At 40.3% G+C, this 57,671-nt stretch carries 54 protein-coding genes, 2 tRNA genes, 1 other RNA gene and 3 pseudogenes (1 of these 60 only partly in view); 19 read left to right on the top strand and 41 right to left on the bottom strand.

Going from position 1 to position 57,671, the window contains the following annotated elements; translation table 11 throughout:
• From HUK45_RS04015 to HUK45_RS03985, 7 genes and pseudogenes are all read left to right on the top strand, one after another.
• On the top strand, positions 1 to 422 hold the 3' portion of the coding sequence (locus HUK45_RS04015) for a hypothetical protein (RefSeq protein ID WP_191911195.1). It extends 43 nt beyond the left edge of the window; 422 of the gene's 465 nt are visible here — the last part of the coding sequence; its start codon lies beyond the left edge, outside the window; the stop codon is at positions 420 to 422.
• 3 nt (positions 423 to 425) lie between these two features.
• The gene (locus HUK45_RS04010) at positions 426 to 665 is read left to right on the top strand and encodes a septum site-determining protein MinC (RefSeq protein WP_191911194.1); all 240 of its coding nucleotides are present in this window, start codon (positions 426 to 428) and stop codon (positions 663 to 665) included.
• Positions 662 to 874, top strand: a complete 213-nt coding sequence (locus tag HUK45_RS04005; RefSeq protein ID WP_191911193.1) for a hypothetical protein — start codon at positions 662 to 664, stop codon at positions 872 to 874. The genes HUK45_RS04010 and HUK45_RS04005 overlap by 4 nt, the downstream gene beginning before the upstream one ends.
• Positions 852 to 1,880: a hypothetical protein gene (locus HUK45_RS04000; RefSeq protein WP_191911192.1), complete on the top strand. Its 1,029-nt coding sequence runs from the start codon at positions 852 to 854 to the stop codon at positions 1,878 to 1,880. The genes HUK45_RS04005 and HUK45_RS04000 overlap by 23 nt, the downstream gene beginning before the upstream one ends.
• A 504-nt stretch (positions 1,881 to 2,384) precedes the next feature.
• Positions 2,385 to 2,750 (top strand): hypothetical protein, encoded by a 366-nt coding sequence (locus tag HUK45_RS03995; RefSeq protein WP_191911191.1) that lies wholly within the window; start codon positions 2,385 to 2,387, stop codon positions 2,748 to 2,750.
• A 460-nt stretch (positions 2,751 to 3,210) separates the two neighbouring features.
• Positions 3,211 to 4,461 (top strand): IS21 family transposase, encoded by a 1,251-nt coding sequence (gene istA / locus HUK45_RS03990; protein ID WP_191911190.1) that lies wholly within the window; start codon positions 3,211 to 3,213, stop codon positions 4,459 to 4,461.
• Positions 4,436 to 4,687: pseudogene (locus HUK45_RS03985) on the top strand (ATP-binding protein); the annotation flags it as partial. The gene istA and the pseudogene HUK45_RS03985, both read left to right, overlap by 26 nt.
• A gap of 60 nt (positions 4,688 to 4,747) precedes the next feature.
• Here HUK45_RS03985 and HUK45_RS03980 read toward each other — a convergent pair.
• From HUK45_RS03980 to HUK45_RS03970, 3 genes are all read right to left on the bottom strand, one after another.
• The gene (locus HUK45_RS03980) at positions 4,748 to 5,749 is read right to left on the bottom strand and encodes a LacI family DNA-binding transcriptional regulator (RefSeq protein ID WP_191911189.1); all 1,002 of its coding nucleotides are present in this window, start codon (positions 5,747 to 5,749) and stop codon (positions 4,748 to 4,750) included.
• Positions 5,750 to 5,859: 110 nt separating this feature from the next.
• Complete coding sequence (locus tag HUK45_RS03975) at positions 5,860 to 7,203, bottom strand: gluconate:H+ symporter (protein ID WP_191911188.1); 1,344 nt, start codon at positions 7,201 to 7,203, stop codon at positions 5,860 to 5,862.
• A gap of 30 nt (positions 7,204 to 7,233) precedes the next feature.
• Positions 7,234 to 8,760, bottom strand: coding sequence for a gluconokinase (locus HUK45_RS03970; RefSeq protein WP_191911187.1), 1,527 nt, complete (start codon positions 8,758 to 8,760; stop codon positions 7,234 to 7,236).
• A 115-nt stretch (positions 8,761 to 8,875) separates the two neighbouring features.
• Between HUK45_RS03970 and istB the strand changes: the two are divergent.
• Positions 8,876 to 9,367: pseudogene (gene istB / locus HUK45_RS03965) on the top strand (IS21-like element helper ATPase IstB); the annotation flags it as partial.
• 233 nt (positions 9,368 to 9,600) lie between these two features.
• Here istB and HUK45_RS03960 read toward each other — a convergent pair.
• Positions 9,601 to 12,413: pseudogene (locus HUK45_RS03960) on the bottom strand (class I SAM-dependent DNA methyltransferase).
• 279 nt (positions 12,414 to 12,692) lie between these two features.
• Between HUK45_RS03960 and HUK45_RS03955 the strand changes: the two are divergent.
• Entirely contained in the window at positions 12,693 to 13,085 is a 393-nt protein-coding gene (locus HUK45_RS03955; protein WP_191911186.1) for a hypothetical protein, read from the top strand.
• Between the two features lie 442 nt (positions 13,086 to 13,527).
• Entirely contained in the window at positions 13,528 to 13,707 is a 180-nt protein-coding gene (locus HUK45_RS03950; RefSeq protein ID WP_206683767.1) for a hypothetical protein, read from the top strand.
• Positions 13,708 to 14,722: 1,015 nt separating this feature from the next.
• Here HUK45_RS03950 and HUK45_RS03945 read toward each other — a convergent pair.
• From HUK45_RS03945 to HUK45_RS03925, 5 genes are all read right to left on the bottom strand, one after another.
• Positions 14,723 to 14,795, bottom strand: a tRNA-Glu gene (locus tag HUK45_RS03945).
• Positions 14,796 to 14,848: 53 nt separating this feature from the next.
• A complete protein-coding gene (locus HUK45_RS03940) occupies positions 14,849 to 16,414 on the bottom strand; it encodes a cation:proton antiporter (RefSeq protein WP_191911185.1) in 1,566 nt (521 codons plus the stop codon).
• Between the two features lie 25 nt (positions 16,415 to 16,439).
• Positions 16,440 to 16,769 carry a hypothetical protein gene (locus tag HUK45_RS03935; protein WP_191911184.1) on the bottom strand — a complete coding sequence of 110 codons (330 nt, stop codon included), beginning with the start codon at positions 16,767 to 16,769 and terminating at the stop codon, positions 16,440 to 16,442.
• Positions 16,770 to 16,869: 100 nt separating this feature from the next.
• Positions 16,870 to 16,942 (bottom strand) — tRNA-Gln (locus tag HUK45_RS03930).
• A gap of 78 nt (positions 16,943 to 17,020) precedes the next feature.
• The gene (locus HUK45_RS03925; RefSeq protein ID WP_191911183.1) at positions 17,021 to 17,476 is read right to left on the bottom strand and encodes a DUF7679 family protein; all 456 of its coding nucleotides are present in this window, start codon (positions 17,474 to 17,476) and stop codon (positions 17,021 to 17,023) included.
• Positions 17,477 to 17,620: 144 nt separating this feature from the next.
• On the opposite strand from HUK45_RS03925, the gene HUK45_RS03920 reads away from it, so the two are divergent.
• The 3 genes from HUK45_RS03920 to HUK45_RS03910 all read left to right on the top strand — a co-directional run bounded on the left by HUK45_RS03920 (position 17,621) and on the right by HUK45_RS03910 (position 19,726).
• Complete coding sequence (locus HUK45_RS03920; protein WP_206683766.1) at positions 17,621 to 18,355, top strand: matrixin family metalloprotease; 735 nt, start codon at positions 17,621 to 17,623, stop codon at positions 18,353 to 18,355.
• A gap of 83 nt (positions 18,356 to 18,438) precedes the next feature.
• Positions 18,439 to 19,356, top strand: a complete 918-nt coding sequence (locus HUK45_RS03915) for an EamA family transporter (protein ID WP_191911182.1) — start codon at positions 18,439 to 18,441, stop codon at positions 19,354 to 19,356.
• A gap of 19 nt (positions 19,357 to 19,375) precedes the next feature.
• The gene (locus HUK45_RS03910) at positions 19,376 to 19,726 is read left to right on the top strand and encodes a hypothetical protein (protein ID WP_191911181.1); all 351 of its coding nucleotides are present in this window, start codon (positions 19,376 to 19,378) and stop codon (positions 19,724 to 19,726) included.
• Positions 19,727 to 19,870: 144 nt separating this feature from the next.
• Here HUK45_RS03910 and arcC read toward each other — a convergent pair whose 3' ends face one another.
• Together arcC and argF are read right to left on the bottom strand one after the other, a co-directional pair.
• Positions 19,871 to 20,803 carry a carbamate kinase gene (gene arcC, locus HUK45_RS03905; protein ID WP_191911180.1) on the bottom strand — a complete coding sequence of 311 codons (933 nt, stop codon included), beginning with the start codon at positions 20,801 to 20,803 and terminating at the stop codon, positions 19,871 to 19,873.
• A gap of 13 nt (positions 20,804 to 20,816) precedes the next feature.
• A complete protein-coding gene (gene argF, locus HUK45_RS03900; protein ID WP_191911179.1) occupies positions 20,817 to 21,824 on the bottom strand; it encodes an ornithine carbamoyltransferase in 1,008 nt (335 codons plus the stop codon).
• 301 nt (positions 21,825 to 22,125) lie between these two features.
• On the opposite strand from argF, the gene HUK45_RS03895 reads away from it, so the two are divergent.
• Complete coding sequence (locus HUK45_RS03895) at positions 22,126 to 22,968, top strand: DNA-binding domain-containing protein (RefSeq protein WP_191911178.1); 843 nt, start codon at positions 22,126 to 22,128, stop codon at positions 22,966 to 22,968.
• A 57-nt stretch (positions 22,969 to 23,025) separates the two neighbouring features.
• On the opposite strand, the gene HUK45_RS03890 is transcribed toward HUK45_RS03895, so the two are convergent.
• Positions 23,026 to 23,229 carry a hypothetical protein gene (locus HUK45_RS03890; RefSeq protein ID WP_191911177.1) on the bottom strand — a complete coding sequence of 68 codons (204 nt, stop codon included), beginning with the start codon at positions 23,227 to 23,229 and terminating at the stop codon, positions 23,026 to 23,028.
• On the bottom strand, positions 23,229 to 24,587 hold the full coding sequence (locus tag HUK45_RS03885; RefSeq protein ID WP_191911176.1) for a glucose-6-phosphate isomerase: 1,359 nt from the start codon (positions 24,585 to 24,587) through the stop codon (positions 23,229 to 23,231). Before HUK45_RS03885 ends, HUK45_RS03890 begins: the two co-directional genes overlap by 1 nt.
• A gap of 159 nt (positions 24,588 to 24,746) precedes the next feature.
• Between HUK45_RS03885 and HUK45_RS03880 the strand changes: the two genes are divergently transcribed.
• Positions 24,747 to 25,016 (top strand): hypothetical protein, encoded by a 270-nt coding sequence (locus HUK45_RS03880; protein WP_191911175.1) that lies wholly within the window; start codon positions 24,747 to 24,749, stop codon positions 25,014 to 25,016.
• 93 nt (positions 25,017 to 25,109) lie between these two features.
• Here the strand turns inward: HUK45_RS03880 and HUK45_RS03875 are convergent, their stop codons facing one another.
• From HUK45_RS03875 to cdaA, 13 genes are all read right to left on the bottom strand, one after another.
• Positions 25,110 to 25,970 carry a GRP family sugar transporter gene (locus HUK45_RS03875; RefSeq protein WP_191911174.1) on the bottom strand — a complete coding sequence of 287 codons (861 nt, stop codon included), beginning with the start codon at positions 25,968 to 25,970 and terminating at the stop codon, positions 25,110 to 25,112.
• A gap of 169 nt (positions 25,971 to 26,139) precedes the next feature.
• On the bottom strand, positions 26,140 to 27,600 hold the full coding sequence (locus HUK45_RS03870; protein WP_191911173.1) for a sensor histidine kinase: 1,461 nt from the start codon (positions 27,598 to 27,600) through the stop codon (positions 26,140 to 26,142).
• A complete protein-coding gene (locus tag HUK45_RS03865; RefSeq protein ID WP_191911172.1) occupies positions 27,600 to 28,316 on the bottom strand; it encodes a response regulator transcription factor in 717 nt (238 codons plus the stop codon). The genes HUK45_RS03870 and HUK45_RS03865 overlap by 1 nt, the downstream gene beginning before the upstream one ends.
• A 190-nt stretch (positions 28,317 to 28,506) precedes the next feature.
• Positions 28,507 to 28,881, bottom strand: a transfer-messenger RNA (tmRNA) gene (ssrA, locus tag HUK45_RS03860).
• Between the two features lie 229 nt (positions 28,882 to 29,110).
• A complete protein-coding gene (gene apf / locus HUK45_RS03855; protein ID WP_191911171.1) occupies positions 29,111 to 29,668 on the bottom strand; it encodes an aggregation-promoting factor in 558 nt (185 codons plus the stop codon).
• A gap of 316 nt (positions 29,669 to 29,984) precedes the next feature.
• Positions 29,985 to 30,791 (bottom strand): Cof-type HAD-IIB family hydrolase, encoded by an 807-nt coding sequence (locus HUK45_RS03850; protein WP_191911170.1) that lies wholly within the window; start codon positions 30,789 to 30,791, stop codon positions 29,985 to 29,987.
• A complete protein-coding gene (locus HUK45_RS03845) occupies positions 30,788 to 31,246 on the bottom strand; it encodes a MarR family winged helix-turn-helix transcriptional regulator (RefSeq protein ID WP_191911169.1) in 459 nt (152 codons plus the stop codon). Before HUK45_RS03845 ends, HUK45_RS03850 begins: the two co-directional genes overlap by 4 nt.
• A gap of 3 nt (positions 31,247 to 31,249) precedes the next feature.
• Positions 31,250 to 33,103 (bottom strand): acyltransferase family protein, encoded by a 1,854-nt coding sequence (locus tag HUK45_RS03840; protein WP_191911168.1) that lies wholly within the window; start codon positions 33,101 to 33,103, stop codon positions 31,250 to 31,252.
• A gap of 105 nt (positions 33,104 to 33,208) precedes the next feature.
• On the bottom strand, positions 33,209 to 33,520 hold the full coding sequence (locus tag HUK45_RS03835; protein WP_102169171.1) for a hypothetical protein: 312 nt from the start codon (positions 33,518 to 33,520) through the stop codon (positions 33,209 to 33,211).
• A gap of 275 nt (positions 33,521 to 33,795) precedes the next feature.
• Positions 33,796 to 35,616: a glutamine--fructose-6-phosphate transaminase (isomerizing) gene (gene glmS / locus HUK45_RS03830; protein WP_191911167.1), complete on the bottom strand. Its 1,821-nt coding sequence runs from the start codon at positions 35,614 to 35,616 to the stop codon at positions 33,796 to 33,798.
• Between the two features lie 200 nt (positions 35,617 to 35,816).
• The gene (gene glmM, locus HUK45_RS03825; protein ID WP_191911166.1) at positions 35,817 to 37,172 is read right to left on the bottom strand and encodes a phosphoglucosamine mutase; all 1,356 of its coding nucleotides are present in this window, start codon (positions 37,170 to 37,172) and stop codon (positions 35,817 to 35,819) included.
• 25 nt (positions 37,173 to 37,197) lie between these two features.
• Positions 37,198 to 38,040: a CdaR family protein gene (locus tag HUK45_RS03820; protein WP_191911165.1), complete on the bottom strand. Its 843-nt coding sequence runs from the start codon at positions 38,038 to 38,040 to the stop codon at positions 37,198 to 37,200.
• Positions 38,033 to 38,878, bottom strand: coding sequence for a diadenylate cyclase CdaA (gene cdaA, locus HUK45_RS03815; RefSeq protein WP_102169175.1), 846 nt, complete (start codon positions 38,876 to 38,878; stop codon positions 38,033 to 38,035). Before cdaA ends, HUK45_RS03820 begins: the two co-directional genes overlap by 8 nt.
• 145 nt (positions 38,879 to 39,023) lie before the next feature.
• Between cdaA and HUK45_RS03810 the strand changes: the two genes are divergently transcribed.
• Positions 39,024 to 39,686, top strand: coding sequence for a DUF1361 domain-containing protein (locus HUK45_RS03810; RefSeq protein ID WP_191911164.1), 663 nt, complete (start codon positions 39,024 to 39,026; stop codon positions 39,684 to 39,686).
• Between the two features lie 89 nt (positions 39,687 to 39,775).
• Here HUK45_RS03810 and murB read toward each other — a convergent pair whose 3' ends face one another.
• Positions 39,776 to 40,672 carry a UDP-N-acetylmuramate dehydrogenase gene (murB, locus tag HUK45_RS03805; protein ID WP_191911163.1) on the bottom strand — a complete coding sequence of 299 codons (897 nt, stop codon included), beginning with the start codon at positions 40,670 to 40,672 and terminating at the stop codon, positions 39,776 to 39,778.
• 131 nt (positions 40,673 to 40,803) lie between these two features.
• Here murB and HUK45_RS03800 point away from each other — a divergent pair, with 131 nt between their 5' ends.
• The gene (locus HUK45_RS03800; RefSeq protein ID WP_191911162.1) at positions 40,804 to 41,340 is read left to right on the top strand and encodes a 3'-5' exonuclease; all 537 of its coding nucleotides are present in this window, start codon (positions 40,804 to 40,806) and stop codon (positions 41,338 to 41,340) included.
• A 15-nt stretch (positions 41,341 to 41,355) separates the two neighbouring features.
• The gene (locus HUK45_RS03795) at positions 41,356 to 41,787 is read left to right on the top strand and encodes a PAS domain-containing protein (RefSeq protein WP_191911161.1); all 432 of its coding nucleotides are present in this window, start codon (positions 41,356 to 41,358) and stop codon (positions 41,785 to 41,787) included.
• Between the two features lie 46 nt (positions 41,788 to 41,833).
• Here HUK45_RS03795 and HUK45_RS03790 read toward each other — a convergent pair whose 3' ends face one another.
• The 4 genes from HUK45_RS03790 to HUK45_RS03775 form a co-directional block, all read right to left on the bottom strand.
• Positions 41,834 to 42,322, bottom strand: coding sequence for a GNAT family N-acetyltransferase (locus HUK45_RS03790; RefSeq protein ID WP_191911160.1), 489 nt, complete (start codon positions 42,320 to 42,322; stop codon positions 41,834 to 41,836).
• A gap of 2 nt (positions 42,323 to 42,324) precedes the next feature.
• On the bottom strand, positions 42,325 to 42,777 hold the full coding sequence (tsaE, locus tag HUK45_RS03785) for a tRNA (adenosine(37)-N6)-threonylcarbamoyltransferase complex ATPase subunit type 1 TsaE (RefSeq protein ID WP_191911159.1): 453 nt from the start codon (positions 42,775 to 42,777) through the stop codon (positions 42,325 to 42,327).
• Positions 42,778 to 42,907: 130 nt separating this feature from the next.
• Positions 42,908 to 43,882 carry a phosphate acetyltransferase gene (gene pta / locus HUK45_RS03780; RefSeq protein ID WP_191911158.1) on the bottom strand — a complete coding sequence of 325 codons (975 nt, stop codon included), beginning with the start codon at positions 43,880 to 43,882 and terminating at the stop codon, positions 42,908 to 42,910.
• A gap of 24 nt (positions 43,883 to 43,906) precedes the next feature.
• Entirely contained in the window at positions 43,907 to 44,605 is a 699-nt protein-coding gene (locus HUK45_RS03775; RefSeq protein ID WP_003717611.1) for a uracil-DNA glycosylase, read from the bottom strand.
• A 142-nt stretch (positions 44,606 to 44,747) separates the two neighbouring features.
• Here HUK45_RS03775 and HUK45_RS03770 point away from each other — a divergent pair, with 142 nt between their 5' ends.
• Positions 44,748 to 45,317 (top strand): LURP-one-related/scramblase family protein, encoded by a 570-nt coding sequence (locus HUK45_RS03770; protein ID WP_235971976.1) that lies wholly within the window; start codon positions 44,748 to 44,750, stop codon positions 45,315 to 45,317.
• Positions 45,318 to 45,570: 253 nt separating this feature from the next.
• Here HUK45_RS03770 and smpB read toward each other — a convergent pair whose 3' ends face one another.
• From smpB to gap, 10 genes are all read right to left on the bottom strand, one after another.
• On the bottom strand, positions 45,571 to 46,038 hold the full coding sequence (gene smpB / locus HUK45_RS03765) for an SsrA-binding protein SmpB (RefSeq protein ID WP_191911156.1): 468 nt from the start codon (positions 46,036 to 46,038) through the stop codon (positions 45,571 to 45,573).
• Between the two features lie 25 nt (positions 46,039 to 46,063).
• Positions 46,064 to 48,469, bottom strand: coding sequence for a ribonuclease R (rnr, locus tag HUK45_RS03760; RefSeq protein ID WP_191911155.1), 2,406 nt, complete (start codon positions 48,467 to 48,469; stop codon positions 46,064 to 46,066).
• A 1-nt stretch (position 48,470) separates the two neighbouring features.
• Positions 48,471 to 49,226 (bottom strand): alpha/beta hydrolase, encoded by a 756-nt coding sequence (locus HUK45_RS03755; RefSeq protein ID WP_191911154.1) that lies wholly within the window; start codon positions 49,224 to 49,226, stop codon positions 48,471 to 48,473.
• 62 nt (positions 49,227 to 49,288) lie between these two features.
• On the bottom strand, positions 49,289 to 49,528 hold the full coding sequence (gene secG / locus HUK45_RS03750) for a preprotein translocase subunit SecG (protein WP_040531604.1): 240 nt from the start codon (positions 49,526 to 49,528) through the stop codon (positions 49,289 to 49,291).
• 65 nt (positions 49,529 to 49,593) lie between these two features.
• Positions 49,594 to 51,138 carry a ClC family H(+)/Cl(-) exchange transporter gene (locus HUK45_RS03745; protein WP_191911153.1) on the bottom strand — a complete coding sequence of 515 codons (1,545 nt, stop codon included), beginning with the start codon at positions 51,136 to 51,138 and terminating at the stop codon, positions 49,594 to 49,596.
• 106 nt (positions 51,139 to 51,244) lie between these two features.
• Positions 51,245 to 52,630, bottom strand: coding sequence for an amino acid permease (locus HUK45_RS03740; RefSeq protein ID WP_191911152.1), 1,386 nt, complete (start codon positions 52,628 to 52,630; stop codon positions 51,245 to 51,247).
• Positions 52,631 to 52,869: 239 nt separating this feature from the next.
• Positions 52,870 to 54,192, bottom strand: a complete 1,323-nt coding sequence (eno, locus tag HUK45_RS03735) for a phosphopyruvate hydratase (protein ID WP_003717603.1) — start codon at positions 54,190 to 54,192, stop codon at positions 52,870 to 52,872.
• Positions 54,193 to 54,280: 88 nt separating this feature from the next.
• Positions 54,281 to 55,030 (bottom strand): triose-phosphate isomerase, encoded by a 750-nt coding sequence (tpiA, locus tag HUK45_RS03730; RefSeq protein WP_191911151.1) that lies wholly within the window; start codon positions 55,028 to 55,030, stop codon positions 54,281 to 54,283.
• Between the two features lie 69 nt (positions 55,031 to 55,099).
• Positions 55,100 to 56,311 (bottom strand): phosphoglycerate kinase, encoded by a 1,212-nt coding sequence (locus tag HUK45_RS03725; protein WP_191911150.1) that lies wholly within the window; start codon positions 56,309 to 56,311, stop codon positions 55,100 to 55,102.
• Positions 56,312 to 56,403: 92 nt separating this feature from the next.
• Positions 56,404 to 57,417, bottom strand: coding sequence for a type I glyceraldehyde-3-phosphate dehydrogenase (gap, locus tag HUK45_RS03720; protein ID WP_191911149.1), 1,014 nt, complete (start codon positions 57,415 to 57,417; stop codon positions 56,404 to 56,406).
• Positions 57,418 to 57,671: the final 254 nt, after the last annotated feature.

Genomic DNA, 57,671 nt, shown 5'->3' with positions numbered 1-57,671 from the left:
GTTGGGATATTAAAACAGCTTACCTTGCCTTGCTGTCTTGGTATTCGTATCTTAACGACCCAGACAACGGCAAAGAGCCAACCAGTATCGCAAAGCGGATCGGCGAGTTCGTTGGCGATGATATTAAACAGGTGCATACGTACTTAACTTACCTTGACGGGTTCAAAGGTGATCTTTATTCCATGCTGTCGCTGTTAGCTCACAACAGCAATAGAAGCACCGTTCAACTGTATTTCATCATGAAGTCAATTGGCAACGATGATTATTTGCCCCACAGCAAGGAGCAGGAACCAGAGCGACAGCAACTAATCAATCGAATTAAGCAAGTAACCAACAACGACCAAGAAACGCTTAGACAGCTCACAGAGCTGACTAAATTATTTGTTGATGGTCAATTACATTACAGCAATCTGGAGAGATGAACGATGAAACTCAAAGACTTTTTAGAAACAGACGACTTTTACACCTTAACTAATAACGCTAAATTACTTTATCTGTACCTCAACGCCTACAAGGACAAAGACAACCTGGTTTATTGCAGTGAACTAATTATGATGATCCTAAAAATAGACAGTAGACCATTTGCAGAGCTTAGAGAACTTGGCTGGATCAAAATTGACGAAGATTCAGGAATCATTAACGTAACAAAGGAGTGGGAAGGATGAAATTACTTCAAGCAATGAATGCAACGGGTGATCTAATCTTGAATGATTTTGCTAGTGGATCCGAAATAAACAAGCGGATATATTGGCGTGAACACGTTCCTTATTACCTAAACAAAGAAAACGGCTTGTTAATTCCGTTTAATATGATTCAAGTAACTAACGTTTATCACGAGGGGGACGAAGCCAATGGCTCAAAGAAGAATGATTAGTAAAGCCATCCACCAAGACGGTAAATTTTTAACTTTATCGCCTACCAGTAAAATTCTTTATGATGATTTAGTTTTGTATGCAGATGATGATGGTTTTTGCTCTGATACCTCACTAATTAATCTAATAGATAAAGCCACAGATGAGAATTACCAAGAATTAGAACAAGCTGGATTTATCATCAATTTTGATGGGGTGTATCTGATTACTGACTGGTTAAATTTACAAGTTCTAACTCACTACAAACGGACAAACTTTTTAAACTTGTCTAGTAAAGTATTTATCAAGATCGATTTTCAATACACGATAAACTCACAAGACAAAAATATCGCTTTGCCATTAGATGATTGGGTAGAGAACAAAAACCGCAGTCGCAAGATTAGCCTCAAATCATTACAACAGCAACGTTTATCGGCTATGGTAAACAAAAAGGTTACGAACGGTAAACATGATGTAAACAAAAAGATTACAAAAGGTATTCCTAGTATAGATCAGTATAGTAATAGTTTAGGTAAGAGTAGTAGAGATCAGATCAGGCAAGATCAGACAAGTAAAGATCAAGATCAAGATCAAGTACCTACCACCCAACAAAGATCTTCTAATGGGGGTATGGGGAAAGATTCTTCATCTAACATTTCTACTTCAACTAAGTATAATAATGCTACTAGTGAGAATGGAGAACTTAGTGGAGTAAGTGCCAATAACAACAGCGATAATCACGACTTACCCCCTATTAAAGAAAACTTGAATACCCCTTCAGAAAATAAAGAAATAGCAGAACTCATGAACATAATGAACCAGAATTTTAATGTTAGTCTACCCGTTGATGATGAACGATTGAGAATGCTTTTTGATAACTTGCTCAATCAGTACAAGCCCAATTACATTCAGGATGCCATTGATCAATTGGCGATCGATAGTGCAGGACAACAACTGACGAACAGCGCTGTTAAAAGCCTAATGGTCAATCACCTATCAGAGAGCATTAAGCAGGCGCTACCTCGCTAAATACCCTAGTTAGAATACTCAATAACCAGAGACAGACAGATTAGACAGCCTATAAAAGGGCGGTTAGGGCGCACCATAAAAAAGCCATGCTGACATTGCTGACGCTCCGAAAAAAGGCGTAATGATGCATTGCCCTATTTTGGTTTTTCGATTGTGACTAATTGACCCAATGCATTAGGACAAGTAAGACCGCTAAATACTAACATCCCCTAATCATTGATATATCAACGATATCAAGGGGATACTTTTATTTATTGGACGGAAAAGGAAGCAGAATTGTAGATGATTATTTTAATTTTTAATGTTAACCGTTGCTAACATTCAGAACATACGTTTATTTTAAAAATAGAGCCACGTTTTAAAACGATTAACAGGAAACTAATATAATTAATCATTTACAAGCTAAAACGCCTTAGACGGCTTTAAAACGAAAATTAGAGCATATAGAAAAAATTGAGGTGATTTTAATGTTCACTGTATCGTGTTTAAGGGAGATGAAAGCAAATGAGTTGGTATCGTGGTAGATATGTTACAAGTAAACGAACCCTAGCCCAGTGGATGGTTGACAGTAAAAAAGATTATCATTTCAGAGTGAGAAACAAGGATAAAGCAGATCCAACAGTTGTTAATTTCGTATTCTCTGACAACATCAAAAAGGATCGGCGCTTATATGTTGCTAGTCGGGTTATTTATAATCACTACTTAGATTATTGCTATCAGCAGGACTTAACACCGCTAAGCAATCGACAATTTAAGCACAACATGGAACTGTTAGGTTTTGTTTATCAGAAACACCACCGCTTTTATGCTGGTTACTACCAGAACAAAGTAACAACTGCATACAAGAACATCGGGATAATTAAGCGATAGTTATTCCATGCAATGTACAATTTATCAATCCATCTAAAAAGCTGATATAACAGCAATCTTGATTAGAAATCATTGTACAAAATTGTACATTATCGGGGATGTTTGTAGTTAAAAGAATGCTAATAAATGTTGGTATTCTTTTATAATTCGTAGTTAGATTGGAGTTGATTACATGATTTTATTCTTTGATTCCACCTGGTGGCTGTATGAACTAATCACAGTTATTGCAGTGATTATCATTGCTTTACTGGTTATTAAGTACAGACACTAGAACCTCACAAAACACTACTTTTTTAATTAATTCGTAGTTGATTATGATTGCTTATGACTTGTTAGCTGCAGCCATTGATTTAATTGTAGAGGGCGGTTATAAGATGTAGGAAATCGGCGGTTTAAAATTGTCGGTTTTCCTACATCTTTTGTATACTCACTTTATCAATCTCTTGAGGAAATGATGAGTATGCGAAAAGAAGTTTACGAAAGGATGAGATATTTTGTGGTAGAGCAAATAAAACCAAATTACTCCGCTGTTGCACGACAGTATGGCGTTGATCCACGAACTGTAAAAGCCGCATATTTGAGAGCTCAAAGCGGTGAACCAACAATTGTTAGGAAGCGACGAAGCCGTCGCAGTAAGCTAGATGAATATCAAGACATGATTGAGGATAAATACACTGCTGGCTGTTCCGCTAGATCGATTTATGACTTCATCGTTGAAAAAGGCTTTACTGACAAATACACCATCGTTAAAGATTATTGTCGTCGTTTTCGTAAAGCACAAACTAAGAAAGCAACGATTAGAGTTGAGCATACGATTGGCTTAAGTGCTCAAGTCGACTGGAAAGAACAAGTTACTATGACTGATCGGAATGGTGTTCCACATACCTTCAGTATTTTCTTGTATGTGTTGCCTTATTCTAAGTTTAAGTTTTTAAAGCTAACCTTAGATCAGAAGCAGGACACTTTATTCAAATGTTTATTTGAAGCCTTTAAAGCTACGGGTGGAATTCCTAAAGAAATCTGGTTTGATAATATGTCAACTGTCGTTGACCATAAGTTAAGTGACTTCCATCATCATCGATTCAACGAACGCTTTTTATCATTTAGTCATGATGCGGGATTCCATTCAATTGCTTGTCGGCCATTTAGACCGCAAACTAAGGGTTGCGTTGAGGCCTTAGCAAGAACAATGGGACGCTTGAAGCCCTATGACGGAGAATTCAGTACTATCAATGATTTGAACAATATCATTAATCGGTTGGCTAAACGGCTTAATCATGAGAAATCACAAAGCAATAACCAAAAGCCAGTTGAATTATGGGCAAAAGAAAAAGAGCATTTCCGGTCTCTCAACTATGACCTCACAAGATACTTTAACAGCGTCCAAACCAGAAAAGTATCGCAAGATTCAATGATTAGATTTCAAAACCATCAATACTCTGTTTCCCCTAATTATATCGGAAAAGAGGTTGAAATTAAACCGACTACTGATGGTAAAGCTATTCGTATTTTTTATCAGGGCTTTGAAATTCAGAAACACGATTTAACCGATAAGCAATTTAATTATGATCCACATGATAAACGCGCCATTCTTAGAAGCGATTTGATGGCAGATAAAACAGACGAAGAAATTAACCATTACATGCATAGCAACCTTAGTATTTATGATCAGATTGGGAAGCAAAATGAATCAATACCAAAGATTAATTGACAATTTAACGAAGTTAAATTTACATAATATGGCTGCATCAATTGCTGATTATCGACAACAAGTCAACGACAGCCAAATTAGTTTTAGTGAAGCTCTATTAGAATTAACTGATAATGAGATTACCTATCAACAACAGGAAAGCTTAAAGCGAAGGATAAAGCGGGCTCGCTTCCCTGTCGTCAAACGGCTTAATGACTTTAACTACCAGTTTCAACCTTCAATTAACGGCTCATTGTCAATCGGTATTGATAATGAGCCATGAAATTCACCAAAGTGTGAAAATTAACTAGATCGACGGCCGATCAACCATCTTAACCGGCAGGATGGTCGTACTGCTCATCATCGTCCCCTGCGCAATTTGAATAAGCAACTTGCGGGCGGCCACGTTCCCCATTAGCTGCACGTCTTGGCGCATCAGGTAAATACCGTCTTGCACATAACGTGACCAGCTCCAGTCATCAAAACTGACTAAACCGACATCGTCGGGAAAATTAATCCCTAACTCATGAAAGATGTCGAGCAAGTCAAACAGTACTGGTCCCATCAATGAAACCACCACCGTCTTGCCAATTAAGTTATCTAGTGCATTTTGCAATTTGCGCTTGAGCCATTGCTGATTATGACCCTTGGTTTCTAGATTATAGTAATTCATGCCGTAGTTCTTCGCCGTCGCCTTCAAACCTGCAATCCGGGGAATCTGGCCGGAAGCCTGCGCAAAATGCGCGCTGATCGACAAAATATTGTGGTAATGGCGCGCATGTAATACTCTACCCAAGCGGTAGCAAGCATCCATGTTGGCACTAGTCACCTTGCCGACCGTGTCCGGCTGGTCGACCACTCCCCGGTCAGCCAGCACAAGCGGAATCTGCCGGTCAATACATTCTTGAAATTGGTCAAAGTGAATGGCGTCAGGCTGCACAATAATGCCATCCGCCTGCAGTTCATAGAGGCGCTCTAAGGAACGGGCTTCCGTTTCGCAACTATTATTAGTATTCATCAAGACAATATCATAGCCAGCTGGTTGCAAAATGTCATCGATCCCTTTGGCCAGCAAGGTGGAAAATGGGTTACCGATATCGCCGACCAATACTCCCACCACGTTGGACTTAGCCGATCGCAACCGACGGGCCGAAGCTGCCGGCACATAATTTAATTGCTTGATGGTCGCGGCGATTTTTTGCTTCGTCTGCTCCCCCATCTTCGAATATTTACCGTTCAAATAACGGGAAACGGTCGTATTGGACACACCGGCGGCCCGGGCAACCTCTGATATGGTCGTATGTTTCAATCTAAATCCACCCTTCAGTCAAACTATTGATATCTTATCTCATGATGATTGTTTCATCAATCAACAACAAGCAGGCATTTCGCTACAAAATGCCTGCTTGTTTAATTTAATTATACAAACAGCGAAATTAAGTATACCGAGCCCAATCCAGCCAGAGCCAAGACCGACGTCAAGGTTGACCAGGACAAGAGTGTTTCTTTCAATGATAGGCCAAAGTAAGACTTGATCATCCAGAAACCGGCATCGTTAACGTGATCACAAAAGACTGAACCAGCACCGATTGCCAGAACCATCAGCGCCGCCATCGCGGATTGTGACCCGTATTGTTGTGACATTGGGGCGATCAAACCGGCCGCCGTCAAAGCGGAAACGGTTGAAGATCCCAGGCAGACCCGCAGGACCGCGGTAATCAGCCAAGCCGCCAGAATTGGTGACATGTGGGTGTGCAAGAATAAGTCAGAAACGTACTTGGAGATCCCCCCGGCAACTAAGACTTGCTTAAAGGCACCACCACCACCGATAATCAGCAGCATTGGCGCAATCTGCTTAATAGATGCGGTTAAGGAATTTTCGATTTCCGCCATCTTCTTGTTGCGGTGCAGACCCATGGTAAAGATCGCAAAGATCAACGAAATCAGCATCGCCTCATCTGGAGCACAAACAAATTGAATAAATTCACCGACCAGATTGGTTTTAGGAATAATGAATGAACAAATCGTCCCGATTGCAATCAGGATAACCGGCATCATCGCGGTTAAAACAGAAATGCCAAAACCAGGCGTTTCTTCCAGCTTAAATTCCTTGTATTCACCTAAAACGGAAATATCGATGTTTTTACGGTAAACTTGCGGGTAAACCTTGTGCAGCACCCAGTTGAATACCGGGCCGGCAATAATAATGGTCGGGATGGCCGCGATAATCCCTAGCAGTAAAACATGCCCTAAGTTAGCGTGCAGCATGTTAGCAATCGCTGTCGGTGCCGGGTGCGGTGGCAAGAAGGCGTGGGTCACATTCAAAGTAGCGGCCATCGGGATTCCCAGGTAGATCAGTGGCATGTCCAATTCCCGGGCAATGATGAAGACAATTGGCAATACGACAACCAAACCAACTTCAAAGAACAGGGCCAGGCCAATGATAAAGGATGCGAGAATAATTGCTAACTGAATCCAGCGCCGGCCAAACTTATCAATCAAAGTTGTTGCGATCCGGTAACCACCACCGGCGTCAGAAACCAGGGCCCCGAGCATCGAACCGAAACCGAAGATAATGGCCAGGTGTCCTAATTGACTCCCAATCCCGGCTTCAATGGTGGTCGGAATTTTAGCAATTGGCACCTTCAAGAGCAACGCAATCAGAAATGAGGTAATAATCAGTGAGACATAAGTATTGAGCTTGAGTTTAACGATTAAGAAAATCAGGAAGATAACCCCGATTAAGACAATGAGTAAGGGCATGTGATGAATTCTCCTTTCAGTTGATTAAACTTATGAATTAGCCTGTTGTAAATCAGTAATCCGACCGTACAGCGGTGATAACAAGGTAACGACCTGTTCAAACACTGGCTGGTATTGTTGGTAGACGGCCGCAATCGCTGCATCCGGTTGGTAAGTTTCTTTATCCCCGATAAATTTATCCACGATTGCTAAGTCCTTGACCTGGCCGATGCTCTTCATGGCCATTACTACCGTAGCTAGGCAGCCAGATTCAAAAGACTGCGGGATTTCCACCGGGCAATTTAAGACGTCGGCTAACATTTGCTTCCAAACAGCCGACTGAGCAAAACCACCGGTTGCCGTGACACTCTTCGGTTCGCCAACCAATTCACGCACGGCTTTAAAGACACTGTTAATGTTCATACAGATACCTTCCATAACCGCTCGGAGCATGTCAGCTCTAGTATGCAGCTGCGATAAGCCAAAGAAGCTTCCCCGAGCGTTGGCATTCCACAAAGGTGCTCTTTCGCCACCCAAGTACGGGTTGAAGATTAATCCATACGAACCGGCCGGTACGTTAGCGATCACCTCGTTGGCCAGGGCATAAGCGTCAATGCCTTCATTTTTCACGGCACTGGCATCCACTAGGTGTTCGACCGCCCACTGGAAAACGTCACCCCCGTTATTCAAGGGACCGCCAATCACCCATAAACCATTATCAACGGCGTAGCAGAATAAGCGTTGCTGCGGGTCGATTACGGGATGGTCGGTAACCACTCTGACAGCTGCCGATGTGCCGATGGTAATGGCAACTGTGTCTTGCGACAAGGCACCCACACCTAAATTAGATAAGGCCCCGTCAAACGCTCCGTAGACAAACGGGGTATCCGCCGGAATTTCCATCTTGACCTGGGCTTGATGACGCAGACCAACTTCTTGATGGGTACCCGCGACAATTTTGGGCAATTGTGATGCTTGTACATGGGCTAGTTGCAATGCTTCCGGATCCCAATCGGCAGAATTAATGTTCATCATGCCGGTACATGAAGCGATCGAAATATCGACCTTAAAGACCCCGAACAAGCGGTAAAAGAGATAGGACTTAATATCCCCGATATAGGCCGCTTGCTCAAGTTTGTCAGCGTCTGTTTCGTGCAGCCACATCAGCTTAGTGAGTGGCGACATCGGGTGAATGGGCGTCCCGGTTTTCAGGTAAATTTGCTTACCTTGAGCTGAACTCTTTAACTTAGCCGCTACTTTGCGGGCCCGCGTATCGGCCCAAGTCATCACGCGACTTTGGGGATGAAAATCCTGGTCCAGCAAGATCATACTTTGATTTGCGCTAGAAAAAGAGACTGCTAATAGCTGACCCTGCTTTAAATCAGCTTGAGCCGCCGCGTTGTGGATTACTTTTTCCACTGCGGCCACTAATTGTTCAGGATCTTGTTCCGCCATCCCGCTAGGATCACGATAAAGCGTATATCCCTGTTTACTGGTTGTGAGAACGTGGGCTTGGTCGTCATACAGAACCGCCTTAGTACTGGTCGTGCCCACATCAACACCAATGTAGTAATTCAAAATGCTTCCCCTCCTATTACTGTAAGCGTTTTAGTTTATCGATACATCAAGCATAATATAGCTAATTGTAATCGCCGTCAAGACATTTTAGGAAATCGTTTTCATAAAATCACCAATTAACCAACAACAAATCGCCGAGTTTGCGACCATGTCATTTTTGGATAACCAAGAGAACATTATCTTTATTGGCAGTCCTGGTGTAGGCAAAACCCACCTATCCATTGGACTCGGCATTGAAGCATGCCGACAAGGCGTGCGCACATTATTTATAAATTGTCATGAATTAATTCTTAGATTAGAGGCAGCTCAAGAAAAGCAACATTTAGAGCGCGTAATGCGTCGATATGAAAGGTATGATCTATTGATCATTGATGAGTTAGGCTATCTACCAGTATCGGCGAATGAAGCCAAACTATTATTTCAACTAATAAATGGCCGCTATGAACGTAAATCAACGATCATAACGACCAATGTACCATTATCAAGTTGGGGAACCGTTCTCAATAGCACGGCGACGGCAGAAGCTATCTTAGACCGTCTTGTCTATCATTCACATGTGATTAAGATCAAGGGAAAGTCATATCGTTTAGCATCGGTCAATTCTTAAACCGCCCAAATTATATATTTTTAAACCGCCATAAAATGACAATTTAAAACCGCCCTTGACAAATCATGTTTTACGTCAAAACTAAAAGCAAAAACGAGCAATGATCGCCCCTCTTTTGCTATCAAAATAGAACATACTAAAAAGCCCCCGTTTTTATTTAACGGGGGTTAGTTTATTGATACTGCAGGAACGCGCATCGACTTTTATACACGATAAATTCCAACAATTATTTTTTATTCATGATTCCGTTTGTCCTTTTTTGTTAATTCTTCATACATTTTGAAAAGATGTTGTACTATTTCAGATTCACTAGCAGATGGCTTTAATCCGTATGCTTTTAAGACTGCCCTATCGTTTGCTTCATGAGCTTTGTGTAAACCTCTGGTCATCCCTAACGGATTGTATAAATCGGCTAAAGAGCTGTTAGGTGATTCCTTACGTGTATCCAAGATTGATTGTGCAGTCATTTCTATTCTGTGCTTTTGCTTATCGTTGGCTTGTGGCCAAGGAAAATTGTTATATACAATTTTTGCAGAATATCTAAAGTCACTTTTCAGTCTTCCAGCCACACGCTTAATCCATGCGGTGTGAACTTTACTCTCAATTATCCCAAATTCATATAGTGATGAATCTGGGATGATGAGTAGTGCGTCTGTTGCTATAACGTCCGGCTCTTCAAGAGTTGCTGGTATGTACTCTCTGTTTTGTGAGGACACACGGGGTATCGCTAAATAGCTGTGATTTGGCTGACGTATTTCTCCAAATAATGATGGTGTTAATGCGAGTTTTTGTGTGGCTTTTCGTTTGCTAGATTGTCTGTATTCTTTTACGTGATCAACGGCTTCTTTAATCGGCTTGATGCCGATCCATTCCGATGGTTCTATTCCATCTAACCACAAGCAATATCTCTGCTCATTATGTAGCAGTTCTCTACTTCCAAGAATCCGATGTATAAACTTTGTGATGGCTGGGGATGATTGCTTAAAATTATCCACGTCATCTTTGGACAAATCACTTAACCAACCTTTATCGTTAGGCATACTCCCAAAATTCATTGGCGACACTTCTTGAATAGGCTTCGACCTAGAATTGATTAATATGTTTGGGCCGGGCAACAAATAAGCGTTTATGTTTTTTGTTTGAATAACATTACTACCGTCATATATTTCTTTTACCTGACGTGGCACTTCAGTAAATCCTATTATTACAACATGAACGTGAGCTTTGTTCTTCGCTTCGTTATCCCACACAAAGGTTCTATGAGCAAAGTTAATGTGAACTTTAGAATCAATGGTGCTCCACAGAATAGCTGGTTGTTGACCTTGACTTATACTGTTCGTAGAAACAAACGCACATTTGATGGTAGTGTTATGGATGTAACCGCTGGCTTTCTTATACCATGCACTAACGTAATCTAGGTTATTAACACCCTTAGCGCCGTTAAAGGTGTTTTTCATGTCTTCCTTTTGCTCAGGGGTCTTTAACCTTGCTCCAATAAATGGAGGATTCCCCATTATATAATTCAAGTCGTAAAGCTTAACAATATCAGACCAATCCATCCTTAAAGCATTACCCTCATAGATTGAGTCATTGCTATCTAGCGGTAAGAAGTCTTTATTGGCAAATGTAATGTCTTTCGTTTGTTCCCACATTTGACTTTCGGCAATCCACATTGCTGTTCTGGCAACTGAAACAGCAAAATCATTGATTTCAATTCCATAGAAATTCTGGATCTTAACTTTTGGATCGCTATCGTCTGTAATTGCGAGTGTTCCTTGATCACCAGTAATAATCCGTAAACATTCATTTTCCATCTTCCGTAAAGATAAATAGGTTTCAGTAAGAAAATTACCAGAGCCACAAGCTGGATCAAAGAATTTCAATTTACCCAGTTTTTCTCTAAATTCACGAGCTTTAATTACTCGTTGATTGTTATTTCCCATATTTTGGATTTTATCAAATTCATCATGTAAATCATTTAGAAATAATGGATCTATCACTTTATGGATATTTTCGATACTGGTATAGTGCATCCCCCCAGAGCGTCTTGTTTCAGGGTTTAACGTACTTTCAAATACTGCACCAAATATTGTGGGGCTGATTCCCGACCAATCGAAACCAGCACCAGCTTCTTCAACAATCAATCGCTTTAATTCATCAGTAAACTGGGGGATGATTACATTTTCATCGGAGAACATCCCACCATTCACATAGGCAAATTGATTAAATTCATCGTCAAGGTATGGATCACGTTCACTCTCTGGTTGATCTAGCACCTTAAACAAAGCTGACAGGTCTCGGCGTATATCACGGGGTTCTCTTCGCTCAATAAAAGCTTGAAAAATATTATCTTTACCAAACAAGTTGCTATCATCTGCATAAAGCAAAAAGACCAAACGGACAATTAACATGTTTAAGCTTCGTTGAATTTCTGGACTGTTAACATCAACACCCCGTCCTTGCGCATAGGCGTTAGTTAATTCATGATATGTTTTTGCTACTAGATTACCGGCATCAACTGAGAGTTTCTTTTCGTCAATTACCTTTTGTTGACTGGCATTAACAATAAATTCTAGTAATTTTACTTTTTGCGGTAAATCACTAAGTTTTATTACTGTCGGTGTCGCCAACGGCTTTTCCATATCATGAATATCAATCTCGTTGAAATTAGAAACTAATATCCAACGAGGTTGCTCACTGTTGGGTAAGAAGTTAGCATAACGCTTGGCTTGCTCAAAAGGCGTGAGGTCGCCCCCCCCCCAGATTGTTTCAGTGGTTTGGTAAGGTCTTTAATCTTTTTACCTTTCATTTCGATCATGACTTTAGTTGATGGAATATAGCCATCTATTCGCCTAGTAGTGACCTTGCCACCTGATTTTACTTGAACGTCTTTCTCATACGTAATGTAGTTATAATAATCATTAATTCCATATACTCGCTGTAATAAATCATTCCAAAAAGTTTGCCGATCAGCATCTTCCCGTCCCTTATTAGGAGATGACCACGTCTTAACAAACTCACGGGCACTCTGTTGTCTAGTTGCCATACAAACAAAATCCTTTCTGAATTGATGATTTTATTATCTCGCCTGTAAATAATGATTTAAAGGATATATTTATAATACATACTAAAAAAGCCCGTTGCCTTTATCATCAGCAACGAGCGGAGTATTTTAATTAGCAGTATTACAACAAAAAAGCACGCCAATTGACGCACTCTCTGCTGTAATGGTTAAAAATATTATAACAAAAAAAGTGCCCCTAATAAAAGTGCCCGGTTTGGTATAAAAATAAAAGCAAACTAATTATATTGGAGCGAGTTAACAGTGTCAATCATCCCCGCTATTGACGACAAGACAGCCGTTAAAATTGCTAAGACTTACCTCAAGCAGAACCACGACTACTCACTAATTGCCAAGCGCCTAACCTTTAAGAATGCTAATTACATTACAGCAAAAGATGAAACTACCCACTCAATGGCTTTATATGAGCTTAAAGAACGGGAGAATATCATCAACAAGGTTAAGCAACACGACTTAACCAGTGGATTAATTATTAAATATCGCTTTATCAAGTCTTACTCTGTTAATCAAACGCTGGAGCAATTACAACAGCAAGACATGAAAATATCAGAGCGTACTCTTCAAAATAAACAGCGTAAAGCCTTGTTATTGGTTTACTCACTGATACCAGATAAAGACACGAAGCTAATTAAATAAATATTTACACGTATTAAGCATAAATATATAATCAGAGACATGATAAAAGTTAAGGGTAGCTCCCCTAGTTTTTATCAAGGCGTTAAATGCTAGACAATGACCAACGACTTACAAGTACAGCAAGAAACGGAGGCGCTGGTCTTGAAAGTGTTTCTTTTCTTGTCTAGGGGTGAAGTACCTTGGTGATTAGCGTTACTTTTACAAGTTGTAAAATGCTAGTAATTGTAATTATGATCATTCTAACGGTACTAAAAAAGCGTTAATAGTTTGACCTACTAACGCTTGAAAACCTCTAGCAAGAAACGCCGGGCGTTAGATTATCGCACAATCTAGCGCCTTTTTACATCTGTAATTATAACATGAGTTTAGTCGTATACAAGACAAAAGTACACACTATTAAAAGATATTCCACGCTATTTAAAGTTTAAGGGGATGTTTAATCATGGTTTCACTTGCACAAGCTGAAGCAACTAAACGATACAAGAAACGCCATCCACAGCAAACTAAACTATATCAATACCGATCCAACGCTAGAACGTTTATTAAACACTATGCAGATAAAGACGACCTAACTAAACTGATAGCATTAGCACAAGAGCAAAAAGCCAAACTAAACGATTAAAGGACGACCTAGAACCCACACTAGATCGCCCTTTTAATTTTGTCCCACTCAATGGCTTAATAATACCGTATTTATTTAGCATTAATCAAAGCATAAGCACGTTACCATTGCCCTAGATGTATATAGTCCCCGTGAAACGGTAGTACTCTGGAAGCAGGGTATTAAGAAGTTCAAAGACTGGATGCACACACCAAAAGACAAGCGCAAGCATAAGAAGCTAATTGAGTTTAAGATTGAAAGGAAGTAATAGCATGGCTCTCACTGAAACACAGCACAAGGCAATTAACAAGTAACGCAGGAAAAATAAAGCACGGACACAATACATTAACAGGCGTTCAATTGCAAAGAGCTTTATCCTCAAAGACGCTACAAAAGATGATCTTGATATGCTACTAGGTCACATCAAAGAACGACAGCAAGAACTAAACAATTAAGGACAGCTAACCAATGATGATTAGTTGCCCTTTTGCTTTATCGGTGCAATCAAGCCTAATTTTGCACTGATAACTCACTGATTGCACTAAAAAACGCTCTACCGTGAGAGCGCCCTTGAGATATTAATAAAAGCAAATCAAATTAATTATAACATCCCCCGCCCCTCTATCCATCTCAAAAAGAGCGCACACATTGCAACCAGCTCGCACGCAAGCAATGATTTTAAAAATTTTACCCTAGGGGGGCTGGATATGCTAATCATTGATACAGTCGCATTCTGTCTTAACGTTGTCCTTTTATTTGTGCATGCTTTACGATGCACTAGTGGGGATGATTATATATTTTCCGACAATTCAGACCCCCTAAAAGAAAATAGCTGGATTTTTCCGCAGTTTTCCGCAGGCAAAATAAAAAAGACCACCAAAAAACGGTAGTCTATCACGTTGGCAAGAAGATTTATTTTTCCGCAGTTTTTCCGCAGAATTGATAAAAAATAGCTTTTATAGGCTTTTCCTCAAAAATAAGATTGCCTTTATATCAACGTTTACACGCTATTAAAATTTATTTAAAACTAAAAAAATCACCCGCACGGGGATCGAACCCGTAACTCCGCCTTGAGAGGGCGACGTCTTAACCAATTTGACCAGCGGGCAATAAACAATACAAGAGAAGTATACAGATTTTCTCATATATTGTCAAACATTAATTAATTTAATTTACTATCGGGATCAATCAGAATTGATTCGGCAAGTAATACATCGTTATATAACTGAAAAACATATTCGCGCATACTTTCCCGTTGTGAAACCATATCCAAGTAATCTCGCTCTGCCTTAAAGGCCCATCGAAGTGCTCGCTGTTCCAGTTCTCGCTCCTCAGCCGAAAATTCAGGAGATTTACTGAAGCGGAACCATTGTTGCCAAAAATCTTTGAGTGAGTTATTAGATCTTTGATCCCGGAGATCGTAACACACACTTTCCCTAACCCGGTCAGGAAGATAAATATTTTGAACAGCCTTTAATCCTTCTTCCACCATTGCTTGTTTTAGACTGTTCATTCGTTGAATAGTCTCTTTCTCAGAAATATCATGCTTCAGGATAAACGGAAAAACTATGGTAGGAACTACCATACTTAAGATCACAACCAATGCCTCAATCAAAATAATGTTGCGAAATTGAGTTGCTGTTACATTATTGGCAACAGTAAACACTAATGCAAGAGTAATTGCACCACGTACACCACCGAGGGAGAAGATCCAACTGCCACGATTTCCCATTTTATATCCACGACCAAAAAGATAGCGAATGATGATATTAATAAGGTAAAGAATGATCCCAATACCAATCCAATTAAATCCCGCATCTTGGTTAAAGATATCATCCCTAATAACTCTTATAATGAGAACACCCAAAATAACAAAGACAAAGTTATTTAGCAGTTCATTTAAAAGGTTAATCAAAACCTCACCAGTATGAAATTGTCGGGGATACACAAAACGACTACTTGCACTTTCGCTATTTTGCATTAAACCCGCACAGACTACTGCAATAATTCCGGAAACATGTAATTCTTCAGCAATAAAGTAGACCACAAATGGCGTAATAATGAACAAAATATTCTGTGCATTAGAAATCAAAACATTAAACCGATATAGGCTACGACGAAAGCTGATCATAATCAATGCAAAAATAACGCCTACAACGATCCCACCAATTGCTGAAAAGAGAAAGCCACTAATCGTTCGTTGATAGTCAAAGTTTCCTTGTTCAACCCATAAAGCAGTTGCGCTTGCTAAAATGATTCCACTCGCATCATTAAAGAGTGATTCCATTTTAAGAAATGATTTTTGGGTTGGTGGAACAATCAATCCTTCTGACACTGCCTCAGTCGCTGTTGCGTCCGTAGGGGTACTTAATGCAGCAATCAAAAAAGCAAGAGCTATAGGAACACCTACTAAGCTTAAGATTGTTCCTGACACGACCATCATAATCACAACCAAAATAACAGCCGTCCAAACAATTTTCCAAACCGACTGTCGAATCAAGTTAATTCTCGTCGTCTGGCCTTCAAAATAGATTAGTGGTGCAACTATGTACATAAATACTTCAGAATGGAAAGGCGCGATTAATCGATTTAACGGCACAATTAAAGCAATCCCTACCCCAATTATCATGCTGACATAGTTAATTGATATTCGGGGAACGAGTGCATGAATGATGCTAGCTACGATCGCTGCCCCAGTAATCACAATCGTGGAAATAAACAATGCCATAATCTACTTCTCCACTATTCCAAAATTATTCAAATGACAATTCCAGCAAATAAACTCCCATTTTCTGAACGTGGGCTGTCGTCACCCAAACGTCATGATAGTTAGTTTCATCCTGGTTTGTCTTTTCAAAGGAATCCTCCAACAAATCACCGTTTTTAGCTACAAAGTCATTTGATAACCGGTTTACCATTAGGCGATCATCCGGAAAATAGAAAGAAGCATCCGCAATTTTCAATGAATCCTTAATAAAAACGGAAATTGTGTTGGTATACTGTACTTTTTCACTAGTTATTAGTTCTGGATGATGCTTAATCTTGGTTAATACGTAATAAATTGAATCAGAATTACTTGCCATTTTCTCTTCTCCTCAATGTCTAAAAGTATTTTACCAAGAAACAAATCACACATAAAGTTTCAATAAAAAAAGGCTCCGAATAATACGGAACCCTAACTAGTTGGGCATACTGGTCTCGAACCAGTAAATTATGGATTCAGAGTCCACTGCCTTACCAGTTTGGCGAATGCCCAATAAGATAACAATAATAATATACACGGTGAATTTTAATTAGTCAACCATTTTCTTCCGATTAATTTTAATCAAATTCACTAGTGACGATGTTTTTGTAACCAAATTCGCCATTTCGTTACCATATTAATCCATGGATGCCTAGTACCACTATTCCAATAGTTAACATCTGCCTTAATTTGCCGTTGTGACCACCGTGAGTAATCATGATGCATAAAATTGTAATCCTGCGCATCAGACTGGTTTTCCCAGACAGCAGCCATTATAAATTGACTCCGTGTCCGTTGTAACTTTGGATCGACTTGGTCTACCGCGGTGACATCCAACACTTTAGCAGTCGCAATTGGCGGAACTACCCGATTTTCTTTAATGTATGGGCCAACCGGAACATTAATCAAAGCATTCTTCATTACCTCTTGCCAATTCTCTCGTGTTTGATAACGATGCTCTAAGCCTGGCTCCACATCGTTTGCTAATAGGTAATCTCTCTTTTCGCCCCAACTAAGTTCAACATGGAGTTTAAATGCTGCAACCATGATCGATTTCCCCCTCGCAACCTTGTTATTACTATTTTACCGCAAAACTTTTCTCATTAGCGACTTACATAGGTAAAAATCCATTCTAAATAATAGACAAGCTGTGAGAAGTTCATTAGAATGCACTTTATGGGGGGCAATCCAATGAAGAAGTATTCGAAATTCTTTCTCCCGCTAATCTATAGTATAATTTTTATCACTGCAATCTGGTCTTATCAGAATATTGAAACAGTAAACTCTAACGTTAATATTCTCATTCATGAAGTCCAGATTCACACTCAAAACGTTATTAACCAGGTTACGGGAAAAAAGAAACAAAAACCAAAATTAACAAAAGACAACTCGCAAAAAACAGAAAAGAAAACTACTTACTCGAAACCTGTCGGTAAGTGGCCGACAAATTCTGCCACTATTTTTATTAATATTAAAGATCCAGTTTTACGAAGCGCTGCCAAATCGGCGATCAAAGCATGGAACGATACTGGCTCCTTTACTTTCCACGTGGTTAAAAAACAAAAAAATGCTAACATCCTTTTTACAACAATTGACGACGACAAGGATGGCGCAGCTGGTTTAACAGAGGCAAATATTAATTCTGGCAATGGCAACTTCATCTACGTAAGAGTTGAACTCAACTCTGCATATCTGCTAAATCCAGTCTATGGTTATTCACAACGACGCATCGTCAATACAGCTGAACATGAACTTGGTCATGCAATTGGTCTTCATCATACAGATGATATTTCAGTAATGCAGCCGAGTGGTTCTAATTACCCAATTCAATCAGTAGATATTAAAAACGTTAAGCTCCTCTATTCAAAGAAAAATACCTCATCAACCACCCCCCAAGCTCAAACTAATACTACTAATAATAACTAGATTCCTTCTTAAAATTTAAAATCCACCAGCTGATTCATGGTAAAATGGCATCGTGTGTATTTTTAAGAAAGGTTATCGTTTCAATGAATTCAAATAAAAAAGCTCTTGGCCTTGCAATGGTAATCACCGCAACCACTTTTTGGGGAATTTCTGGTCTGTTTGCTAAGGCCCTTTTTAATATTAGCCCAGCCATCACTTCATTATGGCTAACTCAATGGCGATTAATTTTTGGTGGTGTGATTATGATTATCATCAGCAAACTAATGGGCAACCATCCATTTGCAATTTTCCATAATTTACATGATACCTGGGTTATTTTTGCCTATGGTGTAATTGGCCTGGTCCCCGTCCAGTTTGCTTACTTTATGGCAGTTCAGGAAGGGAATGCATCCATCGCCACTATTCTTCAATTTGTTGGCCCATTCTTCATTATCGCTTATCTAGCCGTCTTTCGTCATGAGCCGCCACGACGAATTGAAATCATTTGTGCAATCATCGCTTTCCTTGGTGTTTTTATCATTGCCACTCACGGTCGCTTCAACCACTTAGCCGTTACACCTGCAGTCCTCTTTTGGGGCTTTATTTCAGCGGTTGGGGTTGCAACCAATACCTTGATTCCGCAGAAGATGTTGCAAACCGGTCGCGTGCCATCGTTAGACGTAACTGCATGGGGACTACTGTTCGCTGGAATCGTCCTTCTAGCAATTCATCCCCAACAGCCATCAATCCCAAACGTTCCCAGTGTTTGGATTGACTGTGCAAGCATTCTAATTATCGGAACAATTATTCCGTTCTACCTGGCAAATACCTCACTCAAGTATATTGATGCAACAACATTTAGCCTAATGGATGCCTTTGAACCACTTTCCGCAACTATTGGTTCCGTTTTAATTTTCCACCTCTACCTAACTGGTGCCGATATTCTTGGTTCCATTCTGGTTATCGTTGCGGTATGTGCAATCAATATTCGTCCATACTACAAGAAGAGTACTAATAACTAAACAAGAAGGAGAATATAATATGGCAGAAGATGGTTATAAATATGATGAGAATGGGTTTCGTGAGGATCTTAAAAATGATCCCAACGTTCTTCACCAGCCTGACGCTGATAGGACAAGCTGGAAATTAAAGATCCTTTCCTATGATGAAACAATTGATGTTCTTAACGGTGATACTAAGGTCCAGCCCGAATTTAAGTTCTCTGATGAAGTCTTAGATCAAATTATTAAGGAAAAGCCTGAGTTGAAACCTGATGAGGATATTAAAAACTTGATTAAGGATAAAGATCAACAAATCCTTCTTGCAAGGTATAACGAAGATCAAGCAAAAAATTATACAATTAGTGCAGACAGCAAAAAGAATAATAACTAAAGTATCGATGTAAGAAATAATTAGCCCCAGGCCTGAATTTGAATTCGGGTCTGGGGCCTTGTTTAGTTAAAAAAGCTTAATACTTGGAACCAAAAAAGGCTATCCAGAATTACCCGGATAGTCTTACGAGAGATAGACTTATGATTAGTTATCGCTAATAACAGTACCCACCTTACCAGCAAGGGCATCGTCCAAGCCGTTAAGTGAGGTAATCAAAGCTTTCCGCTCTGGATGACCTTCAACGAAGGATAAGCAGGCTTCAATCTTAGGAAGCATACTACCAGCAGCAAATTGCTTTTCATCCATGTACTTTTGGGCTTCAGCAACATTTAATGTCTTCAAAGCCTTTTCATCTGGCTTACCGTAATTTACAAATACGTAATCAACAGCAGTTAAGATGATTAAAGTATCAGCATCAATCTTATCAGCAAGTAATGCGCTAGAACGATCCTTGTCGATAACTGCTGGAACACCTTGTAAGCCATCGTCAGTCATGATAACGGGAACACCGCCACCACCACCAGCAATAACAAGATCGCCAGCTTCAATCAAGGTCTTGATGCTGTTCAATTCCATAATCTTCTGTGGAAGTGGAGAAGGAACAACTTGACGGTAACCACGACCAGCGTCTTCTTTGAAGGTGTAGCCCTTTTCCTTTTCGATCTGTTCAGCTTGTTCTTTAGTGTAGAAGTCACCAACAGGCTTGGAAGGATTTTGGAATGCAGGGTCTTTAGGATCAACAGCAATTTGAGTAACAACAGTTGCTACATTCTTGTTCATCCAACGACGGTGCAATTCATTTTGAAGACTTTGTTGTAAGTGGTAACCAATGTAACCCTGACTCATTGCGCCACATTCTGGGAATGGGAAGGCAGCAGTCTTACCATTTTCAGCGGCAAAGTTCATACCAAGATTAATTGCACCAACTTGTGGACCATTACCGTGGCTGATGACAACTTGGTTACCAGCATCAATTAACCCGATTAATGATGAAGCAGTATTCTTAACTAACTTCAATTGTTCTTCGGGAGACTTACCGAGGGCGTTACCACCCAAGGCAACAACTACTTTAGCCATTTAGGAGTCCTCCTTAGTTGTGTTCACCTAAGGTTGCAACCATAACAGCCTTGATAGTGTGCATCCGGTTTTCAGCTTCACGGAATACAACTGAGTTCTTGCTTTCGAAGACTTCATCAGTAACTTCCATTTCCTTAAGACCGAACTTCTTGTAGATTTCCTTACCTACTTCAGTGTCAAGGTTGTGGAATGCTGGAAGACAGTGTTCGAAGATAGCGTTAGGGTTTTCAGTAGCGTCCATAACTTCTTTAGTAACTTGGTAAGGCTTGAGAAGCTTGATCCGCTTTTCCCACATGTCATCTGATTCACCCATTGATACCCAAACATCGGCGTAGATAACATCCATGCCCTTAACGCCTTCCTTAACGTCGTTAGAAACAACGATCTTAGCGCCGGTTTCAGCAGCAATAGCGTTAGCCTTGTCAAGAACTTCCTTAGTTGGGTTTAATTCCTTAGGAGTTACAACGTGGTATTCCATACCCATAACAGCAGCACCTAACATCAAAGCGTTAGATACGTTGTCTTGACCGTCACCAACAAAGGCGAACTTGATTTGTTCATAAGGCTTCTTCAATACTTCGTGAGCAGTTAAGAAGTCAGCCAAAACTTGTGTTGGGTGGTCTTCATCAGTTAAACCGTTCCAAACTGGAACACCTGAGTACTTAGCCAAAGTTTCAACATTCCGTTGTGAGAAACCACGGTATTCAATACCATCAAACATACCACCAAGAACACGAGCAGTATCCTTAACAGATTCCTTGTGACCAATGTGTGAGCCTGATGGGCCAAGGTAAGTTACGTGAGCACCTTCATCCTTAGCACCAACTTCGAATGAGCAACGAGTACGAGTTGAGCTCTTTTCGAAGATTAAGGCAATGTTCTTGCTTTCAAGGTTCTTACCTTCAGTACCAGCGTACTTAGCCTTCTTTAAATCTTCAGCAAGGTCAAGCATGTATTCCATTTCACGCTTGTTAAAGTCTGAAAGTGTCAAAAAACTACGATTACGTAAATTGAATGCCATAATTAAATTTCCTCCTTGAAATTCTTTACGGTTTATATAATAGTAAGCACTTTCAAAAAAAATCATTTTGCTTCAAAATGATCCATCAAAAACTTTAAATTTATTTTCACAATGATCGAAAATATACATTTAAAGAAAGCGGAGCCATCACTATTCATACATTATTCAGACCAATAATATACATTTCACAAGTATTTTATTAATCAGTATGCTTAATATTCAATATCTAATGAATTATTATTGACTTTCACTCTTGCTTCAAATAAACTCAAAATAACTCAATTTGATTCGAGGTATTAAAATGAACTTCTACATTGTTGACAATGATAACAACGCTACATCTCTTCTTAAGGATATTATTGAAAACGACTTTAATAATTCGGTTGTTGGTACAACCTTCAATGCTGAACAGGCATTTGAGGATGTTATTCGCCTAAGTATTGATGTTATGTTTGTTAACCCGTCCCTGTCCCAAATTAACGGAATTGAACTAATTAAGCGAATTCAGCAAAGCAACCACCACCCCCACTTTATAATGGTTAGTCAGGCATTTGATCCTGCAGGAAGGACAAATGCTTATCAAGCCGGAGTTGACTTTTGTATCGAAAAGCCTTTGAATGTTGCTGAAGTAAAAACTGTCATTAAATTAATTGGTGAAAACATCAACATGTCAAACCGGATGTTGCAGATCCTTGATTTGGTCAGTGGCGCTGCTAATCAGAACACAACCAATATTAACTTCAAGAGTAAAGAAAAAGAAAACGTGAAGTCGATTCTTCGTTTTCTCGGGATCACAACCGGTTCCGGTGCCCAAGACATTACTCGAATTATCAATGTCATGATTGAGCAAGGAATCACGTTTGATAACATTAACTTTCATGAAATTTTTCGATGTGACGATCATGGTAAAAAGATTATTCTTCAACGAATTCGTCGTGATCTCAAGACCGGTCTCAATAACCTTGCCCATATGTGTATTGATTATCCAGAAAATGATATTATTTTGGAATATGCTAACAATCTTTTTGAATACAAGAATGTTCATAATGAAATGAAAATCATTAACGGTGCTGCTTCACGCGGTGGCCAGGTTTCAGTCAAGCATTTTTTCAACGGTCTAGTTCAAGAAAGTGCTCAAAATTAAATCGAAAGGAAAAGAACCACTCAGAAATCAATCTGAATGGTTCTTTTTAAAATCTCGTTATTTCTTTAGTAACTGCACCGTAAAGTACGTCCAAATTATAATCAAAATCAACGTATAAAGTGCTGCTAACCATACAATCCATTGTAAGAACGGTAATGGCTTAAACTGATCGATGATCGCAAAGCAAATTGTCAAAACACACCAAACAGCGATCCGCACTTGAAAGTAATGGCGCTGTTTACTCAGTTGTTGACGATTCATTACTTGTTTTCGTCCATTTCAGCCCGTAGCTTCTTGCCGATCTCTTCGTAACCTGGCTTGCCTAAGAGGCCAAACATGTTAACCTTGTAGGCTTCCACTCCTGGTTGGTTGAAGGGGTTAATCCCGTTGAGGTAACCGGAGATTCCCATCGCCACTTCAAAGAAGTAGATCAAGTAACCAAGCGTGTATTCATTTTCTTCTGGAATGTGAACAGTCATTACTGGAACCCCACCAGCAGTGTGGGCAGCGACAACGGCCTCGTATGCCTTGGTATTGGCGAAGTCCATCGTCTTACCTTCCAAGTAGCCTAAGCCATCCAGGTTATCTGGTTCACTTGGGATTTCCATGTCATGGTTTGGCTTGTCGAGCTTCACAACGGTTTCCATCAAGAACCGGCGACCTTCTTGGATGTATTGACCAAGGGAGTGAAGGTCCGTGGTGAAGTTAGCACTGGATGGGTAAATGCCCTTGTGATCTTTCCCTTCGGATTCACCAGCTAATTGCTTCCACCATTCGGCAAACATGGTCATGTTTGGTTCGTAGTTTTCGAGTAATTCGGTTTCATAGCCCTTCCGGTAAAGGATGTTCCGGTAAGCGGCATATTGATAAGCTTCGTTGTTTTCCAGTTTAGGATCCGTATAGTCCTTTTCGGCTTGGGCAGCCCCGGCCATTAACTGGTCAATGTCACCGCCAGAAACGGCGATTGGTAAGAGACCGACTGGGGAAAGAACTGAGTAACGACCACCAATGCCATCTTGGATGACAAAGCTTTCGTAACCGTGGGCATCGGCTTCGGTCTTCAAAGCCCCCTTGGCCTTATCGGTCGTCGCGTAGATCCGCTTGTTAGCTTCTTCCTCACCATACTTCTTGATCAAGAGGTTCTTGAAGATCCGGAAAGCAATTGATGGTTCAGTTGTCGTCCCGGACTTAGAAACGATGTTGACGGAGAAGTCCTTGTCACCAATCAATTCGATTAAGTCATGAACATAAGTGGAGCTCAAGGAGTTCCCGGCAAAGATTACTAATGGGTACTTCCGGTCAGTAGCCTTTTGAGCTTGGTAAAAGGTGTTGTGCAAGAAGTCAACGGCCATCCGGGCACCCAGGTAAGAACCACCGATACCAATGACAACCAAGATATCAGAGTCATTTTGAATCTTCTTGGCAGCCGCCTTAATCCGCGCAAACTCTTCCTTGTCGTAATCGGTTGGCAAGTGGAGCCAGTCACGGAAGTCTGCCCCGGCACCAGTACCGTTGCGTAATTCATCATCCGCTGCATTTACCATTGCTTGCATTTCGCCGAGTTCGTTATCGTTAACAAATTTCTTTAAGCCTGTACGATCAAATGAAATATGTGTCATTTCCAGAACTTCTTTCTTATTATATTTACACTCCTAATCATACCGAACCATGAAGCCGTTTTCAATTGGAATTGCTAAATACAAAATTAATGCTTTTTTGGAATTTTTCCGTCTATTTATATTAGGGAGTATCCTCTAAATTAATGTAAGGAGTAGCACATGGCAAAATTAAATTTAGCAAAGCGTTGGGAAGAGGCTGGGTTAACTGACGACTTTATCTTTAGCAAGGTCTTTCTCGATCCACAAATCACCTTGGAATTACTGCGACGAATCTTTCCCGAACTCGCAATTAAAGAGATCTCTGTATATAATTTTATTCAGGACCATTACTTTATTCCATATCTTTTGAAGCAAGCAGAGGCAATATCACTTATCATCATTATTTACAGTGTTATATTTTTTACAAATTTTATGTTACTAATCCCCTAAAATTAATGAATATATCATACAAAAACGGCCTCTAAAGTCCGGTAAAAGTCGAACCTTAGAGGCACTTATTTTAATTTTTATTGAGTTCATTGATTATGCAAAGGCAGTAGCGATACTACCAACAACAATTAAAACAATTCCCCAAATAGTATAGGTCATTTCACGGTGACTCTTGTGTTCGTGAAGAAGCCAAATTCCACCAAAGGTTGCAATAATAACGTTTAGTTGAGTAAAGATGAATGCTTCAGTAACACCAAGAGCCTTAGCAGAAAAGATGTAAGCAAAGGCAGCGATTCCCCATGATAAACCACCAAGGATATTTAAGTATTGTTCCTTTTGCTTGAATGAAGAAGCATTACCAGAACAAAGAGCATAAATTACAGAACCAAGCAAGATTCCCAGCATTTCTGGAAGGAAAATTCCTTGAGCACTTTCATTAGCAACGATCGGAATCTTTGGGAATGCTGAATATACCCAGTAACCAATAGTAGTTACCAGCAAGAAGATAAAGTTACTAGCAGTAACCTTCTTATCCGAATTACTATCAGAAACTGATGTCATCAAGGCACCAACAATAACGATTGCCAATGCAACAAAACCGATTGTAAGTGCCCGAGCACTATGCCATTCACCAAAGATAATAACCCCAATTAATGAGTTACCAACTAATTGTAAAACAGTAGAAAGTGGCATGGTGTTTGAGACACCCATCCGTTTAAAAGAAACGAATTGCCCAACCTGACCAATCGTCCATAAAGCACCACATAATACGGAAAACCAGAAAGCGGCTGTACTAACAGTCGGTTGAGTAACCGCATAGGCAATTAATCCAATGATTGTGGCACCAGCACCGATACCAAACATTTGATTAACAGCAGAACCACCAATCTTACCAGTGATTAATGGCATAAGCCCCCAACCAAGCGCTGGAATTAATGCAAGTAAATAAACCATCTTTATTTCTCTCCTATCAAATGAATAATTGATTACGAGATAGTATTATAACTGGTTGCAAACGTTTACACAAGTATTTTCACAAAATAAATAGATGGTATAAATATAATAAAAGCTTGTGTTCTCTATAAGAAAGCGTTTAATAAATTATTGGTATAAATGTGAAATGTTAATTCTGACTATTCCTGTGCGGTGCGTGTTGAGGATCTGGAAGAAAGATAGTAAAGGTTGTCCCCTTTTTGGGTTTACTTTCAACCGTTACTTTCCCGCCATGAAGGTTTACTAATTCATGAACGATCGGGAGGCCAAGTCCCGACTCACCATATTGATTACTTCGTGACTGGTCAGCCTTATAGAATCGCTCCCAAATGTTCTTCACCTGATCATTTGTCATTCCAATTCCATTATCGCTAATCTTGAATTCGCATCCCTGTTCAACACGACGCGCCGAAATTTTAATTAGTCCCTTATTAGTAAACTGAATGGCATTCTGAATAACATTGAACATAATTTGAACAAAGCGATCATAGTCAGCATACACCAAGAGACCGTCAGGAACGTCTAGTTGAATGCGATCTTCTTTCTCCACTGCACGCTTATTCAATTGTTCCTTGAGATTATTCAAGACAGCAGAACAATCAAATAGTTTCCGGTCCATTGAAATTTGATTAGTACGGATTTTCTCATAGTCCAAATTATCGTTAACCAACCGGATCAAGCGCTGGGTATCATTCTGCATTAATTCAATACTATGGTTCCAGTCTTCTTTAGGAATAGCATCATACCGAAGCCCTTCTAGCAATCCATTAATTGTTGTTAACGGAGTCCGCATTTCGTGTGCAGCATCAGCCAAAAACTTCCGCCGTCGTTCTTCTTGTCGCCGAATCTCTTGATCAGACTCACGAAGGGCAGTTGTCATCTGGTTAAAGCTTCGAGCAAGGTCATCAACTTCATCCTTACCGTTAACTGGTACCTTTACATGGTAATTTCCCTTAGCAACCTGACGGGTAGCAGTCCGAAGCTGATCAATTTTTTTAGTAATTGACCGGGCAAGAAGATAACTAATTAAAAGTGCGGCTAAAGTAGCAATAAGAAAGGCGATCGCTAGGTTAATTTTCAGTTGATGCATATTTTCTTCTACCACCGAAACAAAAGTAGCAATCGAAACGACAGCGATCATTTTCTTGTGATAGAAATACGGGCGAATTACTTCTGTCATTGCTGACTGGTGAGCTTTTTGAGTATTAATCTGTGGCCGAGTAAGCCGCAGATAAATGGTCTTGCCCTTTTTTAATTTTTTCCAATCTTCCTTACTTATTTGGGGAGCAAAGCCATTACTAGCAAACGTCTGTCGCTGTGTCACATCAAAGATTGCAAAATGAACGTGCTGGTTAGAAAGCAGTGCCGCATTACTCAACAAGGACTGATTCTCAAAGCCCTTAAAAGTATGATCAACCGTATCATAACGAATTGCATCTTGAACCAAGCTATCAGAATAAGTTTTCAACTGATTCCAGGTATTCCTATACATCGTCTCATTAGTCACATTAATGAAGGCCAGACTTAAAACCGTCATCAGCGTAATAATTACCGTAAAGAAAGCAATCATTAATCGATATAATAGCTTCATTATTCGTTTCCTTCATCATCAAACTTGTAGCCAACACCCCAGACAGTTTGAATTACCTGTGGGCCAACCGCTTCAAGCTTTTGGCGAAGTTTTTTAATATGGGCATCAACTGTTCGTTCATCACCATAGTATTCATAGTCCCAAACTAGCTGAAGCAATTGCGAACGAGTGAAAACCTGACGGGGCTTGCTAGCCAGCGTCTTCAATAGATCAAATTCCTTTGGGGTTAGATCCCTTACCGGCTTACCATACATATATACTTCACGGGTCTTAGTATCCATCTTAAAATGCCTAGTTTTAATATCAAAGCGATCCTGATCAGGATGCTGTGCTCCATGCGCTGCACTTAATTGAGAGCGTCGCTGAAGAGCTTTAATTCGAGCAATTAACGTAATCGGACTAAATGGCTTAGTTACGTAATCATCCGCGCCAATTTCTAATCCAAGCACTTGATCACTTTCAGAATCACGTGCAGTCAGCATGATTAACGGTACTGTGGTTGATAGCCGACGAATATCCGCTGCCACCTGCATACCGTCCTTCTTCGGTAAATTCAAATCTAAAAGAATTACATCCCACTCATGCGGGGCAGCACTAAATTTTTCTTCTGCGGCGACCCCATCATAAGCGAACTCATATTGCCACCCCTCTTTTTTGAAAAACATTGCCATCATTTCGCATACTGAGTGGTTATCCTCAATCATCAAAATTTTCATTCTACAATTCTCCCTCACTAATTATAAAAATCAATTCACTATTTCCCGGGAAATAACTTCCTCCGCCAACGATAAAGTATGCTAATAATATTCTATCTTTAAGTTTTCAGCTATTAACCTGCCTTAATAAATAATATTTACAAATAAAAAGGCTGAGAAAAACAAAAGATTTTTCTCAGCCTCCCTTCTGCAATGGAGATGACGGGAGTCGAACCCGTGTCCAGGCATATCGCCATTTCAACCTCTACGTTCATATCTCAACTATTTAGATTTCATCAATCAAAACGCCGTTGATCAGGGCAACCATGACTAACTAGCTTGATAATCTCTTCTTAATACTTCAAGCGCGAGTGTTAAGCGTAGTCCATTAATATATGAAACCCATCACTGCATCATGGACAAACCCAGGATGGATTTACGCGCGCTACTTGTTAGGCAGCGTATGCGTAAGAGTTTGAATTATTGTTTGCAGTTATAATTTAAAACTGAGCGTTTTTACGAAGACGCAACCTTCGAAACGCAATTGAAACTCGACCTATACCTGTCGAATCCAAAAAACATCCCCAAAATACAGTCTTTATTGTAACATTGATAAAACAACAATGCATCATTTATGCATTAATTTTCCTAAGTAAAAAACGGTAATGGTGTTATTAGCCATTACCGAAAATTAGTTTCTATCATTTTATTGAAATGGGTTGCTAAAGACAACAAACTCCCTCCCAGATGCTCTCAGCATCCAGTCGGGAGAAATTGTTGTCTTACAGGACTTTTTAACCCTGCTCACGCTCTTCTTAATACCAACCATTTGCCATCCAGTGTTGCTGAGCAGCAGTCCAAGAACCATAACGACTAGCTACATATTGATCTGCAACTCGTTCTTGGTTAGCTGCTGAGTAATCACCATTAAGGTATGATGCTGAAAGTTGATACTTCCCAATGTATTGTCCATTAGTAGCACCATAATTTCCACCAGATTCGCGATTAGCAATCCAAGCCTTTGCGGCTGCTTCTGAGCCACTTACAGTACTTGTTGACGCCTGTTGACTAGTAGTATTGTTACTATTTTGGGTAGTTGTTTGAGATGATGCGGGCTGAATTTCACCATCGCTCTTGATAATTAAGCGTTGGCCAACATAGATCTTGTTAATATCTTTAATACTGTTCTTTTGAGCAATTTCATTAACAAGGCTATTGTTCTTATTAAACTTATAAGAAATGCTTGAAAGCGTGTCACCACTCTTAACAGTGTAAACTGTATCGGCATTAACAGCAGCTTGAGTAGCTGCAACACCGAAGACAATTGCACCAACAGAAGCAGTTAATTTTGCAAGCTTTTTCTTAGAAACCATAAATTCAATACCATCCTTTTTTATTATTCCGATTCAACGCTTCTTATACTACACGATGAATATTACTACCAGATAACAGCGATTTATCGTTTAACAGATTATTGCGAAGTGTTTGTAAAGCTACTGAAATATTAATTGTAAATAATCGCACATTTATAAAAATTGACGTGCTAAAGACTATCATAATGGGATTTAATAATTTCTTTGGTTGTCCTAACTTCTTTATATGACAATAAAAAAAGTTGTTAAATTAAGGGCAATTTCCACTAAAATCGTCTAATTTAACAACTTTATTGACTAATTTTCTGTTTTTTTATTACAGTAATGTTGCAAAATATTGCTCACAGTAGCTTGCAACCCCATCTTCATCATTCGAATCCGTGATTGCTGTAGCAGCCCGCTTAACTTCAGGAAGACCATTTGCCATGACAATTCCTTGGGCAGCTGCTTGAATCATTTCCAGATCATTATCAGCATCACCAAAACTCATCAAGTTACTAAAGTCTAAGTTAAAGTGCTGTAAAAGCGCCTGTAAGCCAACCATTTTATTAACCTTTGGGGGCAAAAATTCCATAATCATTGGCTGAGATTGAACTGCATGATACTTCTCCTTAAGTTCAGCAGGAAGATTCTGAATGATCGGGGTTAATTTCTCAGCGGGAATCGCCATAACCGCCTTGCTGTAAGTTGTTTCTTCCAGTTCGGTACTCTTCGTATCACGAAATTCAATGTTCTTTAAGACTGTCTTATAAATTGAACGAGGTTGGTCGCTTAGTTCATAAACGCGATCATAGTCTAAAATATCAAGGGGAATGTTTTCCTGCTTAACAAACTTTAGCAGTGGTTGAAGATCATTCCTAGTCATCCCTAATTCAAAAAGGTGTTCCTTAGAGACATTGTTAATCACTAATCCGCCATTAAATGTAATGGTATAATCATCCGGCTTTGTCAAGCCAAGCTGTTCAACCAGTGGCCAAATAGCATTAATTGGTCGACCAGTACATAAAACAACATGAATTCCTTGAGAATGAAGCCTTTTGAGAACCCGTTCATTACGAACACTAATTTCCTTATTACTGTTTAACAAAGTATTATCTAAGTCTAACGCAATTACTTTAATCATTTTTTCTCCTCGCTATAATTTGCCTGAACAATTTGCTTATTAAAATCTTCCAAAAGCTCTAACAGCTTAGCACCCCGATCCTTTCCGTAAACATCAAGCCAGTTTGAAAATCGTTTTAGCACAAGTGAACCAATATGTTGTTCGACCTGTTTTCCTCTAACGGTACTGATTAAGAACAACCGACGACGATCTTCAGGATCGGCCTCTTGTTGGATATAATTATGATTCAAGAGGGGCCGCAGTTGTCGTGAAATTGCACTTCTGGTTACTCCACGTTCATCAGCGATGTCCATTAATTTGATCTTTGGGTTATGAACAATCTTTTTTAAAATTAAATACTGTTCAAATGAGAGGGAATATTCTGCAGAAGGTTCTGAAATAAACGAGTCAAGGCCTTTCAATCCGGTCAAATATAGATCAATCGCTTTATCTAGTAACTTCTTATTATCATTCATTAACTATTCACCCCGTTGATCCTTCAAAATAGTTTTCGTAATTAATTTTGCATAATGGTTATTTCCCTGCTTATTCATGTGAACGCCATCTTTTGCAAACCAACCGGATTGACCATTGCTTGCGGTATACCAATCAACTAGGTGAACGTTATGGTGATCCTTTGCAATCTGCTGGATTTGGTTATTAACCTGTTGCTGCCAACTCTTTGATGGGATATGGGGAGTTACCCAGTAAACCTGCCGATCCTTCCCAATTGTCTTTAGAATATCGTCAATCGTTTTTTGATCCATGGCACCATTATTCCCTAAGTTCAAAATAACGATCTGGTTAAGATGCCCGCTCCCCTTTAACTGGCTAAGGACTTTAGGTGTTTGTGAACCCTGACGCCCCACCTTAGCATCAACATAGGCGTGTGGCATTAATTGTTGAAGACTATTAGAAGCATCAAGCATTACTGAATCACCAACCGCAGTGACCTTCAGTTTTTGTGCCTGCTTAATTTCAGTTTTACTTAGCTGGTACTCTTTTTGCACAGTGCTAATCTTAGCTGTTTCAACATTTTTCCCCTTACTAAGTTGCTTATTATGCTTTTCAGTTAATTGATCATTCTTTTCAATTTGTTTCTGAACCGTCGTCTTCTTTGGTTGAACATTAGGCTGACAGAGTCCGTAACCTGCTGTACCAGCAATTAACAAAACAATAATTGCCGTTGCTGCCTGTTGCCAATTATTAAACTTGATCTTTTGCCAATTAAAATCACTTAATCGACGCTTAGCAAGCGGTTGTTCAATCAACCGGTATGAACATTCACTAATAATCACAATTAACGCTAATTCCTCTATCCCACTAACAATTGGGTGTACGCCAACATTAATTGCACGCTCATAAAATATAAGAACAGGATACTGATAGACGTAAATTCCGTATGAACGCTGACCACACCAACTAAAGAACGGGTTAGTTAGCCACCGATTCATCTGACTCCCTGGGTGAAGGATCGTTGCTAGTAAAATAGTCCCGATTACACTATAAAGGAACATCCCCCCATGGTAAGTAAATGAAGATTGCCCATCTAGAGTTATAAAGCCATATAGGGTAATAACCAAAGCAGCGATTCCTAAACCATTTAATATCCGTGAATCAGCTGCAGCAACCTTTGTACTCAACCGGTCAAGCGGCCAAACCAGGCCAAGCCATGAACCAAGCAAAAGGGAAAATGCCCGCGTATCGGTTCCATAGTAAACACGATTGAGTGTCTCCGGATGATACAAGACAGCCATTTCAATTGCTGACAAGACTGCCAACGCTAAAACAAGGTACTGAACGATTGAACGTTTCTTGAACACCTTAAACAAGAGAAAAATAATAATCGGCCAAAGAACATAAAATTGCGCTTCAACTCCCAATGTCCACAGATGAGTAAATGGTGACTGATTGGCGAATTGATCAAAATACGATTGCCCATGGTAAATCTCCCACCAATTGTAAACCCACAAAATATTAGTAACAAAGATTTGCCGAATGTTATGCAATAACTCATGAGCAAACAGTGTAATGTACGCAATTGTTAATACTAACATCGTAATTAAAACTGGATAAAGGCGGTAAAAGCGTTTAGCATAAAAATGCCTTAACCCAAGTCCAGCACCACGTTCAAACTTTTTACTGAACTGGTAAGTAATAAAATAGCCTGAAATTAATAGGAATAGTGGAACACCGAGGAAACCACCCTTTAGCTGAGTTGGCAGTAGGTGGTAAATAATTACTCCCAAAACTGCAATTGTTCGTAACCCATCGATTCCTGTAACGTGGTGTGGCTGAGCTCGACTGCTCACTAGGCTTTCTTTTTTGTTCATTAACAGAACCCCCAAGAAATATCTTTTCTAATTATAGTGTCTTGGCAAATTGCTGTATAGCCTCTTTTAAAAGAAAATTTATTGGATAATAGTACCCTTAACTTTTTAGCCAATATGGTTTTCTTCCAATATATCATGAACAATTTTATCTGCTTCTGGCGTCCGTTTCCATTCATCCCAGTGATCCATCGACTCATCCTGCATTTGGTAATGAGTGTTGATGAAGTGTTCATACTTAATTACGTTTTGGGAATGAGGAATATTTAACTGCAGGATCCGAACCTCCTTGATAAAGCCACGTTCAGCAGCTAATTCAGCTCGCCCGTTTTGGACCATATTACCAATTTCATAGTAGCTAGTCCCATCATTCCGTGTAATTTGTTCAATCAAATCCAAGACTTCATGTTGTTCTTCCACAATCTTAACTCCCTTCATAATCTCCAATTTATTATAACGAGAAGCACAAAAAAAATCATCGTCAAAATTGGCGATGATTGGCATAAGAGAGAAAGAGAATTGATTAGAAGGTAATTACTTAAATACCTTACAGTTATTATGATAGCGATTTCATATATCGCTGTCAACAACTTTTTAGCGATTTTACTAAAAAGTGTCAAAGTATTTCTCCCCTAATACACAAAAAATCGCCAGTTGCTAACGTCTCTCACGTGCAACTGACGATTATTGATTAATTATTGAACAGTAACAGACTTTGCCAAGTTCCGTGGCTTATCAACATCCAGTCCCTTACCAAGACTAGTGTAGTATGCCAATAGTTGCGCTGGAACAACACTTAGAAGCGGACTAAGCAACTCATCAACATCTGGCAGAATAATATTATCATTATCCTTTGCCAAATGACGTGATACGATTGTCAGAGTATTAGCACCCCGCGCTTCAGTTTCTTCAAGGTTACTCCGCGTTAATCCAGCAGTCCGATCTTGAGTAATGATCCCAATAACTGGTGTTCCCTTTTCAATTAGGGCAATTGTCCCGTGCTTTAATTCACCTGAGGCAAATCCTTCAGCTTGGACATACGAAATTTCCTTTAGCTTAAGAGCTGCTTCAAGTGAAACTGACCAGTCGATTCCCCGACCAATGTAGAAAGCATTCCGTGGCTTTGAAAGGTACTTATCTGAAAGATCCTTCAAGATACTCTTACTATCAGTAATTGATTGCATTCCGTTGGCAACCAAACCTAATTGGTGCTTAACATCAAAGGCACCAGCAACCGGCTTATTCATGTATTCACCAAGAGCCTTAGCCAAAATTGCTTCAACGGCAATTTGTGCTGTGTAAGCCTTAGTTGAGGCAACAGCAATTTCTGGACCGGCATAAAGCAATTCGGTAAAGGTTGCTTCACGAGAAAGAGTTGACTTATCCACGTTGGTAATTGTAAGACTTGGCCAATTATTCTTATTAACGTTAACCAATACTTCACGACTATCAGCCGTTTCACCACTTTGACTCAAGAAGATAAAGAATGGCTTCTTAGAGAGTAATGGTTGCTCATAAGCAAATTCTGATGAAATGTGAACAGAGGTTGGGATTCCAACCAACTTTTCAAAAATCCGCGCGCCAATCAACCCGGCATGGTAACTGGTTCCAGCCCCAACGATGTAAAGGTGATCGGCTTCAGACATTGACTTTAATAGTTCTTCATCAATTGTTGGCTTGCCATCTTCATCAAAGTACTTTTGAACTAACTTCCGCATTACGGCTGGTTGTTCATCAACTTCTTTTAACATGTAGAATGGGTAAGCACCCTTGTCTGCCGCATTTGGATCCATATCAACAGTGAAAGTGTCACGGTGCTTTTCGTTACCGTCAAAGTCTTCAATCTCAATTGAATCCGGCTTAACGATAACTAATTCATGATCATCCAATTCCATAAATTGGTTAGTCTGCTTCAACATTGAAGTAGCGTCTGAACCGACCATATTGTAGCCGTCACCGATCCCAACCAGTAATGGACTCTTATTTTTAGCAACATAAAGGGTATCTGGTTCTTCCTTATCCATTAATACGAATGCGTATGAAGAATCAGGACTGATTAACTTCAAAACCTTTAGTAATGCATCCTTAGTTGAAAGCTGATCTTCAACAACAAACTTATCCACTAATTGAACAATTACTTCGGTATCAGTTTGGCTCTTAAAGTCAACGTCTGCCAAGTAATCTGCCTTTAATTGAGCATAGTTTTCGATTACCCCGTTGTGAACAAGGTAGAAGCGTTCGTCACTTGAATATTGAGGGTGAGCATTAGCTTCATTTGGTTCACCATGAGTAGCCCACCGAGTATGACCAATTCCTGACATTCCATGAACATCATCAGTCAATGCCTCTTCAAGGTTGCTAATCCGGCCAGCGCGCTTAACTAAATAATCATGGCCTTCGTTATCGTTAACGTAGACCCCGGCTGAATCATAGCCACGATATTCAAGGCGCTTCAAGCCATTAATTAAAATTGATAGACTGTCTTGACTCCCAGTCACTCCAACAATTCCACACATATTTAATACCATCCTTTTTAAAATTGGTATAGACACATACAATGTATCAAATCCATTAAATACACTTAGTATCATAATGCTTTCAACGGGCATTGTCAAACTAATCAACTTCAATTGGTCTAGGTAGAGTATTTGATAAGATAATCAAAAATAACCTAAGATTAGTTCAGAACTAATCTTAGGTTGTTTTCAATCATTTTTTATTTAACTTCTAATTCCTTACGAGCAACATCAGCAATCCGTTCAACATATTGGTGAACTAATTCTGGTGTAGCTGCTTCTGCCATAATCCGAAGCAATGGTTCTGTTCCACTAGGACGAACAAGAACTCGTCCATCACCGTTCATTTCACCTTCGACTTCTTCAATAATTGCCCGAAGCTTTTCGTTCTTCATTGCAGCAGCCTTATCAGCAACCTTAATGTTAACTAGCTCTTGCGGGTAATTTGTAACGTCACTTGCTAACTCCTTCAGTGACTTCCCCGTTTCCTTGATTACTGAAAGAAGCTGTAAAGCAGTCAGCATCCCATCACCAGTTGTATTGTAGTCCAAGAAGATAATGTGCCCCGACTGTTCACCACCCAGGTTATAGCCGTTCTTTAACATTTCCTCAACAACATACCGGTCACCGACCTTCGTCTTCACACTGGTCATATTATGACTTTCAAGCGCCTTGTACATCCCCAAGTTGCTCATTACGGTAGTAACGATTGTATCCTTCTTCAATAGACCTTTATCGTCCATGTATTTTCCACAAATGTACATAATTTTGTCACCATTAACAATGTTTCCTTCATTATCAACGGCAATACAACGGTCACCATCACCATCAAAAGCAATCCCAAGATCAGCCTTATTTTCGACAACAGCTTTTTGCAGCCCTTCAGGATGGGTTGAACCACAATTAAGATTAGTGTTCAGGCCATTTGGTTGAGCGTTAATTGGAACAAAGTCAACATTCATGTCGGCAAAAAGGTTAGAAACAAATCCTGAAGTTGCACCATTAGCGGCATCAACAACTACCTTTAACCCTGAAAGATCAGTTGAAACTGTTTGTTCAAGGAATGAAGTATATTTCAAAGCACCTTCATGATAGTCAGCAACAGTTCCTAATCCTTCATCAGATGGTCGTGGCAATGTATCTTCCTCAGCATCTAATAGCTGCTCAATTTCATATTCCAAATCATCTGATAGTTTAAAGCCGTCTCCACCAAAATATTTAATACCGTTATACTTGATCGGATTATGGCTTGCAGTAATCATTACACCGGCATCAGCTTCTTGAGCACGAACAAGATAAGCAACCCCTGGAGTAGTAACAACCCCTAATCGTAAAACTTCAATTCCAACCGAGAGCAACCCGGCAACCAACGCATTTTCTAACATTTGACCAGAAATTCGGGTGTCACGTGAGACAAGAACTTGCGGTTGCTTTCGTTCAGAGTGCCGAGTAAGGACGTAGCCACCAGCACGACCAACCCGAAAGGCCAATTCAGGACTTAAATCTTGGTTTGCAACACCACGAACACCATCAGTACCAAAATATTTTAATTTCATTATTTTTTCTCCTCTTAACTAAAATCTACTCATTTGAACTTACTTGTGCGCTACTACTCGATGAACTACTTTCACTTGAACTTACACGACTAGAACGATTACTACTTGAACTTGACTGCGCATTATCATTATCGCTTGCTGAGCTGCTAGTATTACTGCTCTCACCATGAATTGGAATCGTCACGTTAGTTGTGTTTGGTTCAATTACAACGTTAAGGGTTTGTCCATTTTTATCCACCGCTTGCAGGGTTACTAATCGATGAATATCGGAAGTTGCCTTGGTCGGCATTGCAACAAATGCAAGAACCCGATCAACCTTGTTGACTTCTTCGCGGGAACCAGATATTTGGACATGATCAATATCAGTCCGTGGCGTTCCTACCTGATAATTATTGCTTAATGAATGAGAACTTAGCCGGACAGTAATCTTTTTAGTAATTGTCTTCCGCGGTTGAATATTAACCGTTACATACTGTGGCTTTACCGTTGCGTGAAGCTCAGAGTTCAAGCCGCTAGTTTTAACCTTCACCCGGTGTTTTCCTACGCCAACGTTAGTCAGGTCAATATAAGCCTTAAAGTTTTGCGTATTTGAAGTTGTTGTTACCAACGCTGAAGGACCATTTACGGTTACCCGAACGGTCTTAGGATAACCGCTAACAACGTAATTATTATCGGTTGTAATGTCAAGTGGCATCTTAATAACCGCAGTTTTATTAGACATCAAAGCGCTTATCTGGTCATGCTGCCTTGTATTCTGTCTTAAAAAGCCATTACTACCATTATTAACGTAGAAAAAGAGGAAGAGGGCCAGAACAAGAGAAGTAATTCGCAAGAACCACTTGTTATTAAAAAATTCCCAGTTATTCATTGCTGCCACCTCCCCGACGACCGAAGAAGGAGAATAGTTTTGTAAAGAAGTTATTATCCTTCCCGGTTGTTTGGCTGTATAGTTGGGCCCGCAAGAACTTCAAGTAATCATTTCGTGACATATTACGAATTAACTCATTATCCTTCGTAATTGAAACCTCACCAGTTTCTTCAGAAATAACGATTGTTAATGCATCGGTAACTTCACTAATTCCAACGGCAGCCCGGTGTCTGGTCCCTAATTCTTTAGGAATTAATTTACTGTCAGATAGGGGTAAATATGCCGCCGCAACTGAGATCCGATTATTTTTAATGATTACCGCGCCATCATGAAGCGGTGTATTAGGAATGAACGTGTTAATTAGCAATGCACCCGAAATATCTGCATCTAACGGAATCCCGGTTTCAATGTATTCTTCCAAGCCCGTCTTCATTTCAATACTAATCAGAGCTCCGATCCGTCGTTTTGACATATATTGGATTGCCTGATCTAATTGCTTAATCGTCTCTTCTTCAGTTTCATTAGCCGTTTGATTGTGGGTAAAGAACGTCCCTCGTCCTAGGTGTTCCAGTCCCCGACGAATTTCTGGCTGGAAAATGATCACAATGGCGATTACACCCCAATTAATGATCTGATCCATTACCCAAGAAACTGTACTTAAACCAATGTACCAACTGACTACCTTCACCAGAATAATAATCAGAATTCCCCGGAATAATTGGACAGCCCGAGTACCACGAATTAATAATAATAATTCGTAGATTAAAAACCAAATTACTAAGATATCAATTAGATGGATCAGGTTTTGCCAAGTAAACAGCGCCGAAATAAACTGCATAACTTTTCTCACCATCCTCTAAATTACCATAACATTATATCATTTTATCCCAGAAAGAACTGTACTTCATTAAAATTCTGGTATCTACGATAAAGTCTGGTATTCTGAACTATGAAATACTTATTTACGGAAGGAACCCGATTAGATGTTTAAATTAACTAAGCAATGGCAAATTCGTTTTTTCTTCTGGATTGCAATTGCCCTCCTGAAAATTTTTATGCCAAAGCCGTTTAATTTTATGGCTTTTAACGTTTTCTTGGCTTATATTCCAGTTGAAATTGGCTTTCAACTCCCCCGTTTTAATGATCGACGGGCGTTAGCTTTCTGGGGGTGCCTCATTATTTGGTTACTGTTTTACCCAAATACCCCTTACGTCATGACTGACCTTTTTCATCTCTCCTGGCTTAGCCCCCATACTAGCATCAACGGGCTCCTAAAATCAGATCCCCATATTTGGTTAATTTTTGCCATAATGGTTCTGTGTGCAATCAGCTGTCTCTTCTTCGGCCTTTTGTCATTGGATCAAGTTAGTCACCAACTCACTGAATTAATTTGCCCCCATCATCCCAAAATCAAATTTTGGTGGATCATTTTCTTCTCATTCATCTCAAGCATTGGAATTTACATTGGCCGTTTTCTTCGTCTTCATTCTATCTATCTTTTCTTTACCCCCAGCTGGTTTTTCCGTCAGTTATTGTCTATCTGGTCCATCAATATGCTTAAATTCACTCTAATCCTTACCTGTTTGCAGATTCTTTCCTACTGGATCCTTAAAACAGTTCAAAACACAAAATACAAGGGGGGGTAATAGTTTAGTTATACAAAAGGGTAAGCGGATAAGAAAACCAAGAGAAGTTTTCTTATCCGCTTACCCTTTTTACTTCTAACCCTAACAAACTAATCCCGACCAATAATCCGGACTTCTGTTTCTAATGAAACGCCAAATTTATCCTTAACGACTTTTTGAACGTGATGAATAACGTTTAGGTAATCAGTGGCCGTTCCATTATCAATATTAACAATAAAGCCAGCATGTTTCTTTGATACTTGTGCACCACCGGAAGTATACCCCTGTAAGCCAGCATCATGAATTAGTTTTCCAGCAAAATATCCTGTTGGGCGCTTGAAGACACTTCCACAAGACGGCAACTCCAACGGTTGTTTAGCGGCACGTCGAGCATTCAGTTCATCCATTTGAGCGGTAATCTTTTCCTTGTCACCAGGCTTTAGCTCAAACGTTGCTTCAAGAACGATCCCATGATTATCTTGAACGCTACTATGACGATAACCAAAGTCGAGTTCCTCATTGGTTAATTCCTTAATTTCGCCAGTTGGTAGCATAATGGTAGCTGATTTAACCGCAAATTTGGTTTCCCCGCCATATGCACCAGCATTCATAAAAACTGCACCACCGATGCTTCCAGGAATTCCGGCAGCAAATTCCAAACCAGTTAAACTATGATCCCGCGCAACTTGAGTGGTCTTAATATAGGTTGCCCCTGCTTGAGCCATCACGTTATTACCTTCAACTTTAATTTGGTTCATGCCAGTCACAATTACTACTAACCCCGCAATTCCGCCATCACGAACAATTAAGTTACTGGCGTTGCCAATTACGGTTAATGGCATATCATTTTTCTTAACAAACTTTACCAATTGCTGAACTTGTTCAACATTTTCTGGGAAAGCCAACCAATCTGCTTCTCCTCCAGTATGAGTAAAAGTATACTTGGATAGTGGTTCCTGCTTTTTAATATTGATTTCGGGAAATTCTTGAATTAAATTAACTACCATAGTCTTGTCGTCCTTTATTTTAATCTAAGTATTATTGTACCATGTTTAATCACTAATCTTTTGGCAGAGGAAACGAATTACTGGTAAAATTGAAGTCATTAACCATCCCTGACGAAAGGAGGTCTTGCTTCATGAACTTTGTTGCAATGGACTTTGAAACAGCAAACGGTAAACGATACAGCGCCTGTTCTCTAGCACTGACAATTGTTCGGGATAACAAGATTGCTGATGAATTTTATACTTTAATTAATCCCCAAACTGATTTTTTCTGGCGGAACGTGCAGATCCACGGAATTCATGAAGAGGATGTTCAAGATGCGCCAACATTCCCCGAGGTTTGGCAACACATTAAACAGTTCTACCGACCAGAACAACTTGTAATTGCCCATAATAATAGTTTTGATAATAGTGTCCTGAAGAATACCCTTCTTCATTATGGTATTCAACCACCGACCTTCCAAACTCTTGACACCGTGAAAAGCAGTCGCCAACTAATCCCCGGGCTTGACAATTATCGGTTAAATACTGTTTGTGATGCCTTACAGATTGATTTACATCACCATCACAATGCTCTTGATGATGCTCAAGCCTGTGCCAACATTCTTTTATATGAAGCCCAACACTTTGGCGGAGAACAGCTTCGCCCATTTATCAACTTTTATAATTAAAGGAGAACTCAATTTATGGATAACGAAACAGTCAAGCTACTAGGCGGTAGTTTAACCCTAACCCAATTAAACGCCATTTTTCAAACCATTCCCGAAGAATTTGACTTTATTGATGAACATGACATTGTTCGCTGGTCTTCAGCAAATAAGCACCGGCTCTTCAAGAGAACTGATGACGATCTTGGGAAGTACGTCTTAGAGGTTCATCCTGGTCATAGCCAAGAACGGGTAAAACAAGTCTTACAGCAAATGCACGATGGTAAACGTGGTGTTTTAAGCCTGATCATTCACTACCACGATAAGCCAATTAACATTGCCTTCTATTCACTTCATGATAATAACGGTAAATATATCGGCTGTGTTGAAGTGACCCAGGATGTTTCAGGACATCAAGAAAAAGGTGCCTGGTTACATAACATTAAGCAAGTCCTATTCAAACATAAATAATCAACAACGGCTCCTGACATTCGTAACTCTGAATGCCAGGAGCCGTTTATTCTTGTCGATAATCCATCTGGAGTGCCTTTCGTCCCGAGACTAATCGATGTTCACGAACAACAAAGTTCATCTTACGATACAGGTTAATTGCTGGAACATTATCCTCAAAAACATCTAAGGTAAGTCGAGACAAACTACTATAATTAGCGAACCAATATTCAGCTTCATCCACTAACAACTGACCAATTCCATGATACCAGTATTTTTTGGCTACAATAACTCCTAACTCCCCCATCTGAGGTTCATTGGGTAACCGCATTATTGTTACCATCCCCACGATCTCTTTTTCAAACACTGCTAGCAGCATTATACAATCGTCTGCATCGTTAATTATTTGAATATTTTCGCGTTCTTCCTTTGAAGTTACTTTTTCTAAATGCGGAATTGTGACGGCATCACTTTCCGTTGCTGCGCGTCGAAGGAAGCTAAGAATAGCAGCGGCATCCTCAGGTTCAGCCAACTTAATTTCAACAGTCTCTGACATTATTACAACTCCGTAACTACCTGTTCAAAGTGACGACCATGCGGTTCGAACTGAAGGAGGCGGGTATTTTCGTCATCCGTTCGCTTAAAGTGAATTGCCAAAAATTCAGCAGGTAATTCATCTTCAACGAATTGGGCCCACTCCACAACACTCACTCCGTCACTATCAAAGTATTCCTCTAGTCCCAAGTCTTCTGCTCCCCCATTTTCAAGACGATATGCATCCATATGGTAAAGCGGTAAGCGACCATCATGGTACTCACGAATAATGGTAAAGGTGGGGCTCTTAATCAAGTCTGGAATGGCTAATCCCTTAGCTAATCCCTTAGTAAAGGTTGTCTTCCCGGCACCAAGATCACCATCCAAGACTAAAACATCCCCAGCTTTTAATTGCTGTCCCACCTTTTCGCCAAGCTCAATTGTTTTTTCTCGATCCGTTAGCTTTACTTCTTTCATCCGACTTCGCTCCTCATTTTTTCTACAGTCATTGTAGCCGATACCTAAGCTTAAAAGCAACAAAAGAGAGAAGAGCCTGGGGTATTTCCCAGTTTCTTCCCTCAATAGTTTTTAAACTTATTATATTCTATTATAATGCCTGAGCAGCTGTAATAATGGCCACCTTGTAAGCATCATCCTCACTGCATCCCCGTGAAAGGTCAGCAATTGGTGCATTCAACCCTTGGAGAATTGGACCTACAGCAGTAAAGCCACCAAATCGTTGAGCAATCTTGTAGCCAATATTTCCGGCTTCAAGGCTTGGGAAAATAAAGACATTTGCATGCCCAGCAACCTTAGATCCTGGAGCCTTTAACTCACCAACTGAAGGAACAACAGCAGCATCAAATTGCATTTCACCATCAGCAGGAAGCTCTGGTTCCATTTCGTGAACCTTTTCTGTGGCTTCGGCAACCTTGGTAACCATCTCTCCCTTAGCAGAGCCCTTAGTAGAGAAGCTAAGAAGAGCAACCTTAGGATCAATTCCAAAAAGTTTAGCAGTTTCGGCACTTTGAACCGCAACTTCGGCCATGGTATCTGCATCCAACTCAATATTGATCGCACAATCAGCAAAAATATACCGCTGATCACCTTTTTGCATCAAGAAGGCACCACTAATCCGGTGAGCATTTGGCTTTGTCTTAATGATTTGTAATGCTGGACGAACAGTCGAACCAGTTGAGTGAACTGCTCCAGAAACCATTCCATCTGCCTTTCCCATGTAAACTAGCATGGTCCCAAAGTAACTAACATCCTCCAGCATCTTCTCAACTTGTTCAGGAGTATTCTTTCCTTTTCGACGTTCTAGAAGCGCATCAAACATGGCCTTCTTGTCTGCTTCTGGGTAAGTTGCTGGATCGATAATTTGTAAACCAGTAATATCAAAGTTATTTTTATTAGCCGTTGCTTCAATTTCACTCTTTGTCCCAAGCAAAATTGGTTCTACTAAGCCATCATTCTTTAGGCGAACAGCAGCACCTAAAATTCGTTTGTCAGCACCTTCAGGGAAGACAATGGTTTTGTCTTGTCCCTTTACCTTTGCAGCAATTTCATCAAATAAATCCATCTACAAGAACCTCCTTATTGGTTATCAAGCCTTACCGTCAACTATCGGTTGATCCGGTAATTGCCAATCAATTGGCTCCTCTCCCATTGCGCGAAGTGCTTCATTTGTCTTTGAAAATGGTTTTGAACCGAAAAATCCACGGTTAGCTGAAAGCGGACTTGGGTGCGCTGATTCCAAGATAATATTTGTCTTGAGGTTAATCAGCTTTTTCTTATCCCGTGCCGCTCTTCCCCAGAGAATAAAGACAACTGGTTGAGGGCGTTCGGACAATGCGTGAATTGCAGCGTCCGTCAATTGTTCCCAACCATGCCCCTTGTGAGAAAAGGCTTGGCCTGCACGAACTGTTAAGACCGAATTCAAAAGCAAAACACCTTGATCAGCCCATTTTTTTAGGTAACCATGTTGAACCGGATGACAACCGACATCACTCTGCAGTTCCTTATAAATATTTTGCAATGATGGCGGAACAGGGATTCCAGGCAAAACCGAAAAGCTGCATCCATGAGCCTGGTGAGGACCATGGTACGGATCTTGACCTAAAATGACAACTTTAACTTTACTAAAAGGAGTCCATTCAAAAGCCTCAAAAATATGATGCATCTCCGGATAGATTGTCCGGTGGCTGTACTCTTCTTTCAAGAAATTATGTAGCTGCGCGTAATATGCACTTTCAAATTGGGGTTTCAAAACGTCCCACCAATCATTATGAATAAGTTGTTTCACGATTCTAGCACCTCAACTAATATTTTAGCATAAGTGACGATGAGCGGAAATGAAAATTGAAACCGCTTTGTAAAGTTATCATTTTTATAAGCAAACTGGTACAATAATGGTAATTAATCTGTCTTTAAGGAGCGGTGATTGGATGCGGCAACTTTATCTACGCGATCATGATACAGACCTCCACGGAACTACCGTTATTCGTAACTATCAAGGACGATCACTATATCTCTTGGTAGGCAAATGGGGGGCTCTTCATGACGTTTTATCTTTATATTCGATTTCTGGTGACTTACTTGCCGAAGTTAAGCAACTAAGTTTTGGAATAATTCCAAAGTTTGCCTTATTTAAGGATCGCCAAAAAGTGGGAACAGTTAGTAAGTCTCTTGGTTTCGTTCGTGAAGTTATTTATATTAAGGGACTTAGCTGGGTTGTCGTTGGCTCGCCATTCTCGGGAAAATACCGCGTTTTTAAAAAGAACCACCTTGTCTTCTCGATCCAACCCGTTGCTTTTACCGGTGATTATTACCACGAATTAAAGGTGAAAAATGAAGAAGACGAACCACTCGCCATTCTCGTTGCAAGTGTTCTCCAACATTGGGCTCGTCGCAAACAATCATCTCCTCTCCGCGTCCACTGGGGAAGTGTTGCTACAGGCAATGATGCTTGTCTTGGCTACCAAATTGAACCGTCACAATTAAAAAAACAAAAATAACGATTAAAAATGCTTAAACAAATAAGCGACTGACAAAATTGTCAGTCGCTTATTTTGTATATGGTTGCATCGGCAACATAGTCAAATGTGCTTGCCATGACCGCAACCTCCGCCTAGGGTTCTAGGCAACATAGTCAAGAACTGCTCGCCAGGAACTTGCTAGAGCCAGCAACCTCCTTCCTAGGCGCGAGGCGCCTTTGTCAGGAGAAATTGCTGGCTTTCCGCAAGTTCTTTGCTGGCTCGCACTCTACCTCTAATAATGCTTCATTACCCGTTCCATCTCACGGTTAGCTTCACGACGCTTAATGGATTCACGCTTATCGTATTCGTGTTTTCCTTTAGCAAGACCGAGAAGAACCTTTGCATAGCCATGCTTAATGTACATTTTTAATGGAATAAGGGTAACCCCCTTATCCTGGAGAGCACCAGTCAATTTTTGAATCTCTTTTTTGTGGAGCAGCAGTTTGCGATTACGAAGCGGATCCTGATTGAAGAAGGTCCCATTATCGTATTCACTAATATGAACATTCATTAACCATGCTTCACCATTACGAATTTGCGCAAAGCCATCTTTTAAATTAACCCGGTGTGCTCGTACAGACTTAATCTCCGTTCCCGTTAAAACTAGTCCTGCTTCATAGGTGTCAGTCACAAAATAATCATGACGAGCCTTTTTATTTTGAGCGATTAAATTATCATTATTTTCATGCTTTTTGGCCATGGAATCCCCCCATCAGGTCAAAATATTAATGTCGGCGTCGACGCTGTCCTTCAAAATCACGAGAATTATTATGGTGACGGGCTTGTCCACGATTTATTTGCCGGTTATTCCGATTACCATTCTCACGACCATCGTGTTTCCACTTTCCCTGTGTATTCCGGAAGTGACCGTCATTTCGCTTGTGACTACCATTACTGTGGCCGTGCCGATTATTTCCCCGACGACCGCCACGACGATCATCGTTATGCGGAACCCGAATCTTAGTTGTTGGCGCTTCTTCAGGGTTAACCAATTGGAAATCAACTTCGCGTAAATCCTTGTCAACCCGAACTAATTTAACCTTGATCGGCTGACCAATTTGGAAGATCCGGTGGTGACTACGACCAATTAAAGCCATGTGCTTTTCAGAATATTCATAGTAGTCATCATTCATCACGCTAATGTGAACAAGCCCTTCAACGGTATTCTCTAATTCAACAAATAATCCGAACTTCATCACTGAACTAACGACTGCATCAAAAGTCTCTCCAACATGGTCCTCCATGTATTCAGCCTTCTTCATGCTATCAACATCACGTTCAGTATCAATTCCCCGCCGTTCTGTAAATGACGTATGCTCAGCAATTTCTGGCAAACGATCACGCCAGGCAGCTTTGGCATCTTCTCCCTTACCATGCTTCTCATACCACTTGATTAAACGGTGAACCGTATCATCAGGGTACCGCCGAATTGGTGAAGTAAAGTGTGTGTAATACTTTGCACCCAAGCCAAAGTGACCGACCTCTTCATCATCATACTTTGCCTGTTGCATACTCCGCAACATCATTACTTGAACCATTTGCTCTTCCGGCTTTCCAGCAACCTGTTTCAAAACGTTTTGGAGCATTTTCGGCTTAACGTTATTAATATCACCATGGGCATTAATTCCGAAAACACTTAGAAATTCAAAGAAAGACTTTATTTTTTCATTATCAGGTTGTTCATGGATCCGATAAAGGAACGGAACGTGCTCCTTGTAATAATGTTCAGCAACGGTCTCGTTAGCAGCAAGCATAAATGATTCGATCATCCGCTCTGCTAATCCCCGTTCCCGAAGTTGAATATCGGTTGGATGGCCCTGATCATCGACAATGATCTTTGCTTCTGGTGCCTCAAAGTCAATTGCTCCCCGACGTTTTCGTGCATTTAATAAGATCTTATGGATGTCGCGCATGGTTTCAAACATTGGAACTAAATCCTTGCATTCCGCCATTGTCTTAGCATCATGGGATTCTAGAATCCGATTAACTGCCTTATAGGTCATTCGCGCGTGGGAATGCATTACACTTGGGAAAATCCGGTGTTTAACAATCCGTCCCTGCTCATCAATCTCCATTTCACAACTCATTGAAAGCCGTTCTTCACCTGGATTGAGTGAACAAATACCATTAGAAAGCCGTTTAGGAAGCATTGGTACTACCCGGTCAGTTAAGTAAACTGAAGTTCCGCGCTTAAACGCTTCCTTATCAAGTGCGGATCCCGGCTTAACATAGTGACTAACATCAGCAATATGAACTCCAAGATGATAGTGACCATTATCCATCTTCCACGCAACAACCGCATCGTCCAGATCCTTGGACTCAATTGCGTCAATTGTTACTAATGGCTGATCAGTAATATCTTCCCGTCCCTTCTTTTCTTCAGGAAAAACTTTTAACGGAATTTTATTAGCTTCATCCATTACCTCTTGAGGAAATTCGTGGGGGACATCATGGGCATAGATCACTGAAAGAATATCAATTCCCGGCTCGTCCTTATTACCGATCACTTCGTTAACTGCACCAGTCATTACTTGCGGTGCCTCATCATCCGGATAGGTCGCAACGGTAGCAGTAACTACTTGACCATCCATTGGTTTTAGGCCCTGATCATTAACGAAGAAGCGGTAATTGGAAAGCTTTTTATCCTTTAGAAGAATTTCACCAATATAATCACCAACAGTTTCCTGCTTAAACTCACCAACAATTTGATCGTAGTTATGTTCAACAATTTTAACTACTTGCCCTTCAGGCCCCTGGTCACTTTCTGGCTTAGCGGGGCGAAGGATCTTTACCTCAACCTGATCGCCATTTAAGGCGTGCATTGTATGATCGGGGTTTATATACATATCCGGCAAGTCAGGATCATAGTCAACAAAGCCAAACCCCTTATCATTAGCGTGGAACGTCCCGATAATTGCTTGGGGCTTAATCACTGCCTTAAATTCTCCACGCTCAGTCACTGTCACTTTCTTTTCACGTTCAAGCTCAGCTAATGCCTGGACAATTGGCGTAAATGAATCAGCGTCAGCCATCTTTAATGCCCGACCTAATTTTTCAGCCGAAAAACTAACATTAGCATTTTCCTTTAAATAATCTAATATCTGATCTTTTAATTTCGTTTTTGTTGTCATATTACACCTCAAATGTTTTTTGTAGGAAGTCAGTAACGTCAGCGAATAACTGTCGATGGGCATTGTTAACGGTAAGAACGTGACCAGCTTGCGGATAATAATGATAGTCAACTGGAGTTCCTTGGGCTAATAGCTTTTCTGCTAATTCTTTTCCGGAATGAGGATTAATCATTTCATCCCGACCACCTTGACCAACAAAAAAAGGCTGGTGGATTTGCTCCAGGTGCTGATCTATTTCCCGTGTCATTTCGCTAATAGCAGTTAATTGTTTTGGTAACAATTGATTGATTTTTACAATTCGTTCGTTAATTTCCCGGGAATTCAATCCTGCTTTCTTATAATAAGCAGTTGCTAGTTGCGGGAAAAAGTGCGGAACATTTGATTGTCCCCAAGCAGTAACGGGAGAGGCAAAAACTCCCCCGCCTGCTAGGGTTGAATCATTCTCGAGTGCCTTGGTAGCTAGTAATCCTCCTAATGACAAACCGAGGATCGCGATCTTCTCCATTCCCATATCCTTTAATCGTCGAATTGCAAATTGCGTATCAGTCCACCAATCATCTGGACCACTTTTTTCTAAGACAGTCAGTGGATCGCTCCCATGCCCGGTGAATACCGGAGCATAAATCGTATAATTCTGCCGCTCCAGGTGCCGTGCAAGCATTCGCATATCAGCACTACTACTCGTATATGAATGTAATAGAATAACCCCAAAACGACCGTGCGGAAATAAAAAGGGCTTCCCCGAACTAACTTCCATTATTTCTTACTCCTTAAAATAAAAAAGCCTCCTGAATACATGATACAGGAGGCAGCGCCGCTTTAGTGTGATGAAACGAAAACCAAGGCCAAAGCTAAGATAAAGAAGATCGCCCCACAAATCGTAGTAACAACCTGCATTACGGCTTCAAATCCACGAGCCTTACGCCGCGAGAATAAATCTCCAGCTCCACCTGTTAAAGCAGACATTGCATCATTATCGTTCTTTGCTGGTTGCATCATTACACATGCAATCAGAACTACACAATCTATTAAAAATAAAGTCATTAATGTGTTATACAAGGATTTTTCCTCCTAATAATTGCCCACTATATCTAGTACAGAATAACATACTCTTCATCTAATTTCTACATTTTTGGCGTGTGAGATGACCGTTCCAAAATTTCTTGAAGTTTATTTTTATCGGAAATATTCGCCTGGATAAGCAGGGTATCACCAGCTAGGAGAATTGTTTTCCCGTTTGGAATAATTTTATCTTCTCCACGATAAATAAGAGAAACAATGCAATCAGCTGGCCATGAATAATCCGCAATTTGACAACCATCAAGTTCAGAGCCCGGATAAATTGTTACCGAAAGTGTCTCTTGGTGAAGTGGCTTTTTCTCAGCGCGCAGCCCGATAAAGTTCTCAAACATTGCGGTATAAACAGGCCTCCCATGTAAAGCATCAACCACAAGATAGGCAATGATCGAAACCATTGCTAATGGCATCAAGTGGGCTAACGAACCCACCATTTCGGTAATGAGCAGGATCGCGGTAAATGGTGCCTTACTGATACAAGCGAAGTACCCTGCCATTGCGTAAATAATGAAATTTGGTAGGTACCGTGCAGGTAAAATGCCTACCTTAACCATTAACGTACAATAAACTGCCCCCAAGACTGCTCCTAAAGTCAAGATTGGCAGGAAGATTCCCCCAGGTAATTGACTTCCATAACTAATCATTGAAAAGACAAACCGAAGAACAAACAAGCCAATAAAAAGAGTAAGGGAGAATGGTAATAACCTTAACTCAGCAATTAACTGGTTTCCGCCACCAAGAGTATAGGGAAGGTACCAAGCAACCGGGATAACTAAAAGGAATGGGATGACAGGATATACTGAAGGTTTAAGCCACGTTAGCTTTCCCGACCAATGATCAAGTCGCAAGATAACGATTTGATAAAGGCGGCCAAGGAACCCAAGAGCAATTCCCAAGATAATTAAATGCCAATACAAGCTAACCGGCAATTCATATTGATATGGAACATTTAATACTGGTTTGAGACCAAAAATGGTCATGGAAACCATATTTGAACAAAGAGAACTAATAAAAGTTGCCAGCCAAATTAATGGCGAAAAGTTATGATAAACTTCCTCCAAAATAAAAATAGTGCTTGCAATTGGCGCATTAAACGCTGCCGCCAATCCAGCAGCAGCACCACTAGCAATACCAACACGGCGGTTAAGCGAATTAACGTGAGCCGTTTCGGCAACCCCCTGACCAATTGTTGCTCCCAACTGGATTGACGGTCCTTCGCGGCCGAGAAACAGGCCAGAACCAATAGCAAAAATTCCACCGAGATACTTTCGCCATAAAACTGGCCACCATTTTTCATCAAATTGGCACTTTAACTGTCCCTCAACCTGAGGAATCCCGGATCCCTTAATATTCGGGTATCGCTGTGCGAGCTGTCCCAAAATTAATGCCAGAATTACCGAACCAGCTGCCCAATAAATTAGTCCCGTTGGGTGATGATGAAAATAAGCAAAGCTCGTACTAACAAACTCCAAAAGGTGTTGAATGATTAACCGAAACGTACTAACCACTAACCCTGTCAACAATCCAATAATAATGGCACGAATCATTTGCTTAACTTGGCTATCCTGGTTAACAATTGCTTGCTTATTCATTATTTCTCCTAACTTTTCCCTAAGATTCACCCAAGTATTGTACTACATCTCCAAAGAAAAAGCAGGTGGTGGATAGTGATTAATCCAGAACCTGCTAGTTAAGGTCTTATTCAGCTGTTGTTTTCTTTAAGCCATGACGAACCAGATAAACAATTGTTGCAACAATGAGGACAACTGCCCCAACAATAACAGAAATTCGGGTGTCTGGATTGATAAACATAAAGATTACAATCACAATTAGCATAATAAATGCGAAATAATTAGAGAATGGGTAAAGAGGTAATTTGAATGGGTGATCCGTCATTAAGTCCGGGTTATTTTTCCGGAAACGTAATTCGGCAAGAAGAATCACAAACCATGGAATCATTCCTGGCAGAACTGAAGAACTAAAGACAACGACAAACATATCGGAGGTTGAGTGATTATAAATTGAGGAAATCATATCAATGATAAAACCGATTAAAATCCCCCCAGAAATTCCAAGAATTGCTGCATCAGGGACAATTCGCTTAGAAAGACGACCAAAAATCTTTGGCGCATCCCCTTCGTGAGAAAGCTTAAACAGCATCCGACTTGAACTGTAAATTCCGGAATTAGCACCAGAAAGGGCTGCAGTTAGCACAACAAAGTTAATAATTGATGCCGCAGCAGTAATCCCCACCTTGGCAAAGGTTGATACGAATGGTGAGCCAACACTGCTCAGCTTATCCCATGGGTAAATCGTTACGATAACAAAGATTGCTCCAACATAGAAAATCAGGATCCGGAAAAGAACCGACTTAACAGACTTAATAATTGCTTCTTGCGGGTCGGCAACTTCACCAGCAGAAATTCCTAGCAATTCAATTCCTTCATATGACCCAACGATAATCGACATTGAGAAGAAGAAACCACTAATTCCGCCCGTAAAGAAGCCGCCATGTGCCCAAAGATTACTAAAACCTGTTGGGTGCCCACCGTTACCAAAGCCGAAAAGAATCACCATGAAGCCCAGAAAAATCATGAAAATAATTGTGACAACCTTGATCATCGCAAACCAAAATTCTAGCGAGCCATATGCCTTAGCACTAGCAAGGTTTGCTAATACCAAGAATATAATGATCACGATTCCGGCAATCCAAGTATGCATATGTGGCCACCAAAATTTCAGATATTCGGTTGCCGCCACAACTTCCGACATTCCAACAACAATATATTCAAAAACATTAGCCCATTTAGCGAAATATCCTGCAAGCGGGTGAACATATTCAGTAGCGTAGTCCGCAAACGACCCCGTTCCTGGATTAATATAGATCATTTCTCCAAGAGCCCGCATAACAATGTAGAGAATTAAGCCAACAAATGCATAAGCCAAAAGGACTGATGGTCCGGTCCACTTAATTGTTGACGTTGACCCCATAAATAAACCAACACCAATTGCCCCACCTAAGGAAATCATTTCCATTTGGCCGGCGGTCATTGTTCGCCGTAACTTTGGCGCAGAATTTTTCATTAGTATCAAATCCCTTTCTCAAATTATAACTTTTCAAATTATATTATATGAATCCCTAATTGCCAAGAACTTTTCTAATCATTCTCTCATTATTAATTAGTTAAGCAAAAAATAGTTAACTTAATTAAGAAAGCAACGCCGATAAAATAACTAAAAAAGCTAGTTGAACAAAAAATAGACCTTCCACAGTCAACTAAAATTGACTATGAAAGGTCTGTTATTTTTTAACGTTAAACTAATTAACGGTTTTCGATGTCTTGACGAGCTTGTTCGCTCAAGTTGTAGAAGGAATGGATACCCTTGTATTGAGCAACGTCACCAAGTTGATCTTCAATCCGCATTAATTGGTTGTACTTAGCAAGACGATCAGTCCGGCTCATAGAACCAGTCTTGATTTGTCCAGCGTTAGTAGCAACAACTAAGTCAGCAATGGTTGTATCTTCGGTTTCACCAGAACGGTGTGAAACAATAGCAGTGTAACCAGCTTCCTTAGCCATTTCGATAGCTTCAACAGTTTCAGTCAAAGTACCGATTTGGTTAAGCTTGATTAAGATTGAGTTAGCAGCACCCATCTTAATACCCTTCTTAAGGTAATCAGTGTTAGTTACGAAGAAGTCGTCACCAACAAGTTGAACCTTCTTACCAAGCTTGTTGGTAAGGGTTACCCAGTCGTCCCAGTTGTTTTCATCAATTGGGTCTTCAACAGACACAACTGGGTACTTTTCAATAATTCCTGAAAGGTAGTCGATAAATTCATCAGTAGTGAATTCTTCACCAGTTGACCAACGAAGCTTGTACTTCTTGTCTTCGTCGTTCCACAATTCTGAAGCAGCAACGTCAAAGGCAATTGCAATATCCTTACCTGGCTTGTAGCCGGCATCCTTGATAGCTTTGATCAAGTATTCGAATGGTTCTTCGTTGTTAGCAAAGTCAGGAGCAAATCCACCTTCGTCACCAACAGAAGTTACCTTACCAGCAGCTTCCAATTCCTTCTTCAAAGCGTGGAAAGTTTCTGAACCCCAACGAATTGCTTCACGAACAGTTGGTGCACCAACTGGCATGATCATGAATTCTTGGAAGTCAACCTTGTTATCAGAGTGGGCACCACCGTTGATAACGTTCATCATTGGTGTTGGCAATACGTGGGCATTGAAACCACCAAGGTAGTTGTAAAGAGGAACTTGTAATTCGTCAGCAGCGGCACGAGCAGCAGCAAGTGAAACGGCTAAAATAGCGTTAGCACCTAACTTACCCTTGTTTGGAGTACCGTCTAACTTGATCATTGCCTTGTCAATTGCAATTTGGTCGGTAACTTCCATACCAACAATTTCCTTAGCAATAACGTCGTTAACATTAGCAACGGCCTTTAATACTCCCTTACCGCCAAAACGGTTCTTATCACCGTCACGTAATTCAACGGCTTCGTGTTCACCAGTTGAGGCACCTGAAGGTACGATTCCACGGCCAACACCACCAGCTTCAGTGTATACTTCAGCTTCAACTGTAGGGTTACCACGTGAATCAAGAACTTCACGTGCATAAATATCTGTAATAAGTGACATTTGATGAATCTCTCCTCTGTCTTAAATTCGATAGCAATCGCGCTATTTCATTAATATTGTATTATTTTGTGCAACCAAAAACAAGCTTTTAGTGGTTAACTAATTTTAAAAATGTTTCAGGATCCAAGCTCGCACCACCAACGAGGACCCCATCAATATCCTGACTTGACATTAAAGCATTGATATTACTGGTTGTTACGCTTCCTCCGTAAAGGATCCGAACGTCATTAGCAACGTCATTCCCGTACATATAAGCTACCGTCTGTCGAATTAGGTAGCACCCCTCTTCAGCCTCATCAGGATCAGCACTTTGACCAGTTCCAATTGCCCAACTTGGCTCATAAGCAATTGTAACGTGCCTAATCTCATCGCTTGAAAGCCCCTTAGCATCGTAAAGAATTTGGTTTACAACCCAATGAACTTTTTTCCCTGCTGTTCGTCGTCCCATTGTGTCGTCACAACAAACGATGGGACAAAGGTGGTCTGCTAATGCTGCTTTAATTTTTTTATTTACGATTTCATCAGTCTCATGAAAATACTTCCGGCGCTCCGAATGTCCAAGAATGACATGATGAATTCCTGCTTGATAAAGAGCGTATGGACTGGTCTCACCCGTATATGCACCCTCATTTTTATAATAGCAGTTCTCAGCAGCAATTTTCAGCGGAGAGCCTGCAGCAGCTTCTTTCATTGAAACTAATGATAATGTCGGTCCCGCTAGTGCAGTTTCCAACTGTTCCGCCGGCGGTAGTTGATCCCTTATCTTCTTAACAAAATCGACTGATTCAGCCACCGTTTTATGCATTTTCCAATTGCCAGCGATAATTGGTACCCTCATCAAAATCACTCCTTTAAACCGCAAAAAAAGCAGAATAGTCCAATTTCAACCATTCCGCTTTATTATATATTACTTTTCAGAAATTGCAGCAATTCCTGGCAAAGCCTTACCTTCAAGGTAGGTTAATGAAGCTCCACCACCAGTAGAAATGTGGGTGAGTTGGTCAGCAACACCTAATTGCTTAACAGCAGCGGTAGAGTCACCACCACCAACAATCGTAGTTGCATCATTCAAAGTACCAAGGAACTTACCTACTTCAAGGGTTCCCTTAGCAAAGTTAGGCTTTTCAAAGACACCCATTGGTCCATTCCAAACAACTGTCTTAGCATCCTTCAAAACATTCTTGAATTCTTCAACAGACTTTGGACCAATATCAAGAGCCATCCAGCCATCGTCAACGTCGCCTTCAACAACCTTAGTGTTAGCATCATTATCAAACTTGTCAGCTACAACGTTGTCAATTGGAAGGACGATCTTATCGCCAGCCTTATCAAGGATCTTCTTAGCAACATCAATCTTGTCTTTTTCAACAAGTGAGTCACCAGTCTTAATACCCTTAGCAGCGTAGAATGTGTAAGCCATTCCACCACCAATGATAATCTTGTCAGCCTTGTCAAGAAGGTTATCAATAACGCCAATCTTGTCGGATACCTTAGCACCACCAAGAATAGCAACGAATGGCCGTTGTGGATTATCAACTGCATCACCCAAGAACTTGATTTCCTTTTCCATCAAGAAACCGGCAGCAGCCTTACCTGGCATGTTAGTAGCAATTCCAACATTAGAAGCGTGCTTCCGGTGAGCAGTACCGAATGCATCGTTAACGTAAACATCACCCAATGAAGCCCAGTACTTACCTAATTCAGGATCATTACCGGATTCACGCTTTACGTATTCGCCATCCTTAACATCTTCATAACGAGTGTTTTGAACAAGCAATACTTCGCCATCCTTAAGTTCGTTAATAGCATCTTCTAGTTCCTTACCTTCAGTAACTGGAACAAACTTAACAGGCTTGTCGAGTAATTCAGAAAGACGTTCAGCAACAGCCTTCAAAGACTTAGCAGGCTTATCTTCTTCCTTCTTAATTCGACCAAGGTGTGAGAACAGAATAGCCTTACCACCATGTTCGATAACATACTTAATAGTTGGTAAAGCGGCAACAATCCGGTTGTCATCTTCAACCTTAGTACCGTCGTCACTAATCGGGACATTAAAGTCAACCCGCATTAAAACTTTTTTACCACTTAAAGGTAAATCTTCAACAGTTAATTTTGCCATAAATTATGTTTCCTCCTTCTTTGTTAAGAAAAAGGGTGGTTGGAGTCTCCTCCTCCCACCTTTTTATGCCGCTAATATTTCAGCATTCCGGATTAAAGTTTTGCAAAGTGAAGCAAAGTCCGGATCATGTTGCAAGTGAAACCATTTTCGTTGTCGTACCATGCAACAGTCTTAACTAATTGAGTACCATCTTCGCCTTCCATGATTTCGGTTTGTGATGGGTCAAATACAGAACCAAAAGTAGAACCAATAATATCAGTTGAAACGATTGGGTCATCAGTGTAACCGAATGCTGGGTTATCCTTGGCAGCTTCCTTCATAGCGTTGTTAACATCATCAACAGAAACCTTCTTGTTCATGATGTTAACAAGTTCAGTTAATGAACCATCAGGAACAGCAACACGTTGTGCGTGACCTGAAAGCTTACCGTTCAATTCAGGAATAACAAGACCGATAGCCTTAGCAGCACCACTTGAGTGAGGAATAGTGTTAACAGCAGCAGCACGGTTGTTACGGAACTTCTTACCACGTGGTTGGTCAAGAACAGCTTGGCTACCAGTGTAAGCGTGAACAGTAGTCATAGTACCAACCTTGATACCGAAGTTCTTGTTCAACCAGTAAGCCATTGGTGCAAGACAACTAGTTGTGCATGAACCAGCTGAAACAATCTTGTCATCAGCCTTTAAAGTATCCAAGTTAACACCAGGAACAACAGTTGGAATGTTACCAGCAGGTGCAGAAATAAGAACACGCTTTGCGCCGGCATCCAAGTGAGCTTGTGACTTTTCTGCAGAAGTGTAGAAACCAGTACATTCAAGAACAAAGTCAACACCGTCGTTCTTTACCCAAGGAATGTTACGTGCGTCACGTTCTGCGTATACAGGGTATTCCTTGCCATCAACAACGATACCCTTGTCAGTTGATGAAACTTCGCCATCAAAACGACCTTGGGTTGAGTCGTACTTAAGTAAGTAAGCCAACATTTCTGGTGAAGTCAAGTCGTTGATAGCAACAACTTCAATATCATCAGTGTTGAGTTCGTGAATACGACGGAATGCCAAACGACCAATACGGCCGAAACCATTAATACCAATCTTTACAGTCATACTGCAATTTCCTCCTTTAGGAAAAACATAATTAGTGTCTTTGCTAATTCAATCACATTCATACGATACCAATCACATCTAAGTAATATTAGGCATCTATGCCAGATCATGATTTAGCAATTACAACCTTACGGTATTAATAATACTCACATTTCACTAACTTGTCTATCCAATTAGCCTGAAAAGTTTTATTTTTCTTGTGAAAACGTTATCATTATTAAAATAGAAATTTATTGTTGCAATTATGCTTAAAG

Source organism: Limosilactobacillus urinaemulieris (assembly GCF_014838745.1).
Lineage (GTDB): Bacteria > Bacillota > Bacilli > Lactobacillales > Lactobacillaceae > Limosilactobacillus > Limosilactobacillus urinaemulieris.
The sequence above is the reverse complement of the archived record's forward strand: the minus strand, read 5'-3'. Positions and strand labels throughout refer to the sequence as shown.

Coding starts and splice junctions, on each gene's coding strand:
- HUK45_RS04010 (WP_191911194.1), top strand. CDS start 426: ATGAAACTCAAAGACTTTTTAGAAACAGACGACTTTTACACCTTAACT.
- HUK45_RS04005 (WP_191911193.1), top strand. CDS start 662: ATGAAATTACTTCAAGCAATGAATGCAACGGGTGATCTAATCTTGAAT.
- HUK45_RS04000 (WP_191911192.1), top strand. CDS start 852: ATGGCTCAAAGAAGAATGATTAGTAAAGCCATCCACCAAGACGGTAAA.
- HUK45_RS03995 (WP_191911191.1), top strand. CDS start 2,385: ATGAGTTGGTATCGTGGTAGATATGTTACAAGTAAACGAACCCTAGCC.
- istA (WP_191911190.1), top strand. CDS start 3,211: ATGCGAAAAGAAGTTTACGAAAGGATGAGATATTTTGTGGTAGAGCAA.
- HUK45_RS03975 (WP_191911188.1), bottom strand. CDS start 7,203: ATGCCCTTACTCATTGTCTTAATCGGGGTTATCTTCCTGATTTTCTTA.
- HUK45_RS03950 (WP_206683767.1), top strand. CDS start 13,528: ATGGTTTCACTTGCACAAGCTGAAGCAACTAAACGATACAAGAAACGC.
- HUK45_RS03940 (WP_191911185.1), bottom strand. CDS start 16,414: ATGGCATTGTTTATTTCCACGATTGTGATTACTGGGGCAGCGATCGTA.
- HUK45_RS03935 (WP_191911184.1), bottom strand. CDS start 16,769: ATGGCAAGTAATTCTGATTCAATTTATTACGTATTAACCAAGATTAAG.
- HUK45_RS03925 (WP_191911183.1), bottom strand. CDS start 17,476: ATGGTTGCAGCATTTAAACTCCATGTTGAACTTAGTTGGGGCGAAAAG.
- HUK45_RS03920 (WP_206683766.1), top strand. CDS start 17,621: ATGAAGAAGTATTCGAAATTCTTTCTCCCGCTAATCTATAGTATAATT.
- HUK45_RS03915 (WP_191911182.1), top strand. CDS start 18,439: ATGAATTCAAATAAAAAAGCTCTTGGCCTTGCAATGGTAATCACCGCA.
- HUK45_RS03910 (WP_191911181.1), top strand. CDS start 19,376: ATGGCAGAAGATGGTTATAAATATGATGAGAATGGGTTTCGTGAGGAT.
- arcC (WP_191911180.1), bottom strand. CDS start 20,803: ATGGCTAAAGTAGTTGTTGCCTTGGGTGGTAACGCCCTCGGTAAGTCT.
- argF (WP_191911179.1), bottom strand. CDS start 21,824: ATGGCATTCAATTTACGTAATCGTAGTTTTTTGACACTTTCAGACTTT.
- HUK45_RS03895 (WP_191911178.1), top strand. CDS start 22,126: ATGAACTTCTACATTGTTGACAATGATAACAACGCTACATCTCTTCTT.
- HUK45_RS03890 (WP_191911177.1), bottom strand. CDS start 23,229: ATGAATCGTCAACAACTGAGTAAACAGCGCCATTACTTTCAAGTGCGG.
- HUK45_RS03885 (WP_191911176.1), bottom strand. CDS start 24,587: ATGACACATATTTCATTTGATCGTACAGGCTTAAAGAAATTTGTTAAC.
- HUK45_RS03880 (WP_191911175.1), top strand. CDS start 24,747: ATGGCAAAATTAAATTTAGCAAAGCGTTGGGAAGAGGCTGGGTTAACT.
- HUK45_RS03875 (WP_191911174.1), bottom strand. CDS start 25,970: ATGGTTTATTTACTTGCATTAATTCCAGCGCTTGGTTGGGGGCTTATG.
- HUK45_RS03870 (WP_191911173.1), bottom strand. CDS start 27,600: ATGAAGCTATTATATCGATTAATGATTGCTTTCTTTACGGTAATTATT.
- HUK45_RS03865 (WP_191911172.1), bottom strand. CDS start 28,316: ATGAAAATTTTGATGATTGAGGATAACCACTCAGTATGCGAAATGATG.
- apf (WP_191911171.1), bottom strand. CDS start 29,668: ATGGTTTCTAAGAAAAAGCTTGCAAAATTAACTGCTTCTGTTGGTGCA.
- HUK45_RS03850 (WP_191911170.1), bottom strand. CDS start 30,791: ATGATTAAAGTAATTGCGTTAGACTTAGATAATACTTTGTTAAACAGT.
- HUK45_RS03845 (WP_191911169.1), bottom strand. CDS start 31,246: ATGAATGATAATAAGAAGTTACTAGATAAAGCGATTGATCTATATTTG.
- HUK45_RS03840 (WP_191911168.1), bottom strand. CDS start 33,103: ATGAACAAAAAAGAAAGCCTAGTGAGCAGTCGAGCTCAGCCACACCAC.
- glmS (WP_191911167.1), bottom strand. CDS start 35,616: ATGTGTGGAATTGTTGGAGTGACTGGGAGTCAAGACAGTCTATCAATT.
- glmM (WP_191911166.1), bottom strand. CDS start 37,172: ATGAAATTAAAATATTTTGGTACTGATGGTGTTCGTGGTGTTGCAAAC.
- HUK45_RS03820 (WP_191911165.1), bottom strand. CDS start 38,040: ATGAATAACTGGGAATTTTTTAATAACAAGTGGTTCTTGCGAATTACT.
- cdaA (WP_102169175.1), bottom strand. CDS start 38,878: ATGCAGTTTATTTCGGCGCTGTTTACTTGGCAAAACCTGATCCATCTA.
- HUK45_RS03810 (WP_191911164.1), top strand. CDS start 39,024: ATGTTTAAATTAACTAAGCAATGGCAAATTCGTTTTTTCTTCTGGATT.
- murB (WP_191911163.1), bottom strand. CDS start 40,672: ATGGTAGTTAATTTAATTCAAGAATTTCCCGAAATCAATATTAAAAAG.
- HUK45_RS03800 (WP_191911162.1), top strand. CDS start 40,804: ATGAACTTTGTTGCAATGGACTTTGAAACAGCAAACGGTAAACGATAC.
- HUK45_RS03795 (WP_191911161.1), top strand. CDS start 41,356: ATGGATAACGAAACAGTCAAGCTACTAGGCGGTAGTTTAACCCTAACC.
- HUK45_RS03790 (WP_191911160.1), bottom strand. CDS start 42,322: ATGTCAGAGACTGTTGAAATTAAGTTGGCTGAACCTGAGGATGCCGCT.
- tsaE (WP_191911159.1), bottom strand. CDS start 42,777: ATGAAAGAAGTAAAGCTAACGGATCGAGAAAAAACAATTGAGCTTGGC.
- pta (WP_191911158.1), bottom strand. CDS start 43,882: ATGGATTTATTTGATGAAATTGCTGCAAAGGTAAAGGGACAAGACAAA.
- HUK45_RS03770 (WP_235971976.1), top strand. CDS start 44,748: ATGCGGCAACTTTATCTACGCGATCATGATACAGACCTCCACGGAACT.
- smpB (WP_191911156.1), bottom strand. CDS start 46,038: ATGGCCAAAAAGCATGAAAATAATGATAATTTAATCGCTCAAAATAAA.
- rnr (WP_191911155.1), bottom strand. CDS start 48,469: ATGACAACAAAAACGAAATTAAAAGATCAGATATTAGATTATTTAAAG.
- HUK45_RS03755 (WP_191911154.1), bottom strand. CDS start 49,226: ATGGAAGTTAGTTCGGGGAAGCCCTTTTTATTTCCGCACGGTCGTTTT.
- HUK45_RS03745 (WP_191911153.1), bottom strand. CDS start 51,138: ATGAATAAGCAAGCAATTGTTAACCAGGATAGCCAAGTTAAGCAAATG.
- HUK45_RS03740 (WP_191911152.1), bottom strand. CDS start 52,630: ATGAAAAATTCTGCGCCAAAGTTACGGCGAACAATGACCGCCGGCCAA.
- eno (WP_003717603.1), bottom strand. CDS start 54,192: ATGTCACTTATTACAGATATTTATGCACGTGAAGTTCTTGATTCACGT.
- tpiA (WP_191911151.1), bottom strand. CDS start 55,030: ATGAGGGTACCAATTATCGCTGGCAATTGGAAAATGCATAAAACGGTG.
- HUK45_RS03725 (WP_191911150.1), bottom strand. CDS start 56,311: ATGGCAAAATTAACTGTTGAAGATTTACCTTTAAGTGGTAAAAAAGTT.
- gap (WP_191911149.1), bottom strand. CDS start 57,417: ATGACTGTAAAGATTGGTATTAATGGTTTCGGCCGTATTGGTCGTTTG.